The 44,826-nt window shown below is 57.1% G+C and carries 43 protein-coding genes, 2 tRNA genes and 1 rRNA gene; 7 read left to right on the forward strand and 39 right to left on the reverse strand.

Annotated features, from left to right (window positions below):
- Window positions 1-408 precede the first annotated feature (408 nt).
- The 11 genes from HMPREF0183_RS11365 to mfd form a co-directional block, all read right to left on the reverse strand.
- Entirely contained in the window at window positions 409-744 is a 336-nt protein-coding gene (locus HMPREF0183_RS11365) for a hypothetical protein (RefSeq protein WP_005886276.1), read from the reverse strand.
- Between the two features lie 454 nt (window positions 745-1,198).
- A tRNA-Leu gene (locus tag HMPREF0183_RS11370) sits at window positions 1,199-1,272 on the reverse strand.
- Between the two features lie 69 nt (window positions 1,273-1,341).
- Complete coding sequence (locus HMPREF0183_RS11375) at window positions 1,342-2,715, reverse strand: NAD(P)/FAD-dependent oxidoreductase (protein ID WP_005886278.1); 1,374 nt, start codon at window positions 2,713-2,715, stop codon at window positions 1,342-1,344.
- A gap of 52 nt (window positions 2,716-2,767) precedes the next feature.
- Window positions 2,768-4,015: a S8 family peptidase gene (locus HMPREF0183_RS11380; RefSeq protein ID WP_245527168.1), complete on the reverse strand. Its 1,248-nt coding sequence runs from the start codon at window positions 4,013-4,015 to the stop codon at window positions 2,768-2,770.
- Between the two features lie 10 nt (window positions 4,016-4,025).
- Window positions 4,026-4,961, reverse strand: a complete 936-nt coding sequence (locus HMPREF0183_RS11385) for a Ppx/GppA phosphatase family protein (RefSeq protein WP_005886282.1) — start codon at window positions 4,959-4,961, stop codon at window positions 4,026-4,028.
- Complete coding sequence (locus HMPREF0183_RS11390) at window positions 4,961-5,461, reverse strand: DUF501 domain-containing protein (RefSeq protein ID WP_005886284.1); 501 nt, start codon at window positions 5,459-5,461, stop codon at window positions 4,961-4,963. The genes HMPREF0183_RS11385 and HMPREF0183_RS11390 overlap by 1 nt, the downstream gene beginning before the upstream one ends.
- A gap of 2 nt (window positions 5,462-5,463) precedes the next feature.
- Window positions 5,464-5,883, reverse strand: coding sequence for an FtsB family cell division protein (locus tag HMPREF0183_RS11395; protein WP_169309678.1), 420 nt, complete (start codon window positions 5,881-5,883; stop codon window positions 5,464-5,466).
- A gap of 141 nt (window positions 5,884-6,024) precedes the next feature.
- Window positions 6,025-7,305, reverse strand: coding sequence for a phosphopyruvate hydratase (gene eno / locus HMPREF0183_RS11400; RefSeq protein ID WP_005886288.1), 1,281 nt, complete (start codon window positions 7,303-7,305; stop codon window positions 6,025-6,027).
- A gap of 42 nt (window positions 7,306-7,347) precedes the next feature.
- Window positions 7,348-8,097 (reverse strand): tyrosine-protein phosphatase, encoded by a 750-nt coding sequence (locus HMPREF0183_RS11405; protein ID WP_005886290.1) that lies wholly within the window; start codon window positions 8,095-8,097, stop codon window positions 7,348-7,350.
- Window positions 8,075-8,863 carry a MazG nucleotide pyrophosphohydrolase domain-containing protein gene (locus HMPREF0183_RS12335; protein WP_005886292.1) on the reverse strand — a complete coding sequence of 263 codons (789 nt, stop codon included), beginning with the start codon at window positions 8,861-8,863 and terminating at the stop codon, window positions 8,075-8,077. Before HMPREF0183_RS12335 ends, HMPREF0183_RS11405 begins: the two co-directional genes overlap by 23 nt.
- Window positions 8,860-12,468 carry a transcription-repair coupling factor gene (mfd, locus tag HMPREF0183_RS11415; protein ID WP_005886294.1) on the reverse strand — a complete coding sequence of 1,203 codons (3,609 nt, stop codon included), beginning with the start codon at window positions 12,466-12,468 and terminating at the stop codon, window positions 8,860-8,862. The genes HMPREF0183_RS12335 and mfd overlap by 4 nt, the downstream gene beginning before the upstream one ends.
- A gap of 31 nt (window positions 12,469-12,499) precedes the next feature.
- On the opposite strand from mfd, the gene HMPREF0183_RS11420 reads away from it, so the two are divergent.
- Window positions 12,500-13,219, forward strand: coding sequence for a rhomboid family intramembrane serine protease (locus HMPREF0183_RS11420; RefSeq protein ID WP_005886296.1), 720 nt, complete (start codon window positions 12,500-12,502; stop codon window positions 13,217-13,219).
- On the opposite strand, the gene pth is transcribed toward HMPREF0183_RS11420, so the two are convergent.
- From pth to HMPREF0183_RS11445, 5 genes are all read right to left on the reverse strand, one after another.
- Window positions 13,216-13,800: an aminoacyl-tRNA hydrolase gene (gene pth / locus HMPREF0183_RS11425; protein ID WP_005886298.1), complete on the reverse strand. Its 585-nt coding sequence runs from the start codon at window positions 13,798-13,800 to the stop codon at window positions 13,216-13,218. The two genes, HMPREF0183_RS11420 and pth, sit on opposite strands and share 4 nt — an antisense overlap.
- 61 nt (window positions 13,801-13,861) lie before the next feature.
- Window positions 13,862-14,518, reverse strand: coding sequence for a 50S ribosomal protein L25/general stress protein Ctc (locus tag HMPREF0183_RS11430; RefSeq protein ID WP_005886300.1), 657 nt, complete (start codon window positions 14,516-14,518; stop codon window positions 13,862-13,864).
- A gap of 213 nt (window positions 14,519-14,731) precedes the next feature.
- Window positions 14,732-15,703 carry a ribose-phosphate diphosphokinase gene (locus tag HMPREF0183_RS11435; RefSeq protein ID WP_005886302.1) on the reverse strand — a complete coding sequence of 324 codons (972 nt, stop codon included), beginning with the start codon at window positions 15,701-15,703 and terminating at the stop codon, window positions 14,732-14,734.
- Complete coding sequence (gene glmU / locus HMPREF0183_RS11440) at window positions 15,700-17,151, reverse strand: bifunctional UDP-N-acetylglucosamine diphosphorylase/glucosamine-1-phosphate N-acetyltransferase GlmU (protein ID WP_005886304.1); 1,452 nt, start codon at window positions 17,149-17,151, stop codon at window positions 15,700-15,702. Before glmU ends, HMPREF0183_RS11435 begins: the two co-directional genes overlap by 4 nt.
- Before the next feature lie 27 nt (window positions 17,152-17,178).
- Window positions 17,179-17,250: transfer RNA gene (locus HMPREF0183_RS11445), tRNA-Gln, on the reverse strand.
- 51 nt (window positions 17,251-17,301) lie between these two features.
- Between HMPREF0183_RS11445 and HMPREF0183_RS11450 the strand changes: the two genes are divergently transcribed.
- Both HMPREF0183_RS11450 and pcrA read left to right on the forward strand, forming a co-directional pair.
- Window positions 17,302-17,661, forward strand: a complete 360-nt coding sequence (locus tag HMPREF0183_RS11450) for a hypothetical protein (RefSeq protein WP_040349120.1) — start codon at window positions 17,302-17,304, stop codon at window positions 17,659-17,661.
- An 81-nt stretch (window positions 17,662-17,742) separates the two neighbouring features.
- Entirely contained in the window at window positions 17,743-20,052 is a 2,310-nt protein-coding gene (gene pcrA, locus HMPREF0183_RS11455) for a DNA helicase PcrA (protein WP_005886308.1), read from the forward strand.
- 67 nt (window positions 20,053-20,119) lie between these two features.
- On the opposite strand, the gene HMPREF0183_RS11460 is transcribed toward pcrA, so the two are convergent.
- The 6 genes from HMPREF0183_RS11460 to purN form a co-directional block, all read right to left on the reverse strand.
- Window positions 20,120-20,302 carry an antitoxin gene (locus tag HMPREF0183_RS11460; RefSeq protein ID WP_005886310.1) on the reverse strand — a complete coding sequence of 61 codons (183 nt, stop codon included), beginning with the start codon at window positions 20,300-20,302 and terminating at the stop codon, window positions 20,120-20,122.
- Between the two features lie 142 nt (window positions 20,303-20,444).
- Window positions 20,445-21,578, reverse strand: coding sequence for an acyl-CoA dehydrogenase family protein (locus tag HMPREF0183_RS11465; RefSeq protein ID WP_005886312.1), 1,134 nt, complete (start codon window positions 21,576-21,578; stop codon window positions 20,445-20,447).
- A gap of 10 nt (window positions 21,579-21,588) precedes the next feature.
- Window positions 21,589-22,707, reverse strand: a complete 1,119-nt coding sequence (locus HMPREF0183_RS11470) for a CaiB/BaiF CoA transferase family protein (protein ID WP_005886314.1) — start codon at window positions 22,705-22,707, stop codon at window positions 21,589-21,591.
- A gap of 77 nt (window positions 22,708-22,784) precedes the next feature.
- A complete protein-coding gene (locus HMPREF0183_RS12930) occupies window positions 22,785-22,961 on the reverse strand; it encodes a hypothetical protein (RefSeq protein WP_156798285.1) in 177 nt (58 codons plus the stop codon).
- Window positions 22,962-23,106: 145 nt separating this feature from the next.
- Window positions 23,107-24,639, reverse strand: a complete 1,533-nt coding sequence (gene purH / locus HMPREF0183_RS11475) for a bifunctional phosphoribosylaminoimidazolecarboxamide formyltransferase/IMP cyclohydrolase (protein ID WP_005886318.1) — start codon at window positions 24,637-24,639, stop codon at window positions 23,107-23,109.
- Window positions 24,632-25,246: a phosphoribosylglycinamide formyltransferase gene (gene purN / locus HMPREF0183_RS11480; RefSeq protein ID WP_005886320.1), complete on the reverse strand. Its 615-nt coding sequence runs from the start codon at window positions 25,244-25,246 to the stop codon at window positions 24,632-24,634. The genes purH and purN overlap by 8 nt, the downstream gene beginning before the upstream one ends.
- A gap of 60 nt (window positions 25,247-25,306) precedes the next feature.
- Between purN and HMPREF0183_RS11485 the strand changes: the two genes are divergently transcribed.
- A complete protein-coding gene (locus HMPREF0183_RS11485) occupies window positions 25,307-25,741 on the forward strand; it encodes a cyclin family protein (RefSeq protein WP_005886322.1) in 435 nt (144 codons plus the stop codon).
- On the opposite strand, the gene HMPREF0183_RS11490 is transcribed toward HMPREF0183_RS11485, so the two are convergent.
- Window positions 25,730-26,917, reverse strand: coding sequence for a cell division protein PerM (locus HMPREF0183_RS11490; protein ID WP_156798286.1), 1,188 nt, complete (start codon window positions 26,915-26,917; stop codon window positions 25,730-25,732). The genes HMPREF0183_RS11485 and HMPREF0183_RS11490 overlap by 12 nt on opposite strands.
- 108 nt (window positions 26,918-27,025) lie before the next feature.
- Between HMPREF0183_RS11490 and HMPREF0183_RS11495 the strand changes: the two genes are divergently transcribed.
- Complete coding sequence (locus tag HMPREF0183_RS11495; RefSeq protein ID WP_169309679.1) at window positions 27,026-28,228, forward strand: zinc ribbon domain-containing protein; 1,203 nt, start codon at window positions 27,026-27,028, stop codon at window positions 28,226-28,228.
- Window positions 28,229-28,286: 58 nt separating this feature from the next.
- On the opposite strand, the gene HMPREF0183_RS11500 is transcribed toward HMPREF0183_RS11495, so the two are convergent.
- The 12 genes from HMPREF0183_RS11500 to clpS form a co-directional block, all read right to left on the reverse strand.
- Window positions 28,287-29,687, reverse strand: a complete 1,401-nt coding sequence (locus HMPREF0183_RS11500; RefSeq protein WP_005886328.1) for an amidase — start codon at window positions 29,685-29,687, stop codon at window positions 28,287-28,289.
- Window positions 29,688-29,774: 87 nt separating this feature from the next.
- Window positions 29,775-31,538 carry a dipeptide ABC transporter ATP-binding protein gene (locus HMPREF0183_RS11505; RefSeq protein WP_005886330.1) on the reverse strand — a complete coding sequence of 588 codons (1,764 nt, stop codon included), beginning with the start codon at window positions 31,536-31,538 and terminating at the stop codon, window positions 29,775-29,777.
- Window positions 31,538-32,362, reverse strand: a complete 825-nt coding sequence (locus HMPREF0183_RS11510) for an ABC transporter permease (protein ID WP_005886332.1) — start codon at window positions 32,360-32,362, stop codon at window positions 31,538-31,540. The genes HMPREF0183_RS11505 and HMPREF0183_RS11510 overlap by 1 nt, the downstream gene beginning before the upstream one ends.
- Window positions 32,362-33,309 (reverse strand): ABC transporter permease, encoded by a 948-nt coding sequence (locus tag HMPREF0183_RS11515; protein ID WP_005886334.1) that lies wholly within the window; start codon window positions 33,307-33,309, stop codon window positions 32,362-32,364. Before HMPREF0183_RS11515 ends, HMPREF0183_RS11510 begins: the two co-directional genes overlap by 1 nt.
- 5 nt (window positions 33,310-33,314) lie before the next feature.
- Window positions 33,315-34,820, reverse strand: coding sequence for an ABC transporter substrate-binding protein (locus HMPREF0183_RS11520; protein ID WP_005886336.1), 1,506 nt, complete (start codon window positions 34,818-34,820; stop codon window positions 33,315-33,317).
- A 205-nt stretch (window positions 34,821-35,025) separates the two neighbouring features.
- Window positions 35,026-35,451 (reverse strand): hypothetical protein, encoded by a 426-nt coding sequence (locus HMPREF0183_RS11525; RefSeq protein ID WP_005886338.1) that lies wholly within the window; start codon window positions 35,449-35,451, stop codon window positions 35,026-35,028.
- Window positions 35,444-36,082 carry a hypothetical protein gene (locus tag HMPREF0183_RS11530; protein ID WP_040349115.1) on the reverse strand — a complete coding sequence of 213 codons (639 nt, stop codon included), beginning with the start codon at window positions 36,080-36,082 and terminating at the stop codon, window positions 35,444-35,446. The genes HMPREF0183_RS11525 and HMPREF0183_RS11530 overlap by 8 nt, the downstream gene beginning before the upstream one ends.
- 138 nt (window positions 36,083-36,220) lie before the next feature.
- The gene (rdgB, locus tag HMPREF0183_RS11535; protein ID WP_005886342.1) at window positions 36,221-36,811 is read right to left on the reverse strand and encodes an RdgB/HAM1 family non-canonical purine NTP pyrophosphatase; all 591 of its coding nucleotides are present in this window, start codon (window positions 36,809-36,811) and stop codon (window positions 36,221-36,223) included.
- A gap of 8 nt (window positions 36,812-36,819) precedes the next feature.
- On the reverse strand, window positions 36,820-37,566 hold the full coding sequence (gene rph, locus HMPREF0183_RS11540) for a ribonuclease PH (RefSeq protein WP_005886344.1): 747 nt from the start codon (window positions 37,564-37,566) through the stop codon (window positions 36,820-36,822).
- Window positions 37,567-37,644: 78 nt separating this feature from the next.
- Window positions 37,645-38,469, reverse strand: a complete 825-nt coding sequence (locus tag HMPREF0183_RS11545; RefSeq protein WP_005886345.1) for an MBL fold metallo-hydrolase — start codon at window positions 38,467-38,469, stop codon at window positions 37,645-37,647.
- Window positions 38,470-38,471: 2 nt separating this feature from the next.
- A complete protein-coding gene (locus HMPREF0183_RS11550; protein WP_005886347.1) occupies window positions 38,472-39,077 on the reverse strand; it encodes a DUF2017 domain-containing protein in 606 nt (201 codons plus the stop codon).
- Window positions 39,074-39,355 carry an ATP-dependent Clp protease adapter ClpS gene (gene clpS, locus HMPREF0183_RS11555; protein WP_083801510.1) on the reverse strand — a complete coding sequence of 94 codons (282 nt, stop codon included), beginning with the start codon at window positions 39,353-39,355 and terminating at the stop codon, window positions 39,074-39,076. Before clpS ends, HMPREF0183_RS11550 begins: the two co-directional genes overlap by 4 nt.
- A 75-nt stretch (window positions 39,356-39,430) precedes the next feature.
- Here clpS and HMPREF0183_RS11560 point away from each other — a divergent pair, with 75 nt between their 5' ends.
- Entirely contained in the window at window positions 39,431-40,747 is a 1,317-nt protein-coding gene (locus tag HMPREF0183_RS11560; RefSeq protein ID WP_005886351.1) for a nicotinate phosphoribosyltransferase, read from the forward strand.
- Between the two features lie 65 nt (window positions 40,748-40,812).
- Here HMPREF0183_RS11560 and adhP read toward each other — a convergent pair whose 3' ends face one another.
- The 3 genes from adhP to HMPREF0183_RS11575 form a co-directional block, all read right to left on the reverse strand.
- Window positions 40,813-41,835: an alcohol dehydrogenase AdhP gene (gene adhP / locus HMPREF0183_RS11565; RefSeq protein ID WP_040349116.1), complete on the reverse strand. Its 1,023-nt coding sequence runs from the start codon at window positions 41,833-41,835 to the stop codon at window positions 40,813-40,815.
- Between the two features lie 114 nt (window positions 41,836-41,949).
- Window positions 41,950-43,728, reverse strand: coding sequence for a DEAD/DEAH box helicase (locus tag HMPREF0183_RS11570; RefSeq protein ID WP_005886354.1), 1,779 nt, complete (start codon window positions 43,726-43,728; stop codon window positions 41,950-41,952).
- Entirely contained in the window at window positions 43,725-43,994 is a 270-nt protein-coding gene (locus HMPREF0183_RS11575) for a DUF3039 domain-containing protein (protein ID WP_005886356.1), read from the reverse strand. The genes HMPREF0183_RS11570 and HMPREF0183_RS11575 overlap by 4 nt, the downstream gene beginning before the upstream one ends.
- Between HMPREF0183_RS11575 and HMPREF0183_RS11580 the strand changes: the two genes are divergently transcribed.
- The gene (locus HMPREF0183_RS11580; RefSeq protein ID WP_005886359.1) at window positions 43,993-44,490 is read left to right on the forward strand and encodes a flavin reductase family protein; all 498 of its coding nucleotides are present in this window, start codon (window positions 43,993-43,995) and stop codon (window positions 44,488-44,490) included. The two genes, HMPREF0183_RS11575 and HMPREF0183_RS11580, sit on opposite strands and share 2 nt — an antisense overlap.
- Window positions 44,491-44,600: 110 nt before the next feature.
- On the opposite strand, the gene rrf is transcribed toward HMPREF0183_RS11580, so the two are convergent.
- A 5S ribosomal RNA gene (gene rrf / locus HMPREF0183_RS11585) occupies window positions 44,601-44,719 on the reverse strand.
- Window positions 44,720-44,826 lie beyond the last annotated feature (107 nt).

Below are 44,826 nucleotides of genomic sequence, written 5' to 3' on the forward strand. Positions count from 1 at the left end.
GTCTGGACTTGGCTTTATGCCCCGGATCGCTTCATTTGGACTGCCTTCTCATAAGGATGGGACGGACCAAGCAACTTTGAGGTCATCGTGCGCACGAAAGCCGTTTACTCTACAACCTTCGCGGAGGGTTGTAGAGTAAACACCCTTTTTGATCGTTTTGTTCACGTTTTCGGACCAAAATCGGCACGTTACTCTACACGCCTAGTCCAGCGCAGCGCAGAACTGTAGAGAAAACCACCTAACGTGCTTGCCGTACACCTGGAACACCCGCCCCCATAACCCCTGGCGGTAAGAAAAAGGGGAAAACAAAACCCACCCAGAAACCCGGGTGGATAAGAGCAATGAATGAGCGAAGGTGGCTGGCCTGCCCTCGAGTAGAACTCACGGTGGGCTGGCTGCCACCTTCACTCACATCGTATCTGGTAGATGGTAAGTAGGAGCATTCCCGTCGTGGTCAATAGCGTTCTGTTTCCTAATGTTGTCCTGGCACTCCATGAATTCTTCAAATTCCTGCCCAAGATCAAACCGTTCAGGAAGATCACGGAACTGCTCAACCAAATGATCCGGCCATAACACGCCTTCGTGGCACGCCTCCAACCACAGCCCTTCAAGCGCTGCGTGCGTCTCGTTGTGCTCAATCAGCGAGTCAATAACAGACAGCTCATAGTCAGTGCGGCCCAGCTCGTTAACTGCAAACTCTCGCGCCGCTTCAGTGAGCTTATCCAGTTCATCTTGCCTGCGCATCGCTACCTCACCCCTGACTATCCCAGCCTGTAAATACTGGCCACACGAGATTGGCACTTCGCGTTTAATACCACAGCAACACGAACACAATGTCCGTTTACAAACCCAGCATACGAAACGCGACTAGGTTCACGGCAATCTATCCGCGATGGCAACCGCAAATCAGACTCTGCAACTTCACCGATGCCGTATTGCGCCGTCTGGGCTTGGCTTAATGCTTCGGAACGCTTCACTTGGACTGCCTTCTCACGATGATGAGAAACACCAAGCAGCCGAACACGCTTGGAAACCGTTTACCGACCAAAAACCACTACGCAAAAAATAACCAAAACAAACGACTAGGCCCAAAACCTGCAGTGGAAGTGTGGGCAAAATGTGGTCGAAACCTGTTTTCGCTGAGCCTGACCTGGTGCTTGTGGCCTTCTGACCAGGGGTTTTGCTTGTTATTTGTGTGTCCCCCCAGTGGGACTCGAACCCACACTGGATCGATTTTAAGTCGACTGTCTCTGCCGATTGGACTATGGGGGGCAGGGTTTTACCCTACAACAGTTTGAGAGGCGACCACACACGCATGGTCGCCTCTCACACGTCTAACGCTTACTTCTTAGCCGGTTCCTTACGAGGAGCTGGCTTGGAGTGAGCAGCCTCTACGAAGTTCTTACGTGGAACATCCAGGTCCTTCAACGCGGTGAGGTCGCGACCAGCCACGAAGTTGAGGAACCAGTTGGTGAACACACGCAGCTTACGGTCCACGGTAGGAATTGCGTAGCCGTGGTATCCACGGTGCATGAGCCATGCGAGGAAGCCGCGGGTTTCGAAGTCACCCATCTGAGCGACACCCTTGTACAGTCCCATACCGGCAACCGCACCCAGTGACTTGTGGAAGTACTGGCGGAATTCGGTTTCGCCGCGCAGAGCAGCCAAGATGTTAGCGGCCAGAACAGGAGCCTGACGAACAGCGTGCTGAGCGTTTGGCACGCAATAGCCACCTACACCGCCACCGGAGAGGTCAGGAACCGCAGCGTTGTCACCAGCACCCCAAGCGCCTTCAACAACACCGTTTTCGTCTTCAACACGCAGGTCAGCACGAACCGTGAGGCGGCCGCGGTCGTCCAGTGGAAGGTCCGAGTCAACCAGCAGTGGGTTAGCCTTCACGCCGGCGTTCCACACGATGGTGTCAGCGTCGAACTCTTCACCGTTGGACAGCTTGCAACGCTTGTTAGTGCAGTCCTGCAGGAAGGTTTCGAGGTACACGTCAACGCCACGTTCACGCAGGTGGTCGACAACCCAGCGTGCCTGCGCTTCGCCAACTTCTGGCATAACGCGAGGTGCAGCTTCAACCAGAACAAAGCGAACGTCAGCTTCCGTGAGGGTTTCGTGCTGCGCAACTGCAGAGCGCACCATGTCTTCGATTTCAGCGAGCGCTTCAATTCCAGCGAACCCACCACCGACGAACACGAACGTCAGGGCCTTACGACGTTCTTCGTCGTTCTCCATGAGAGCCGCAGCGTCGAGCTGGTTGAGGATGTGGTCGCGCAGAGCAACAGCTTCTTCAATGCGCTTGACACCAATAGCTTCTTCGTCCAAACCAGGGATCGGGAGTGCACGTGCAACCGAACCGGCAGCCAACACAATGTGGTCGTAGTCCAGTTCAAATGCTTCGTCACCTTCAGGCTCAACAACCGCGTACTTCTTGGCGTGGTTGATGGAGCGCACGTAACCGGTGACAACTTCTGCACCCTTGAGGTTGCGACGCAGTGGCACCACAGCGTGGCGCGGTTCGATTGAACCAGCGGCAACTTCTGGAAGGAACGGCTGGTAAGTCATGTACGGGTTGGGGTCAACAACGGTGACAGTTGCTTCACCTCGACCCAGGTTCTTCAGCAGGTTCTGGGCGGTAACCAGTCCGAGGTAACCTCCACCTACTACGAGGACGCGTGGACGCAATTTGCTATTACGAATCAAAGCCATAGTCTCATGCTATCGCTTGATCCGGTGTTTCACGAACGCGCCCCCTGAATGTTCATCGCATCTTTCCTGAGTCGTTTTTTCCGCGTCGACTTTGCACCAACCACACGACTACACCGGACAGAATTAGCGCACCCCCTACGCTCAAAAGAGGTACGTAAAACCACGGCAGTTGGTTGCGGTCGTGAGGGGTGGGTTGATGGGCCGAGGTGGTTCCCGGGTTGTCCGCGTCACCTTCGATAACGTCTTTTCCTGGCTTGGATGACTCTTGAGCCCGGCGGTGCATGCGCACCCATTCGGCTAGCTCTTTCTTTGCCGATTTCACATCCTTGCCAGGTTTCGCATCAAGGGCCGCAACCGGGTCGATCCGCCCGTGTCCCACAATGGGGTCAACAGGTTTTTCCTGGTCGTGACCCTTCACGGGTTTCGCCGTGGAGGTCACGGCAGCCACCACCTGATCGGCCGAATACTCAGGGTGTTCGGAACGGATCAGCGCAGCTACACCGGATACAAAGGGGGCAGCAAAGGAACAGCCTTCCGCCTCGGCGTACCCACCTTCATAGTACGGAACAGGAATTTTTTGCGCCGGCCCCATCAGATCAACCGCAATGCCTGGCGCGGTCGACTCCGAATCGATTGAGTCGTCCTTCTTCAGACCCCCAACACCTACGACTCCCGGAACCGTAGCTGGCGACCAGGCTCGAGTTGCGCCCTGGGAAGCATTACCCACACACGCGATGATCACCGCGTCTTTTTCATAGGCGTAAGAAAACGCCTCATCCCAGTATTCTGGCCACGCGGGATCGGCCCACCCAAGCGACATGTTAATGACCTTGGCTCCGTTATCCACGGACCACTTAATGGCGTCAGCTGCCTGTTGGCGCGAAGAAGGTGCGTCCGCTGGTCCACCTGAACCCAGCCACATGGACGCGGATAAGAGTTCAGCGTCTGGAGCGACTCCACGTGGACCCAGATTAGAACCGTTCCCTGCGATGACTCCGGCAACAGCCGTGCCGTGCCGCACTGTGTCCTTTGGCCCTACCGGGGTTTGGCCGTCCGTTTTTGACCCGGAGAAGTCCTTTGCCCCAACGACTTTGCCCGTGAGGTTTTCGTGGTCACCCTTGACCCCGGAATCAATGATGGCGACCTTGACGCCCTTCCCTGTTGTGCGTTCCCAGGCCTTGTCGATTCCATACGACTCGATAAACCACTGACCGGGTGACGCTTTTGGGGCGGCGTGCACCGGGGCGCCGGGGCTCAACAGTGAACCACCCAACACCAGGATTGCAAGTGAACCTAGCACCTGGCGGAGTTTAGGCACGTGACCTCGCCACGCCAAGTGCGATTCCGTCGAGAATGTCAGTTTCGCTACTCCGAATCGTCAGCCCTGGAGCGTCATCGACTATCCGAGTAATCAAGCGGGCGTACACGGTAGCGCCTGCGCCAATGACGTCTACACGTCCAGGGTGCATGTACGGTAACGCGGTCCGTTCCGCACGTGTCATGGCGGCGAGTTTCTGGCACGTTTCCAACACGCGGTCTGCCTCAAGTTGCGCACCGTGGATAGCGTGGGGGTCGTATGTGGGCAGGTCCAAATACGCTGCCGTGACTGTGGTGATAGTCCCGGCTACCCCCACCAAAGTGCGTGCCTGCGAAGTGTCGACTATTTGACGTGCACGGTCGTACCACTCGTCGATGTCGGCCACCGCTGCCGCTACTTCTTCCTCGGTAGGCGGGTCAGAATGCATGTGTCGCTCGGTCATGCGCACGCACCCGATGTCCATCGAAAATGCACTGTTAACGGCATCCGTTCCCAAAACCAGCTCGGTTGAGCCGCCGCCCAGGTCCATGACGAGTGCCGGGTAGTCAACGCTTGCGCCCAGCCCGGCTGTCGCCCCAATGAACGACAGTCCGGCCTCTTCTTCCCCCGTGATGACTTCCGCTTCAATGCTCAAGCGTTCGCGCACGCCGGCAAAAAACGTTTCGCGGTTGGTGGCATCGCGGGTGGCCGAGGTGGCAACGAAGCGTGCGTGTTCCGCGCCGTGATCTGTGATGAGTTCAGCGTATTCGTCGATTGCTGAAAAGGTTCGTTCCAGTGCCTCAGGGGCGAACGCGCCTGTTGCGTCAACGCCTTGTCCTAAACGCACAACACGCATTTCGCGCACCACGTCGGTCAGCGTGGTGCCGTCTGTGTCGGCGATGAGGAGTCGAATTGAGTTGGTTCCGCAGTCAATGGCAGCAACTCGCATTATCTTTGTACCCCCGGAACGTTGTTCATGCGTTCAATTGCACGGTCACCAATTGGGTTGACACCCGGACCGGCGGCCAGCGCGTGACCAACCAGAGCGTGTAGGCACTTGACACGGTTGGGCATCCCACCGGCGGAAAAGTCAGCGATTTCTTCGACGAACTCAATTCCGGCCTCATCCCCCAGTGTTTTGCGATCGTGCAAATACGCGCGGTGAGCTGCCAAGTATTGAGCGGCCAGTTCTTCATTTTCTGCGAGTTCAGCGGTCCATTCGGACATGATCCCGGAGGCTTCTAGTCGCGAACATTCCGCAACGTAGTCAGGGTGTGTCAGGTAGTACGTGGTGGGGAACGGTGAACCGTCTTCTAAGCGCGGTGCTGTGGCAATCACAAGCGGTTCCCCGGTGACGGATCGAGCTGCGACTCCAAGTACTCCCCGGGGGATCCGACCTAACTGTTGGCGCACTGTTTCCAAATCTGCCTTACTCGCCAGGCCGACCATTGCTATTCCTCCGTTGCTAGCCCCACAGTCTTCAAGGAATCCGAAAGTTCAACGTACCAGGGACGTTGCCGTTCACCCTTGTTCGCTTGATTTGCTGAACCGTGTTCGTCCTTGTCAGATTCTACGATAAATATCTTTTCACCCGGCTTGGCGTAATGGTATTCGTCACGCGCACGCCGTTCGATGTGCTTGGGGTCTTTGAGCTCTTGCTGTTTCTTCTCGAGGTCTCGGATCTCTTGTTCTGTCGCTGCGTTGTCGCGCTCCAGAACACTGATTTGTTGAGCTTGCCTAATCCCTGTTGTCACGGTGGGCACGAACATGAGTGCCACCAAGATGAAAACCCCTGCAAGTGCAGTTTTGCGCCCAAAGCTCAGACGCTTACGTGGCTTTTTGCGACCGGAAGATTTTGAGGACGAGGTCACACGATGACTCTGCGTTTTCTTGTTCATGAGACCTCGTCATTCGCGCGTAGGGGAAGGGAAAAGCACGACACTTGTAGTGTGCCGTGCTTTTCGTTGAACGCGAAGGCTATTCGCGGGTGTGTTGATTATCCGTTGTGCGGACTACCCGTTGAAGCGTGGGAATGCGCGCGCACCTGCGTAGCGGGCAGCGTCTCCCAAGAACTCTTCGATGACGAGCAGACGGTTGTACTTAGCAACGCGTTCCGAACGAGCCGGTGCACCGGTCTTGATCTGTCCGGCGTTGGTGGCCACCGCCAGGTCAGCAATCGTGGTGTCTTCGGTTTCACCCGAACGGTGGGACACCATGGTGGTGTAACCGTTGGAGTGTGCCAGTGCGATTGCTTCCAGGGTTTCTGTCAGGGTTCCGATCTGGTTGACCTTCACCAGGAGTGAGTTGGCGGCACCTTTTTCGATTCCGGTCTGCAAGCGTTCAGGGTTGGTCACAAAGAGGTCGTCACCCACCAGCTGAACCCGGTCTCCAAGTGTTTCTGTCAGGTGGACGTAGCCGTCCCAGTCGTTTTCGTCCAGTGGGTCTTCAATTGACACCAGTGGGTACTTTTCCACCAGTTCGGTGTAGTACGCAGTCATTTCTTCTGCAGATTTCTGCGCACCTTCAAAAGAGTACGACCCGTCTTTGAAGAATTCGCTGGATGCGACGTCGAGTGCAAGAGCAATGTCCTTGCCCGGCGTGCGGCCCGTGGCCTGGATTGCTTCGATGATGAGGTCCAGGGCCTGCGCGTTGGATTCGAGGTTAGGCGCAAACCCACCTTCGTCACCCAGGCCGGTTCCCAAACCTTTGGCCTTGAGCACCTTTTTAAGTGCGTGGTAAACCTCGGCGCCCCACTGGAGAGCTTCACTGAAGGTCGCTGCACCAATTGGGGCGATCATAAATTCCTGGATATCAACGTTGGAGTCTGCGTGTGCGCCACCGTTGAGAATGTTCATCATGGGCACAGGCATGACGTGCGCATTGGGGCCACCCAAGTAGCGGAACAGTGGCAGGTCTACTGACCGGGCCGCTGCGTGTGCTACTGCCAGCGAGGTTCCCAGGATCGCGTTGGCACCCAAGCGTTCTTTGTTTGGCGTTCCGTCGAGGTCGATCAGTGTCTGATCAATGATGCGCTGGTCATCGGCTTCGATACCGGCAACTGCGTCGTGGATCTCATCGAGGACAGAGTCAACAGCGGACAGGACGCCCTTGCCGTCGTAGCGTTCTGGGTCGTTATCGCGAAGTTCAACAGCTTCCCATTCGCCGGTTGATGCACCGGAGGGGACACATGCGGAACCGATTGCTCCGTCCTCCAGAAGGATCTCAACTTCGACAGTGGGGTTGCCGCGGGAGTCTAGGATTTCACGAGCATTCGCCGCGATGATCTGTGCCATGGTGTCTCCTTATAAACACGTCGAGAGGCTTCACGTGTAACTCTAATGCACAAGCAGTTTGTGACGGAGGAGGTCCGGCGTTTTTGCATCCATGCCACCTGACAAAAGAAACTTCTCCACTCCTCCAAATTCTTCGTCTACCCGCCGCAACATGTTGTCCATGTAGACGCGCGGGGCTTGCGTGGCAGTCTCTGACAGGTTTGCCACAATTCCGGCGTTAGCAAAGTTCGCACTGATCGCGGCCAGAAACTCCGCCCCAAGGAACTGTTCTGTCGCGTTGTAGTCGGTCACCACGTCGTCACGCGCAACCCCTACGAGTTCGTGGATGAACGCCGTGACCACCCCTGTGCGGTCTTTTCCGGCCGAACAGTGGTACACCAAGGGACCTTCGGCATTGGCGACCAAGTCAATCACGTGCGCAACGTTCATGGCGAAGTGATCGAGCAAGACACCATACAGAGTTTCCAAGTCACGCTTTTCTAGCACCAACCGGTCGGGTCGTTCACGATCCGCTGGGTAAAGCCGGTTACCGAACAGTGGCGCATGAATGTGGTTGACCTGCAGGTCCCCCAGCGCGTTAGGCGCGTTGGTGCGTTCCCGTTCCTCACGCAGGTCGATCACCATGACGATGCCCAGTTCGTGAAGGCGCGTCCGTGCGTCGTCGGTCAGGGCGGACAACCCGTCAGAGCGAAACACTTTGTGTTGCACGACCTGCCCTAAAGGTGTGTTCCAACCTCCAATGTCACGGAAGTTGAACGTTCCGCCGATCTCAATGCGTGTCGGTTGGTGCACGTTGACCTCTTTCGTCGATAAGTGCGTCGGTGGCGCGATGCAAAGCTCCTTCGGCGTCAATCCCGTTCGCGTGGGCCTTGCGAACAGCCGCTAACAGTTCCTGGCCGATTGTGGTTTCGGTGACATCTTCGTCTTCAGTCTCCGGCACGCCGGCAACGTCCGCGTTGCTCTCCACGCTCAGGGCTACTCTGTCCAAGCGGCTCAACACCGCTTGTGTCCTTGCGAGCGCAGGCATACTGGCTGGGATCGACGCACACGCTTCATGTGCCAAGTTATCACCCGCGGACACGTCCACAGCGTCACCGTCGCCCGCGTCTCGTTTTTCTTCGGCCTTAATGCGTTCATAGGCCCGTTCAACGTCCTCAATACTGGTGGGGCCGGTGGTTTCAAAGACGTGTGGGTGCCGCCGGACCACCTTCGCACGCAACCTGTCTGCCACCTCGGTGATGGCGCGGGGGCTCACGTAGTTTCCGGTAGGTGGGCTCGCCGAGGTGGGGGTTGCGTTGGGCTGGTCGAGCAGCGCCGCGTGGAAAAGGACCTGATATGCCACGTCGCCCAGCTCCCCTACCAGTTCCTCGCGGGTCGTGGAGCTGGGGTTCGTGCTGTATTCCTCGATCGCGTCGAGGAGTTCATACGTTTCTTCAAGCACGTACGGGGCCAGGCTGGCATGCGTGTGCGCGGCTGCCCAGGGGCAGCGGGCACGCAAGTAGGCAACGACCTCGGCCGTTGACAGGGTCTCAGGGTCGACCGGTTCCCACCGCGTCACGACTCCCCCTTTTCGCTGCTACCACCCGGATTTCCACTATCGCCCGCCGTCTCACCACTGTCTGCTTTTTCGACTGGCAGGATCGCGTTGAGGAACTTCATGCACCATTCCAGCAGGGCTGTATCAGTGACGTCGCTGGCGGCGAATCCCTGTCCCGAGGTGGGTTTGGGTACCAGCACGGACCGCAGCGCTGGTTTGATGAGGGACCGCGGGTAGAGGCGTTTGAGTCGCACGACTTGCGAATCGGCGAGTTCAACAGGCCCGAACCGAATGTTGTTTCCTTGCGTAACGATGTCGCTGATGCCCGAGGCGCGTGCGCGGATACGCAGGCGGGCTACATCAGCGAGCACGGCAACTTCTGGCGGGTAGGGGCCGTAGCGGTCGGTGAGTTCGGCCAGTACTTCGTTAACGCCAGCTTCATCGGTTGCTGTTGCGAGCTTGCGGTAGGCCTCTAAGCGCAGACGCTCCTGCTCGATGTAGTTCGTTGGCAAGTGGGCGTCGATGGGGAGCTCGATCCGCATTTCTGGGAGCTCTTCTTCTGCTTCGCCCTTAAAGTTGGCGACCGCTTCGCCCACCATACGCACGTACAGGTCGAATCCCACACCTTCGACGTGTCCGGACTGTTGGCCACCCAGCAGGTTTCCGGCCCCGCGGATTTCGAGGTCTTTCATGGCTACCTGCATACCTGCGCCCAGTTCGGTGTGGGCGGCAACGGTTTCGAGGCGGTCGTGAGCGGTTTCGGTCAGTTCGATGTCCGATGGGTAGAGGAAATACGCGTAGGCGCGTTCCCGTCCACGCCCCACCCGGCCCCTAAGCTGGTGCAGCTGAGACAAGCCCATGCGGTCAGCCCGGTCTACGATCAGTGTATTCGCATTCGCGATGTCGATTCCAGTTTCCACAATCGTGGTGCACACCAGTACGTCATACTGCTTTTCCCAGAAGTCCACAATCACTTTTTCAAGCTGCTGTTCGCTCATTTTTCCGTGCGCAACAGCGATGCGAGCTTCGGGAACCAACTCAGCCAACCGAGTGGCTACCGCGTCAATGTCCTGGACCCGGTTGTGAATGAAGAACACTTGACCTTCGCGCAACAGCTCACGACGAATCGCGGCAGTGACCTGCTTTTCCTCGTACTTACCCACGTAGGTGAGCACGGGGTGACGTTCCTCCGGCGGAGTGGCCAACGTGGACATTTCGCGGATCCCAGTCACCGCCATTTCCAGGGTGCGTGGAATCGGGGTCGCGCTCATCGCCAGCACGTCCACATTTGTGCGCATCGCCTTAAGCGTCTCTTTGTGCTCCACGCCAAAGCGCTGTTCTTCGTCAATGATGACGAGTCCCAGGTTCTTAAACCGCACTTCACCGGAAAGCAGTCGGTGGGTTCCGATCACCACATCGAGCTTGCCGGAATGGATGTCGTCTTTCGTCTGCTGTGACTCCTTGGGAGTCTGAAAACGCGAAAGCCTACCCACCGTGACGGGGAATCCTGCGTACCGTTCCCTAAACGTTTCAAAGTGTTGCTGAACCAACAAGGTGGTAGGCACCAGCACCGCCACCTGTTTGCCGTCCTGAACTGCCTTGAAAGCGGCCCTGACTGCCACCTCGGTCTTTCCATAACCCACGTCACCGCAGATCAGACGGTCCATGGGAAGAGGCTTTTCCATGTCCTCTTTGACTTCGTCGATCGTGGTGAGCTGATCAGCGGTTTCAACGTACCGGAATGCGTCCTCCAGCTCCCGTTGCCACGGCGTATCTGGTGAGAACTGGAAGCCTTTCGAGGCCATGCGCGCTGAGTACAACCTCACCAGTTCGCCGGCGATTTCTTTGACCGCTTTGCGAGCGCGCTGTTTGGTCTTCGCCCAGTCGGCCCCGCCCATCTTGTTCACGGATGGGCTCTCCCCACCCACGTAGCGGGTGATCTGGTCAAGCGAGTCAGACGGCACGAACAAGCGGTCGCCCGGGTGGCCGCGTTTGGACGGAGCGTACTCGATCACTAGGTATTCGCGGGTCAGGGAGTTCTTGCCCTTGCGCGTGGTGCGCTGAACCAACTCCACGAAGCGTCCCACCCCGTGCTGTTCGTGCACCACATAGTCACCTGGTTTCAGGTCAAGCGGGTCCACTTGCCCCCGGCGGCGCCTGCGCGGAAGGGACTTGCGCCCTCGCCGGCTATTCTGCACGGAGCGGCCCAACACCTCGGATTCGGTGAGTACGGCCAGTTTGGCCTTTTCACTCACGAATCCCGCGTACGTGGCAGCCGTTGTCACGGTCACGGTGGCTGGTGGCGCGGGCGCCTCGATGACTGGTTCGAAGTGGGCTAGAATGTCGGCTTCTGAGAACACCTCAACGAGTCGGCTACCAGAGCCCTTACCTTCTGTGAGCACGTACACGTTCCAGGCGTGCGAAACATGATCGCGCACGTCAGTGAGCACCGCTTCAACATCACCCGCATAACCGCGCGGTTCGCGGGCGTCTACTGTGACGTGGTTTTCCGTGGCCTCCACCAGTTCTTCATCGCGGGCGAACCCGCCCACTTCCCACCACGGAAGGCTGAGTTGGTCTGCAGCCGTGCGGGTCTCCTCCAATGTGCGGAAGCTCGCCGGTGACAGGTCAATGGGAGCTTCCCCTCCCGAGGCGGTCGCTGTCCACGCGGCCGCCAAAAACTCGTCTGTTGTCGCCACGAGGTCTGCAGCCCGTGTTTCGACGCGTTCTGGGGACAGCACCACAATGCGAGTGGTGCTGGGGAGGCGGGCCAACAACGGCTCCATGCCGTCGGCCAGCACGGGGGCCAGCGACTCCATCCCGTCCACGGCAACCCCGTCAGCGATTTTGTTAAGCATGTCCGCAGCTGCTGGGATCTGTTCCACCAAGGCGGCTGCACGTTCGCGCACCTTTGCTGACAAGAGAACTTCACGGCACGGTGGCGCCCACACATGCGGGGTCTCCGCGCCTTCCTCCGGCTCGATCGAACGCTGATCGGCAACAGAAAACCGCCGGATCTCTTCTACCTCGTCACCAAAGAACTCGACACGCAGGGCCGAATCTTCGGTGGGTGGGAAGATATCGATGATGCCACCTCGGACGGCAAATTCGCCCCTCCGTGACACCATGTCCACGCGCGAATACGCCAAGTGCGACAAATGTTCAGCGAGTTCCGTGAGATCGTGTTCGTCACCCACTTTGAGGGTAACCGGCTCCAGATCTCCCAGCCCTTTAACAATCGGTTGTAAGAGCGCGCGAACCGTGGTGACCACTACGGACAGCGGGCGTTCCCCTGGGTGACTGAGTGCACGCAAAACGGACAAGCGCTTACCCACCGTGTCAGACCGTGGTGACAAGCGTTCATGGGGCAAGGTTTCCCAGCTGGGGAAGAACACTACGGAGGTGGGACCTAAATGGTCAGCCAGGGCTTCTGTGAGTTCTTCGGCTTCTCGTCCCGTCGACGTTACTGCAACCACGGGAGCAGTTGCGCTAGCCCGGGCGATGAGGAACGGCCACAGGCCCTTCACTACATCAATGGACCCTCCTGGGTCTGTGTTGAGGGCATCAACGGCTTGGTTGAAGCCAGGCAGTTCGGTCACGCTTGCAGAGATTCCCGTCAAAGACACGCGGCTAGTCTACCTGTGAAACACTTATTGCATGAGCCAGTCGCACAAAACCGGTGACGAAGACAGTCTGGGCGCTATTGGGGTTGACGTTGCAAAACGTTTAGCGTCTCCCCTCATCATGCTCGCGGCCATGTGGGTGATCCGTATTGCTGACTTTGTGATTCCTATCCGCTTCAACGGCGCCGGGTTACGGTCGTGGGACTTTTCGCACTGGTATGGGATCTTCACCATGCCCTTCTTGCACTCTTCGTGGCCTCACCTGTTAGCGAATTCGCTTCCGTTCCTAGTTCTAGGTGGGCTGGTTGTCGCCGACGGGGTTGTCCGTTTCTGGGCCGTCACCGGAATCGTCATGGTCACCAGCGCGGTTGGGACGTTTTTTGTTAACGAACCGGGCACTCTCACGGTTGGTGCGTCTGGTTTAGTGTTCGGCTACTTTGGGTATCTGGCAGTGGCCGCGTTTTTCGCCCGCACATGGTCAGGTCGGATTGCCCGAGGAATCATTTCCCTGCTCGTCATTGGGATTTACGGAAGCGCCATGCTCTTTGGCGTCCTCCCCCGTTTGGGCCACATTTCGTGGCAAGCACACCTGTTCGGGCTGCTAGGCGGGGTCTTCGCAGCCTGGTTCGTCCTCGCCTGGGCGGGACGCAGGAAGTCGCAACGACCTCGGGCCGGGACTTCTGGCACCTCCGGTGGGAAAACAGTTGATACCGGGGACCCGGAACTCGACGCGATACTGCGGAACCTCGACTAGTTCTGACGCGAGTGGTAGCGCTGCTGGGCTTCCGTCAGCCCCTTGAGCACAAGGTCTTCAACAGCGTCGGCACAGTCGGACACAAAAATGGGCAGGTCTTTGCGTTCTGTGCTTGAGAAGTTCTGCAAAACATAGTCCGCGGTGTCCATGCGCCCCGGAGGACGGCCAACACCTGCGCGCACGCGCAAATAGTCACGCGTACCCAAGTGTTTGCTCATTGAACGCAAGCCGTTGTGGCCGCCTTCTCCCCCGCCCAGTTTGAGTTTGATCGAGTCAAACGGCAGGTCCACATCGTCATGGATTGCGATCACGTGTTCGGGGTCGATCGAATAAAAGTCGGCAAGCTGGCGCACGGGAATCCCAGATTCGTTCATATAGGTTGCGGACTTCATCAGAACGGCCTTTGTTCCCACAACCCCGCCGAGGTCGCCCACACTGGCCGCTAAAGCACGGGTTTTCGTGGATACCAGAGTGGCCCCGCACCTGCGGGCGAGTTCGTCGAGCACCATGTGCCCAATGTTGTGCCGGGTATTCGCGTAACGTGGCCCCGGGTTTCCCAGACCAATAATGAGGTAGCGCATGCCGTCCTTCGGTTAAAAAAGTGGGGTGTGCATGATGCACACCCCACTCAGTTTACGGCGATTACTCGTCGTCAGATGATTCGCTAGCAGCTTCTTCTGAAGGCTCAGCACCAGTCGATGCTGCAACTTCTTCGTCCACTGCCTCGGATTCAAGTTCGGATTCGAGTTCAGCTTCGGTCATTTCAGCTGCAACGTGGATGAGCATCATTTCTTCGTCGTCAATCAGTTCGACGCCTTCTGGCAACTCAACGTCCTTAGCAAAGACGTGTTCGCCGACCTTACGGTCTTCAATTGACAGTTCGAAGAGTTCTGGAATCTGGGTTGGATCGGCAAGAACGCGCAGGGTCTGAGTTTCGACCGATACAAGAGTTCCAGGAGCTGCTTCGCCCACAGGTGAAACTGGAATTTCGACCTCAATCTTTTCACCGCGCTTAACGATGATGAAGTCAACGTGGATGATGTCGCGACGAACAGGGTGACGCTGGATGTCACGAGCAACAGCGAGGCTCTTAACCTTGCCGTCAGCGGTTGAGATTTCGACCAGCGAGTTTGGGTTCTTCATCGCCATCATGATGGCGTGGCCATCAAATGAGAGGTGCGCGGGTTCGTTTCCGCGACCGTAGAGAACACCGGGAACACGTCCGGCGGCGCGGGTACGGCGGGCATATCCCTTACCGTAGTTTTCACGGAGTTCGGCTTCGAGCTTAATGTCAGCCATGATGTCCTTTCGTGTGGTTTATCCAAACCACGGCGACAGTTTTCGCGGTCAGATAACACCTTCACGAATAACCGCGTCGATAACGGAGAAGTTTTTCCTCCCTCGCCGAGGCGAGAAACATTCTATACGGTCACTCGCCACAAGCGCAAAAACAGGCGCACGCGTCTGTTGAACGCGTGCGCCGAGGCTCGTTACTTTACGTCTGTGAGGTGCTTAGATGTTGAACAGGCTGGTGACTGAACCGTCTTCGAACACTTCGTGAACTGCACGACCCAGCAGCGGGGCAATTGACAGAACCGTGAGCTTGTCAAAGACTTTCTCTTCGCTCAACGGAAGAGTATTTGTCACAATCACTTCGTTTGCAACCGAATTCTTCAACCGTTCAACAGCAGGACCAGAGAACACGGCGTGCGTTGCTACGATGACCACGCCTTTTGCGCCTTCAGCCATACACGCCTCGGCTGCCTGCACAATAGTTCCACCGGTGTCGATCATGTCGTCAACCAGAACGCACATGCGCCCCTTGACGTCACCCACCACGCGATTAGCTTTGGTCTGATTTGGGCGGTCAATATCGCGAGTTTTGTGGATAAAGGCCAGCGGGCAACCACCTAGAGCAGCTGACCAGTTTTCAGCGACCTTAATGCGTCCTGCGTCTGGGGAGACGACTGCGAGAGGCTGCTCGTAGTTATTGCGCACATAGTCAGACAGAATTGGCAGAGCCACCAAGTGATCAACAGGACCGTCGAAGAACCCCTGGATCTGCGCGGTGTGGAGATCCACGGTGATGATGCGGTCGGCCCCGGCAGTGCGGTACAAGTCGGCAACCAGGCGAGCTGAAATAGGTTCGCGTCCGCGGTGCTTCTTGTCTTGACGCGCGTACGGGAAGAATGGGGCGATCACGGTGATGCGTTTTGCTGATGCGCGTTTGAGAGCATCGACCATAATGAGCTGCTCCATCAACCATTCGTTGATGGGTGCGCAGTGGCTTTGAAGAACGAACGCGTCACAACCGCGTACCGATTCTGAAAAGCGAACATAGATTTCGCCGTTCGCAAAGTTGTACACATCAGCTGGGAGCAGTTCCGTGCCCAGATTCTCTGCGACTTGCTGAGCTAGTTCTTCGTGTGCGCGCCCAGAAACGAGAACAAGTTTCTTTTCTCCTGTGGCGGTAATCGAGTTCACTGTTCGTCCGTCTCCTTATTGGCAGAAGCAGCGTCGGCAGCGGGGGTTCCAGGTCGGTTCTTAACCACCCACTCCTCAATATTACGCTGAGGTGCAACCGTAATTGCGAGCGCACCCGCAGGAACGTCTTTCCTGATCACCGTGCCGGCCCCGGAGTATGCCCCGTCACCCACAGTCACAGGTGCAACGAACATGGTGTCGGACCCTGTCCGCACGTTGTCACCCACCACAGTGCGATGCTTGTTCACACCGTCATAGTTCACAAAAACACTCGACGCACCAATGTTGGAGTTCTTGCCGATCGTCGCGTCTCCAACATACGTGAGGTGCGGAACCTTAGAACCGGTTCCAATCTGAGCGTTCTTCGTTTCGACAAAAGTTCCGATCTTGCCGTTTTCACCCAGGTCAGTCCCGGGTCGCAAGTACGCAAACGGACCTACCGTGGCACCTGCTCGCACAACAGCGAGCTGAGCGTGAGTCCGAATCACCTGCGCGCCTTCTCCCACCTCGGTGTCAGCCAAAGTCGTGTCCGGGCCAATCACAGCTCCCGAAGCGATTTCACAAGCCCCGTGAAGCTGAACGCCAGGCAAGATGGTCACGTCTGGGTTCAATGTCACATCTGAGTCAATCCACGTGGTGTCAGGATCAACGACCGTGACACCCGCGCGCATCCACTTTTCAACAGTGCGCCGATTGAGTTCTTTTCCAAGGGTCGCAAGTTGCACGCGGTCGTTTGCACCTTCAACCTGCCACACGTCGTCAATAGCCAAAGCCGCCACGGCAGAACCTTGCGAACGGGCGATCCCAATAACGTCCGTGAGGTACTTTTCGCCCTGCGCGTTGTCCGTTCCGACAGCAGCCAAAGAGGTGCGCAAAACTCCTGCATCAAATGCATAAATTCCGGAGTTGATCTCGGTGATTGCGCGCTCGTGTTCCGTGGCGTCTTTTTCTTCCACGATCTTTTCAAGCGTTCCGGTTGCATCGCGCACAATGCGACCGTAACCGCGAGGCTGCTTCACGTGGGCAGATAGCACCGTGACAGCGTTGGAATGTTCTTCGTGGAACACAACGAGGTCGTGGATGGTGTCCGCCTCCAAGAGAGGCACATCCCCGTAGGTCACAACAATCGTTCCAGTGAGGTTTTGTGGAAGTTGTGTGAGTGCACATTCGACTGCGCGCCCGGTCCCTGGAACGTCGTCCTGATCGGCAACCAGCACCGCGCATTCACGTGCCTGTGCAATGTTTGCAACGTGCTCACCCACACGGTCACGTTCGTGGCGCAAAACGACCACCAGATGATCTGGGTTGACCCCCGCAGCCGCGTCGACGGCGTGGTGCAACAGTGATCGACCACCAATGGGGTGCATCACCTTGGGCGTGGAGGACTTCATACGGGTTCCCGCTCCAGCGGCGAGAACGATTACGGCAGCTGGCGACTGCTGCGTCATGTGCACTCCTTGGACTAGCGGCGCTAGCTCCGCCCCTAGGATTCGAACCTAGACTGCACGGCTCCAAAGGCCGGCGTGCTGCCATTACACCAGGGCGGATTGTTCATACGATGAACAAGGCTTTTCTATCTTGCCATTAAGATGGGAAACATGGAAATTCTGCGTAGCATTTTGCTTATTTTGCACCTTGTCGGCATGGCCATCATCGTTGGTGGTTACTTTACTTATATGCGTTCACCGCGCGTCGAGGCAGGCATGTTGCACGCTTCCTTCCTGCAGTTGGTGACAGGTCTGGCTCTTGTGGGTATCCAAGAGGCGATGGGTGGGGCCAACCACATGAAGATCGGAATCAAACTGGTCCTGGCAATTCTGGTCACAGTCTTTGCATTCATTGGCAACCGCAAGCAGAAGGCTCACGACCAAGCCGATGGACCACAGCCGTCCGCCACAATGGCTCACCTGACCGGTGTGTTCGCAATCCTCGCGGTCATCGTTGCAGTAACGCTGTAACAGCCTGCGTTTTAACGAGCGACACCCGCGCGGTGTCGCTCGTTTGTGTATCAGCTCCCAGTCGCTTAAAAGTAAAACATCATGAATTTTGACTTCCTTGATTCGCAATCCGATTCACAACCCGAAGAACCTGTAGCGCACATCGCACCACACCAGGACGAACTTTTGGAGGGCCTCAACCCTCAGCAGCGACAGGCTGTGATGCATTCAGGTTCGGCGTTGTTGATCGTCGCAGGTGCTGGGTCAGGAAAAACGACCGTTCTCACACGACGGATTGCCCACATCTTGGCGACTGGCCAGGCCCACCCCGGGCAGATTCTTGCGATCACATTCACTAACAAAGCTGCTCGTGAAATGCTCGATCGTGTCACCTCCCTGGTGGGTGAACGGGCGCGTGGCATGTGGATCTCTACGTTCCACTCTGCCTGTGTGCGCATTCTGCGGCGAGAGGCGCGGGATCGCACTTCGAACTTTTCCATCTACGACGCGCAAGACTCTTTACGGCTCATTACGCAGGTGACAAAAGAGCTTGACCTCGACCCTAAAAAATTCGCTCCCAAAACGCTGCGGAACCGTATTTCGAACCTCAAGAACGAATGTGTGACCGCGTCAGAGTTCGAAGCCACAGCTCAGGAAAACAACCCGCTAGAGCAAGCGACTGCGCGGGTGTACAGCCGGTATCAAGAACGTTTGGCAGTAGCTAACGCGTACGACTTTGACGACCTCATCATGGAAACCGTGCGGTTGCTTACGCACAATCCCGAAATCGCGCGCAACTATCGTGCACGCTTCACGCACATTTTCGTCGACGAGTATCAAGACACGAACCCGGCTCAATATGCTCTGATCCGGGTCTTAGCGGGCGCGGACCTGCCTGAGCCCACTGGCCAGCTCACCGTCGTAGGTGACGCTGACCAGTCGATCTACGCGTTTCGAGGCGCCACTGTTCGCAACATTGTGGAGTTTGAAAAAGACTTCCCGCACGCACAGACGATTGTTCTCGAGCAGAACTACAGGTCCACCCAAAACATTCTTTCAGCTGCCAACGCGGTCATCCGGAACAACGACGACCGTCGCGACAAGAACCTGTGGACAGACCAAGGAAGCGGCGAAAAAGTGGTGGGATGGGTCGCTTCTACTGAGCACGCAGAAGCGCAGTTCATCGTCGACACGATCGACGAACTCATGGACGAATCAGACCTCACGTACGGCGACTTCGCCGTTTTTTATCGCACCAACGCTCAATCACGGGCCATTGAAGATGCCCTGGTGAGGGCAGGCCTTCCGTACAAAGTGGTTGGTGGAACCCGCTTCTATGAGCGCAAGGAAATCAAAGACGTTCTGGCCTATGCCCACGTTTTGTCCAACCCGTCAGACGACGTGAATTTGCGCCGTATTCTCAACGTGCCCAAGCGTGGAATTGGTGACCGCGGCGAAGCCTTTATTGCGGCACTTGCAAACCGCGAACGCATCAGTTTCTATGATGCTCTCCTCCGGGCTGAAGAAGCCCCCGGAATGACAAAACGAACACTGGGGCCACTCCAGACCTTTGCCAAACTCTTGAGCGATCTCCTCGAAGCGTCCCAGGGCGCGCAGCCGTCGCGCGTCCTTGAAGCGATCATGGAGCAGACCGGCTACTTAGACGGGCTGAACCGCAGTACCGACCCTCAGGACGAATCGCGGGTGGACAACCTCGCGGAGTTGGTTGCGGTTGCGGAGGACTTCCAGCACACACAACCGGAAGCTACGCTCAACGACTTTCTCGAACGCGTCTCACTGACCGCAGATGCCGATTCTGTCCCCGACTCTCAAGCCGGCGAAATCACTCTCATGACGTTGCACACCGCTAAGGGCCTGGAGTTCCCCGTGGTGTTCCTCACAGGCTTGGAGGATGGCACGTTCCCGCACCAGCGCTCGTTTACCAGCGCTACGGAACTGGCGGAAGAACGTCGGTTGGCTTATGTGGGTCTCACGCGCGCAATGCAACGCCTCTTTCTGTCCCGCTCAGAAACCCGCTCCATGTGGGGCCAGTCGTCCTATAACCCGCCCAGTAGGTTCCTTCAAGAGATCCCAGAGGAGCTGATCGATTGGAAGTCGACCGGCTCGGTCACCGCGCCTGTTGCAAGCTCAGCCAACCGTTCGCTGTCAGCCGGCCGGTACACCTCGGGAGGGCGTACGGCGGCTTCCGTAGGAAGGTCCGGTTCGCGGATCCGGCCGCAAAGGGAGGTTCCCGAGGTCGCAGTTGGAGATACTCTCTCCCACGACTCCTTTGGTTTGGGTACTGTCGTCGAGGTGACAGGTTCGGGCGATAAAACCGTTGCGCACGTGGACTTTGGTTCAGAAGGGACCAAACGGTTGCTCATGCGCTACGCGCCCGTGCAAAAGCTGTAAGACTCCAGACACCACAAAAAGGGGCGGGAGCCTTTCGCTCCCACCCCTTTAATAAGAACGCGTGTCCTTACTCGTTGCCTAGGTGGCCGTCAGCGGCGTCGCGACCCTGGTTAACCTGGTCTTCGAACTTGCCTCCGGTCTTGTCGTTAGCGAAGTCAGCACCCTTGTCGAGTACGTCGTCAGTAACGCCTTCAGCCTGTTCGCTCTTAACTGCGTCCTTTGCCTTGTCTGCGAAGTCTCCGAGTCCCATTAGTCCTCCTCGTGTTACGTGAACAGTTGCGATCAGCAACCTGTGATTAACGTTTCCACTCAGTAGCTTGTGAAACAACCGCCCATCGACGAAATGCAGGGATTCTCACGCGACGTTCAGGTTCTCTTCGCTGTTCATTCAGTTAGCGTGTGAGCTGGCGCCCAATGATCGTGCGCTGGATCTCCGACGATCCTTCGTAAATCCGGAAGATACGGACGTCACGAGCGTAACGCTCAAGGGGGAAGTCCCTGGTGAAGCCATAACCACCGTGGATCTGCAGAGCTTCGTCCGTGATGAACGCGGCCGCTTCAGATGCCACCAGTTTCGCTGTAGCCGACTTGATAGTGAAGTCTTCACCCGTGTCACGCGAGTGAGCAGCGTCCATGGTCACAAGGAACGCCTGCTGATAACGCGCGTGAATGTCGGCGAGCTTAAACGCGATCGCCTGCAAAGCCGCAATTGGTTTGCCGTTGATGTGGCGAGTCTTGGACCATGCAACAGCGTGCTCCATTGCCTTGCGCGAAATCCCGATACTCATCGCGGCAACTTCGATACGACCTCGGTCTAGAACCTTCATAGCCGTCTTGAAGCCCTGGCCTTCTTCACCCAGAAGGGCATCTGCGGGCAGTTCGCAGTCAAAGGAGATTTCATACACGGGTGAGCCACGCAGCCCCATAGTCTTTTCGTGACCACCCACGACGATTCCTTCGACCTTGGCGGTGTCGACCAAGAAAGCCGAGATGCCACGGTGACCGGCTTCGGGGTCAGTAATTGCGTACACAACAACGAAGTCTGCGAACCCGGCGTTTGTAATGAAGTGTTTGGTTCCCTTGAGGTGCCAGCCGTTTTCGGTGCGCACGGCTTTTGTGCTCATTTCCGCTGGGTTGGAACCTGCACCTGGCTCAGTGAGACCAAACGCACCAATGACTTCACCGCTGGCAGCGCGTGGCAGGTACGCCTTCTTCTGTTCCTCGGTTCCACCGATCAGCACGGAGTCGGTGGCCAGGTAGTGAGCGGTAACAATTGAAGCCGTCGATCCGCATCCGCCGGCAACAGCGGCGACCATGTGCGTCATTGCGACAGAACTGATTCCTGGGCCACCGTACTCTTCTGGCAGGTTGAGTCCCATGACGCCCATGTTCGCGAGCGCCTTGATGACCTCGTGAGGAATCTCTTCAGATTCGTCGGTTTGCGCGGCCTGGGGTTCCAGAACTTCGTTCGACAGCTCCTCGACGGCGTCGATGAGCATCTTTTCGTCGTCAGATACACCAAACATGTGCTTCCTCCTAGATTTCGTCGTTGTGTTCGCCCAGACGGGGAACCGGCAGTTCGGCGGCTGGTCGCTCGCCGTCAAAGAGCAGTGGGTGTCCCGCGTAGCGGTGCCCTGTACGTTCGTCAGTGCGGATGAGGTCCCGTTCCCGGCCGAGGTCGGATTCGAGGCTCTGCTTCAAGTCCAGTACCGCTGAGCACGGTATTCCGTTGGATCCGAGCAGTTCAAGCGCCGAATCTACGGTGTGGGAGCCCAGTGCTGCTTCGATTTCGGTGCGGAGCTCTTCTTCGTTCGCTTTCCGCTTAGGGTCCGTCAGAAAACGCTCGTCAGTTGCGAGCTCAGGGCGTTCAAGGGTTTCAGCGAGGTGGGCAAACAGGCGATCGTTTGCAACCGCAATAACAATGAGCCCGTCGGACACCTGGTAGGTGTCAAAAGGTGCAGTGACGGGGTGTGCGTTCCCGGAAGGAACCGGCGCTTCACCTGTCGAGTCGTACACTGCAACGTTGGTGGGTTGCATCGAAACGAGCACATCGTACATGGGAATGTCGACGTGGCTACCTTCGCCGGTGACCTTTTGCTTGTACAGAGCAGCCGCAATCCCAAAGGCCGCGAGGTTTCCGGCGGCGACGTCGGCAATGGACTCGCCTACACGAGTAGGTCCGCTTTCAGCTGTTCCCGTGGCGGCCATGAGGCCACTTCGCGCTTGAACCACGGTGTCATACGCTGGGCTCTTTGCGAAACTACCGGCCTGCCCATAGCCAGAAATAGATGCGTACACCAGTTCAGGGCGCTTAGCGCGCAACTGTTCAGCTGAAATACCCAACTTCTGGGCCACTCCGGGGCGAAAATTTTCAACAACAACGTCGGCACGCTCTAGAAGAGTGTCCAAACGCGCACGGTCTTCATCGGATTTCAGGTCGATTTCGACCGACTTCTTTCCGCGGTTGAGACCGGAGAAGTAAACGCTCTCTCCATCTTTAAACGGGCCCAAGTGTCGCGCGTCATCGCCTACACCGGGGATTTCAATCTTGATGACTTCAGCACCTAGATCAGCAAACATCGCGGTCGCGTAGGGACCGGCAAGCACTCGTGAGAAATCTACGATTGTGACGCCAGAAAACGGTGAATGTGACATACATCAATTGTCCCAGCCTGGGCTTGAACATTCAGTTTCTCCCGCACACCAGTGTCCAGCTAGTCGGACAAAATAACCTACACTCCAGGGACTGTAAGCGCGAGTGTCAACACCACACCAGCCAGAATCATCAGCGTGGTCACATCGGCAATCATGCTACGGTTACTCCACCACGCGTTCCACGGACTCAAGCGCACGAACGCCAGGCTTACCAGGCAGATTGCTAAACAGACCGCCATATAGAGCACACTCACAAATGCCAGTGCGCAGGCCGTGAGAATCCACAGAAGGGTCACCAACAAGGCCCAGTCACGGCCGGTAGGGTTGGAAAACCTGCGTTTCCATACGATCCACCGTTTGGAAATCGGCCCGCGACCTCGTCGTTTCGTCCGAGTTCTTTTAGTGGAAAAAATGGCGAGTACCCGTCAAATAGAGCGTCAGACCGGCTTTGCGTGCAGCTTCGATCACTTCTTCGTCGCGAATCGACCCGCCAGGTTGCACCACCGCGCGAACCCCAGCTTCGATGAGCACTTCCAAACCGTCAGCGAACGGGAAGAAGGCGTCAGACGCCACAACAGATCCGCGCGCACGCTCTTCACCTGCACGCGATACTGCCAAACGAGCCGAATCAACCCGGTTGACCTGCCCCATTCCAATTCCCACGGAAGCACCGTCTTTTGCCAACAGAATTGCGTTGGATTTCACCGACCGAACCGCTCGCCATGCAAACACCAGATCGGCGAGTGTCGCATCATCAGCAGGTTCGCCAGTAGCCAACGTCCAGTTGTCTGGCTTGTCGCCTGGGGCCTGGTACACGTCACGTTCCTGAACCAAGATCCCACCGCTGATCGATCGGAACTCGGTTGGAGCAAACGACACATCCCCCAGTTCCAACAGGCGGATATTCTTCTTTTTCTGCAAAACCTCAGCGGCACCTTCTTCGAAGGACGGAGCGGCAACGACCTCGGTGAAAATAGGTGCGATCTGCTCCGCAAGTGCCACCGTCACCGGCCGGTTTGTCGCAATGACCCCACCGAAAGCAGAAACCGAATCACACTCATGAGCACGTGTGTGAGCTTCTTCAATCGTGGAACCCACCGCTACCCCACACGGGTTGGCATGCTTAATGATTGCCACAGCAGGTTCGTCGAAATCATATGCAGTGCGCACTGCGGCATCCGTGTCTTGGTAGTTGTTGTACGACATTTCTTTTCCGTGCAACTGCTTCGCAGATGCCAGTCCCCCACCGGTTGCGTACACGCGCGCTTCCTGGTGCGGGTTCTCGCCGTACCGCAAACTGGATTTCAACTGCCCCGTAGCCCCAAAGAACTCCGGGGTCTCGCTGTGTGATGCAAACCACGACGCGACTGCAACGTCATACGCCGCGGTGTGTGCGAACGCTTTTGCCGCAAACGCCGTGCGATCCTCGAGTGTGAAACCGCCACCCTGCACAGCTTCGACAACAGAAGAGTAGTCAACGGGGTCGACCACGATCGCGACGGAGGCGTGGTTCTTCGCAGCGGCCCGCACCATGGAAGGGCCACCAATATCGATCTTTTCAATGCAGTCGTCATACCCTGCACCGGAGGCAACCGTTTCGCTAAACGGGTAGAGGTTCACCACAACCAGGTCAAACGCTTCGATGTTCAGGTCTGCCAATTGCGTCATGTGGTCGGGGTTGCGCGTGTCAGCAAGGATCCCCGCGTGGACACGCGGGTGAAGCGTTTTCACACGCCCGTCCAGACACTCAGGGAAGTTGGTGAGTTCTTCCACCTTGGTGACTGTGACGCCTGCCTGTGCGATCGTCGAGGCTGTTGAACCTGTCGAGACAATGTCGACTCCTGCAGATGCCAAGCTCTGAGCGAACTCTTCTAACCCGGTCTTGTCAAAAACACTGATGAGAGCACGGCGAATAGGGCGTTGTTCAGACACGTGAGGACTCGCTTTCTGCTGGTGTGAGAGTGACGCGGCGCCCGTTGAGAGTCAACGTATGCGTCGCCAAATCGGATAGAAGTCGCACGAGTTGTGCCCGCTCGACTTCTTTAATTCTTTCGTGAAGGGTTTCTTCAGTATCAGTGGGGCGGATGTCAATAGGAAACTGACGAATAATGGGGCCCGTGTCCACGCCCTCATCGATGAGGTGGATAGTCGTACCCGTCACCTGGACTCCATGGGCCAGGGCATCGCGCACCGCGTGGGCGCCCGGAAAGCTTGGGAGAAGAGCAGGGTGCGTGTTGATGATTGTGCCTGCAAACCTTGAGACAAATTCTGGTCCTAGAATCCTCATCAGGCCGGCTGACACGATCCAGTCTGGTTGATAGCTCGCAACCGCATCAGCGAGTGCTCGGTTCCACTCCGCACGATCCGCATACGAGGAAAAATCCACACTAAACGCATCGACGCCCGCCTGCTCAGCGCGTTGCAAAACCGGGGCGTCAGGAAGATCTGACCCCACCGCGACAACGTTGTAGGGCCCGGCAGCATCTAAAACCGCCTGGGTTAATGTCCCTGAACCAGAAGCCAACAGAAGAATACGCACGTCGCCATTCTATGCCTTGTAGTTCACCGCTTGGGTTCGTATGCCACACTTAGACACGTGATGCCTCCCAAGAATGAAACGACTGAAAACAACGCGATCGGACCCGATGAGAAAAAGCGCCGGCGCTTGGGCTACACATTTTTAGCTCTGTGTGCGCTTTCCTTCATGTTCTCGTTCTACCGCTTGCCGTTTTCCTTGCTCGCAGGCGTGTTTTCAATCGGTGCACTCATCTGGGGTATCCGCCTGTTCATCGCATGTGTGAAGACTAAGGGTCCTGCCGCGATGCTCGTGTTTTCAGTCATCGGTGTGGTTGCCTCAGTGATGAGCATCCTAGCCGCCGCCGGAACGCTCGTCCTGTACCCCATACAAAAATCGCTCGAAGAATGCACAACCTCTGCCATCACTCAAGAGGCCAGCGTCGCATGCCAAACCGAATACAAAAAAGGTGTCGAGGAACTCTACGAGCAGATAACCGGACAGCCCCTACCCAGCTGATTGAGGGTCCGAGCCCTGAGAAGTAGACGTTGAGACATAGAAGTCGCGCAGTTTTTTCATCCCTAGGCCAATTCCAATCCCGGCAATAAGCCAAACGGCGCTTGCCACCACAAACGTCCACGGGACCACACCCAAAGCTTGCAAGCCTCCCGGACCGATTCCACCGAAGAAAAACAGCGAAGTCAGCACCAAAGCAAAAAACGCTTGGGTACCTGCGACCACGGAATTCTGCACTGTCGCCATATCCGAAAACGCAATCACCATCGCAACCGCAATAACGGGAACAGCTACCAACGCAATCCCTGCCGGATGCGGCGAGTGTGGAATGACCGAAAAAGTCGGAATGGCAGGCAGCGGACCCTCAAACCCGGACATAGCTGAAGCGTGGATGTCACCACCCAACTGAAGCGGAAAACCTGTCACCCACGTCAGAGTCGCAGCCCACACGGTAGGCGCAAACATCGCCTGCACAATACCGAGCCCAACAGCGGCAACCACTGGCGCGCTGTAAGAAGAAACGACCTCGGCGCCGGCGGAAAAATTCCTCCACACGGCAACCGCAAAAACAATGTGCGCGGCAATAACAAGAGCGAAAAGCAACCGCGCTACAAGCGCCACTGAACCGTCTACAGCATCACCCCACGCAAAGCTCAAACGGTCGTCGCACCAACGTGCTACATGCTCAGCACCTATACGGATGCCCCAAGCCGGGGCGATGACAAGAAGAATGATGCTACGGACAACAGCAGAGCCAGTAATGGGGGCACCGCTGGCCACAAGCGCAACCGCAATGACAAGAAAAACGCTCAGTGACAGACCGGTCAGCCGTAACAGTTGAGTTTTCAGCAGGTCTTCGGAAGAAACACTGTCTTCTGCACGGAGTGACTTGCCAGCGCGATACATCTGCCACGCGATCACGAGCGAAAGCAACGTAGGAGGCAAGCTCAGAGCGAAATCAGCCTGTTCGAACGGGAACCCGAAAGCCGCTAACGCACCTCGAGTTGCCCAGTCAGGAATCGTGGCAATCGGCAACATTTTGGCCACCGCCACCAGCCACATCACAAAAGACAAACCCAATGCGCTGAGAACAAAAACAACAAGGACACGGACGCCGGCCAGCGCACCGAGCCCCACAGGACGGGCAAACTCATTGAACGATTGGGAAGTCTTTGGCACACATACATCTTGCCGTCCCAGCAACGGGTGTTCCAATTAAGACACACCCGACATAGGGCCTGCGTGATACCTTGGAGACGGTATATATAGACGTTTTGTGAGGATTATATGAGTTCAGGGAATAACTTCCCCCCTGGTATGCCGCCGCAGCCACCCCGGCCACCGCAGCACAACGGAACGCCAAACAACGGCTCCGCACCCCAAACTCCCATGGGGACGGGACCTAACCAGCCACCTCGGCCGGCGCCCGCTCCAGGTTACGGAAACCCTCAAGCTGGGCCACAAAAGAAGAAATCTTCCAAGGCCCCACTCATTATTTCGCTCGCCGCGGTTGCAGGTGTCATCCTTCTGGTTGTCGCTGGGATCATTGTGGTCAATGTTGTCAACAAACAACAGCACAGCCCGCAGGCCCTCGCACAGTCATACGTTGATGCCGTCAACGCCGGCGACATGAAAAAAGCCAACGAAATCGCCAAGGTTCGCGTGCCCAAGGGTGCGCGCGAAGAACTGCTCGACCCCCGTTTTATTGAGTCGTCTCCCGACAAGATTCAAGACGTCACGGTTGAAAACGTTGAACGAAGGGGCGATACCGCACAGATCGGCTTGTCATACACCATCAGCGGTCAAGAACATTCTGTGAAGTTGCACGCTGAAAAGAAGGGCAAGAAGGGCCTGTTCTTCGACGACTGGCAGATGCAAGGCCCCCAGGTTCAGCCTGTGACCCTCGAGTCACCTTCCGACAAGCTCAAGGTCAACGGTGAAGAACTCAACGTTGAACCCGGGGCCACCGTGTTCGCAGTTTTCCCCGGCACATACGAGGTTGAATCGCCTGAGAGTAAGTTCCTGACCGGGGACAAGCAGTCCATTTCCCTGGGTTTCCTCAGCGAAGAAGACAAAGACGAGCCGCAAGAGGTTCGACTGCGCACAGACGTCAAAGACGAACTGAACAAAGAGGTTGAAAACCTCATCAACAAAAAACTCGACGAATGCGTCAAGTCGGGTAATTTCGCTCCAAAAGGATGCCCTTTCTCCGTGGACACGACGTCAGAGTCTCAGGGCGTAAAGATTAAGGACGACGTCAAAGACGGCGACGTTCACTGGAAGCTCGAAAAGCGACCTAAGATACGCGTTTCGTACTCCGGAGCCCTTGGAAACGGCGTGTACTACACGAACGAGGAAGGCGAAGCCTCGTTTACGGCCGACTCAAAGCGGGCCGGAAAGAACGCATGGAAGTCAGTGAACAACATGAAGTTCAAGATGGCCGGAAAAGTCTTCATCGAAGGTGACTCCGTGAAAATTGAGGACTACTGACCGTAGTTCACACATGTGGGCCCCCGGACGCTACGTCCGGGGGCCCACATGTTTCTGGCTACACTCCCACGGTACGCGCGGGAAGCTCCACGTTCAGGGCCTGTTCCAACCACAGCGATGCAGACAGAACAAACGGATCATTGAAACGACGACCGGCAACCTGGACTCCCACAGTGCGCCCGTCGTCCGTGTAACCCGCGTGCACCGTGGATGCCGGCTGCTCCGACATGTTGTACGGCACAGTAAACGACGTGTGCCCCATGCTCTGAGTCGGATCGTTAAACGGCATAGGCCACTCAGCAGGAAACGCCGCAACGGGAGCCACCGGTGACAACACCAGGTCATATGGTTCAGTTGCACTCACCGTGCGTTTCCGCATCCTATGGATCGAGTTATACGCGTCCATGAGTTCAGGACCGCTGACGTCCGCCCCAACTTCACACCACTGCACAACATACGGAAGCACGCGGGCACGGTCTTCTTCGCTGAGCTTCATGAGGTCATTGTATGACCGCACGCGCCAGAACAGATCGATGAGGCTCAGCAGTTCGTCATCCATGAATGGTTCAATTTCTTCCACCTGAGCACCCGCGGTCTCGAACGCGCGCGCAGCGCCTCGCACCACCTCGGCCACCTGCGGATCTACGTCCATTCCACACCCAGCGTCCACATGCACGGCCACGCGCACGGAAGCCGGATCAAAACTGGTCTGATAAGCCCCTTCAAACGGTGGGAGCTGAGAATAGTCGCGCGCATCGGAACGTCCAATCACTTCCATCGCCGCAATCACGTCACTCGTGCGACGAGCAAGCGGCCCCGCGCAACGTCCCTGATACGGAACGGAAAGCGGAACGCGGCCAAAACTGGGCTTGAGAGTCGCCAGTCCCAACCACGTTCCAGGAAGGCGGATCGAACCGCCAATGTCGCTACCGATATGTATCGGGCCATAGCCTGCAACAGTGGCCGCACCAGCACCAGAAGACGAGCCTCCCGTTGTCAGGTCCGGGTTGATTGGCGAACGGGTGATCCCGTGGAGTGAAGACACCCCGGAGGACAGCATGCCCCAGTCCGGCATGACGGTCGAACCAACGATGACGGCCCCGGCTTCTTCCAGCCGGTCCACAATTGGCGCGTTGTCCTTCTCTGGGATACGCGAGCCCGGCTGGGTTCCTGACGGCATCGCGACCCCGGCACGCGCAATGTTCTCTTTCACAGTGACCATCACACCGTCGAGGGCACTCAGCGCTTCGCCACGCCGCCAGCGTTCGGCTGACGCCTGTGCCGCTTGTCGAGTGCGTTCCGCGGTTGGCCCGTCTGCCGTGGCGTTGTCCCACAGCGCGTTAATGGTTGGTTCGCACGCAGCGATGCGCTCCGCGACCGCATCGAGCACATCAACTGGGCTAAACTCCCCGTTTGCGTATCCAGCTGTTGCTTCTTGAGCGGACAGATCCGCCAGCATAATGCGCTCCTTCCTGCAGATATGTCGACGTGTATCGACGTATTTTGACTGTGTGGTGCCCCCGTCACCCGGTCACCACGTGGTTGTTTATGCGTGATGCGACAGTGCATCCTCAAGTTGTGGAGTCGCAGCTACGAGCTTCTGCGTGTACGGGTGGGACGGTGCTTCATAGATCTGGTCGACTGTCCCAGTTTCCACAATCTCGCCACTTTTCATGACTGCAACATCACTACACAGGTAGCGCACTACAGACAGGTCGTGGCTGACAAAAATCAAGGTGAGGCCGTATTCCTCAACGAGGTCTGTAAGCAGGTTAAGGACCTGCGCGCGAACCGAAACGTCGAGCGCTGAAACAGGTTCGTCGGCAACCAAGATCTGTGGCCTGCACACCAGGGCGCGCGCAATCGAGATACGTTGCCTCTGCCCGCCAGAAAACTGGTGTGGGTACCGGTTTTCTGCTGTTTCGTCGAGCCCGACCGCGATGAGCATTTCTCTCACTCGGTTGACGCGCTCGTTGGCGGGAACCCCCATTGCGATGAGCGGTTCAGCGACAATTTCGCGCACTTTCATGCGCGGGTCAAGCGACGCGAACGGGTCTTGGAACACGATCTGCAGGTCTTCTCGAACCTTGCGGATGTCCGCCTCCGCCCCAGCCGTGACGTCGTAGTCGCCCACGGTCACTTTCCCGCTTGACGCTGTTTCTAACCCAGACAAGATCTTCAACAGGGTCGACTTTCCTGAACCGGACTCCCCCACGATTCCGAACCGTTGCCCCGGCTGGATCGTCAGGTCGATTCCTTTGAGCGCGTGGACTTTGTGGGGTGGCGCGAACAGGCGCCCTGACTTGCGTTCGTAGTCCTTTTTCAGGTCACGGATCTGGACGACCGTCCCAGGGTTTTCCTTCCCCGAGGTGCCCGCCACCTTGACACTCCCCCCTACCGAGGTGTCCCCCACCTCGGTGTCTTCCGCCACCTCGGTACCTTCTGCCGCCCTGGTGGTCTCCCGGGCGGCGTCGTGTTCTTCTTCGAGCCGATAGTTGTGGGCGGTTTGGATGGTGAAGAGGCGTCCGTTTTCATCGGTTGCAGACAGGTCCGAGGCGGCTAACAGCCCGCGCGTGTATTCGTGTTGCGGGTTAGTGAAGACGTCTGTGACCGTGCCTCGTTCGACGAGTTCCCCTTTGTACATCACCATTACGTGTTCGCACACGCGCGCAACGACCGCGAGGTCGTGGGTGATGAACAAAAGTCCCGTGTTGTTTTTCTGCACGCTGTGCCCAATGAGGTCCAGGATTCCTGACTGGACGGTCACGTCGAGCGCGGTGGTGGGTTCGTCACAAATCAATAGCCGAGGTGAGTTCGCCATTGCGATCGCAATCACCACGCGCTGTCGTTGGCCCCCTGAAAGTTGGTGTGGGTAGGCTTTTGCGGCGGCTTGTGGGTCCGGCAGGTCCACTTGCGTCAACAGATCAATGACTTTGTCGCGCAGGTTTGTGGTGTTTCCGTGGAGCTTCATGACTTCAGCTACTTGGTCGCCCACCCGCATGAGCGGGTTGAGCGCGCTCATGGGTTCTTGGAACACCATTGAGAAGTCTTTTCCACGCAGTTTGGACATGCGGGCGTCGCTGAGCGTGAGCAGGTTTCCGGCGTGACCCTGAAGTTCAATGGTCCCTGAGGCGTGCAGTTCATCTGGAAGGAGTCCCATGATCGCCGAGGCGGTGAGGGACTTTCCTGAACCTGACTCACCGATCAACCCCACCCGTTCCCCTGGCGCAAGGTCAAGGGACAGAGGCTGCACGAGCTCCGTGGTGTCTGTTGCAATGCGCAGGTCTTTGACGTGTAAAAGTTCTGACATCACGACCGTCCCTTCAGTTTGGGGTCGAGTCGATCGCGGAGACCGTCACCCAACAGGTTGAAGCCCAACACCGCGATCGCGATTGCGATGCCTGGCCAAATCGCCAGTCCTGGGTGGCTTTCCAAATGTTGCTGTGCGTCGTACAGCATCCTGCCCCATGACGGAGTTTGCGCCTGGGTACCTAGTCCCAGGAAGGACAGACCCGCCTCGGCCAAAATAGCCAGCGCGAACGCAACCGAACACTGCACGATCACCATGCCACCGATATTAGGCAAAACGTGTGTGCGCGCGATCGCGAACGCACTTCGATTTGCAGACTTCGCAGCCATGATGAATTCACGACTCATCACTTGCAATGTCCCGGATCGGGCTACTCGCGCAAATCCGGGGATCGACGCGATTCCCACCGCGATCATGGCAGGCAAGGTTCCCGGCCCCAAGGCGGCAGCGAAAATCATGGCCAGCAAGAGCGCTGGAAACGCCAACAACAGGTCGTTGGTGCGCATAATCAGGCTGGACAGCCACCCAATGTTGGTCATGCCAGCCAAAATGCCCAAAGGCACACCAATGAAAACCGCGATTCCCACCGCGACGGCACCCACGTACAGCGTGATCCGCGCACCCATCATGACCCAGGTGAAGGTGTCACGGCCGTATTGGTCGGTTCCTAACCAGTGCTCAGGCGTAGAACCAGACAACCGAGCGTCCATGTGGTTGGGCGAATACGGCGTCCAGATGAAGCTGATGAGCGCGGTGATAATGATGAGGGCCACAAACACCAGGCCAACGATGAGGCTCATGTGCGAAAAGATTCGCTTGTTCATTACGCGGCCCTCCTCACACGCGGGTCGAGTATGGGGTACAGAAGGTCAATAATGGTGTTAAGTGCAAGCACCAGAACCACAAGCACTAAAACGATTCCTTGTACCGCGATCAGGTCACGGTTGCTCACTGCGCGAACCAGTTCTGACCCCATCCCAGGGATCACAAAGACCTGCTCGATCACAACGGCCCCAATGAGCAACGTGGCTAACTGCACACCGGCCACGGTGACAACGGGGATCGCGGCATTTCGCAGACCGTGCTTCATGAGCGCGCGACCTTTTGTTTGACCTTTAGCGCGGGCGGTTCGCAAGAAATCTTCACCCATGACTTCCAGAACCGCCGAACGCACGTACCGGGTCAAAATGGCAGCTTGAACCAAAGCGAGCGCAAAGACCGGAAGCACTAGGCGGACCAGAAATTCTCCAAATCCTTCTGCCGGCGCTTTCCACCCAGACGACGGGAACCATCCGAGCTGAAGCGAAAACAGCATGACCAGCAAGATACCCGCTAAGAAGTTCGGGATCGCCACGCCGATCTGGCTGGCACCGGAAATCAACGAACCGAACATGTTCTTGTGGTTGACAGCAGCCAGGGTACCCAGCGGAATTGCGATGGCCAGGGCAACCACCATTGACGCCAGCACCACAATAAGCGTGACCTGAATCGAGTTCGCGATGACCGGAGCGATCGGCGCGCCCGTCACGTACGACGTGCCAAAGTCACCAATGAGCACATGACCGATCCAATCGAAGTACTGGACCACGATGGGGCGATCCAAGCCGTACTGTTTTTCCAAAGCTGCTACGGCCTCGGGGGTGGCACTCGTTCCCAACGCAACTTGCGCGGCGTTACCCGGCAGGATTTGCATGAGTGCGAACACCACCACCGAGGCGACTGCCGCTGTCAGAATGAACTGGAGCAGTCGACGTAGAAAGTAGCTTGTCAAAGCGGTTACTCCCAGCCGAGGTCGGCGATACGGAATGCGTCAGAGACTTGGTTTTCTGCTACCCCAGTGACCTTCGAGTTGGTCACAACCAGGTTGGGGAAGAGGAAAAGGAAGCCAGCGGCTGCATCTTCTGTGATGGTGCGTGCAACCTGCTTCATGCCTTCTGTGTATTCCTCTTCTGAACCTTCATCAGCCTTGGCAGCGATGTCGCTGATCTTCTTTGAGTCATATCCCGTGTAGTAGCCCTCACCAAAGACCGTGAGAATGTCGCGAGCTTCAATGTGGTTGATGATGGACATGTCGTATTCATGGTTGGTGAACGTCTTGTCCAGCCACACTGCCGGGAACTCTTGAGTTTCAACTTTCGCCTTCAGTCCCACGGCTTCGAGCTGGGAAACAACGACATTGGCAGATGCGGTGGCATACGGAAGGTTTGGCACGGTGAACTTCACCGTCTGGTCCTTCACACCTGCTTCTTCGACAAGCTTCTTAGCTTTTTCGACATCGTGTGGCCAAACGTCGTTGAGGTCTTCGTAGTAAGGGTCAGTGGGTGGAACCATCGACCCGATAAGTGTTCCGTGGCCGCTCCACGCGGTGTCAATGATGGCCTGCTCATCAAGCGCGTACATGACGGCTTCGCGGACCTTCTTGTCCTTAAATACGCCGTCTGCATTGTTCAGAGCAAGCAGCACCTCACCGTTTGAGGTTCCTTCAACCACCTTGAACTTGTCGCCTTCTTTTTCAAAGCTCGATAGAAGATCGGGTGCTTGGAGGTTAGCAAGAACATCCACTTCGCCAGACTTCAACGCGTTGGCACTTGCTACTGGGTCCTTGAAGTACTTAAACGTCACCTTGTCCAGTTTTGGTGCTTCGCCCCAGTAGTCGTCACGGGAAGCGAACACGATCTGCTGACCACGTGTAAATGTGTCGACCGTGAACGGGCCGGTTCCTACGGCTTTGTTGGCGAGGTCGGATACTCCGTCTTGGTCAAAGATCGCCCCGACCAAAGACGCCAGGTCAAACAGCCACCGGTTGGATGGGTGGGACAGAGTGATTTCCACCGTCGCGTCGTCGACAACGTTGATCGAGTCTACGACGTCCATCTTGGACTTCAACGCGTTCTTCCACTCGTCTGACTTCACGCGTTCGTATGAGAACTTAACGTCTTCAGCAGTGAAATCGGCTCCCGAGGAGAACTTGACACCCTTGCGGAGCTTAAAGGTGTAGGTCTTGCGGTCTTCAGACAGGTCCCACGATTCGGCGAGCGCAGGTTGGATCTGTCCTTCTTGGTCAATCCGAACGAGCGACTCGTAGACGTTTTCCATCAGTGCTTGAGGCACGGCAGCCCCGGCCGAGGTTGTAAAGTCTAGGTTCGCCGGTTCCGCTGTGTGCGCCACCACCATGTCGGTGCGTGCCTCAGAGGAACCCGATGATGACGCCCCCGCGTTGCATCCCACAAGTGCGAGTGAACTTGCTGCAGCTACGAGCGCGAGGCCAAAACGCTTTTTCATGTGACTCCTTCTTCCGTTCGTGGAGGCTCCGGCGACTCCACACACTGTAATGAAGATTACAAAAGATTTAACGAATGTTCAGAAACTGGTTCACATGCCGACACGCAGTGTCGTCCCATGTCACAACGCACATTCCGGGACGCCGATGTTTTTGGGGGGTGCGGGGGCGCCACCAGACCCCGCTCACACTAAGTGCTTCTAGCCCTCACGAACGCCTACGGCGCGCACCTGCAGCTCGCATCTTGACCAACACGACAAACAGTAGCCAAGCCACCGCAGCCTGACCAAGGCGCACCGGCAGGCGATCCATGAATGTCAGATGTTGCACCCCTTGTGCTTCTGAAACGCAGAAACGGGTGACGCTGACGCTTGTTTCACCTTCGCTGTTGGTCCATTCGTCCGAGGTGCTAATGAGTTCCGCCCCCGGTTCTTTGCACAATAACGGCGCAAGTGGGGCATCGAGAATAGGCAACATTAACTCGATAGGGAAAACCACAATGCATCCAGCGATGATGTACGAGACCACACCGGCTACAAGAAGCCCGCCGAAGCTATTTTTCTTGCTTTTAGCGGTTAGAGATTCTTTTTGGCTTGTCCGCTGCTGACCAACCGACGCTGACGAATTAATCACGGGAAATGACCTCCCCGGTCTGAGGATCAAATTCGAAGCTCACAAGTCCAATTCGCGGACCTTTCACGGTTCCGTGCAGTGACACATTCTCTGTGCGCTGGGGAACAGGTGCGTCCTGAACCTCGCCCCCGGGGGCTGCTCCCTGCGCGTCAGCCACAATCGTTTCGTTGCCTACTCGCACCATGAGGTCAAAGCCCGTGATTTCTGCTCCGTCGACTTCGTCACGCATATTGCGGATGAGAGTGGCAGGATCCTTACGAAAAATAGTCGGAATATCTTGTGCCAAGAAATACGAGTCAGTGCTGTTTTCCCTTGGCGAAGCCTTCCGGGAGGGCTGTGAGAAAACCCAGTCGTTTTCTACCGGATTCTGTGCGTTGAGCACATCACCAACGAACGAAAAGTTTGAACCCTGAAAACTGATTCGCCGAAGTTGAGTTTTTTCGACGTCGTCATACCCACCGTGCTGAGCGAAGTCATGGAGCGCCTGTTCGACCCGTGGCGCTGCGATGCCTCCTCCACGCTCAAACATCTGTTGAGCAAATTCTTCTTCGCTGATTACACCAATTGCGCATGCGGAAGTAGCAAGAGCTACGAGGGTAACTACGACAATTGAGCGAATGAAACGTGCCAATGGTCTTCCCTTTCGAAAGGCCATATGAGTTGCCGTGAGCACATGCGTGCATCCGTACTATTGTTTACCCAAAGATTAGCACCATTCTGGTGGCCCACTGCGCCCAAATCCGCGCCTATTCCGCCGTCAACACATGCGTCACACAGGAGCGATTTCTGCCACGAGTTTCCGCAACGCCTTGCCCCTGTGACTGATCGCGTTTTTCTCTTCCGAGGACAGCTGTGCCGCACTCACGTTCTCGCCGTCTGGTTGAAAAATCGGGTCGTAACCAAAGCCACCGTCTCCCACTGGTTCCCGCAGGATCGTGCCACGCATTTCCCCGGTACATACCACCTCGGCGCCGGCGTTCACGTACGCGGCCGCACACACAAAGCGAGCACCGCGCCCACGGTCTGGAATGTCGCTTAACTGTGCAAGGAGCAGCTCCAGGTTCGCGCGGTCATCGCCGTGCTCCCCCGCCCAGCGGGCAGACAGAATCCCCGGCGCAGAACCCAGCACATCAACGACCAGACCGGAATCATCAGCAATCGCAGGCAAGCCGGTCTCTTCAGCAACAGCGCGAGCCTTAATGAGCGCGTTCTCTTCGAACGTCAGCTCATCTTCAACAACATCAGCCAATCCCAGCTCGCCAGCCGTGACGACCTCGGCGGTGGGAATCACCTGCGACAGAATCGCCTGCAGTTCAACTTTCTTACCGGCGTTGTGGGTTGCGAGAACAAAACGAGTCACGGCTACCCTTACTGATCTGAACCGCGCACCAGGTCTTGTGCCAGAGCACTGGCCTGAATCCGGGCGAGTTCCGCACACCCGTGCTCCGCCAAATCCAGCAACGACCCCAGTTCAGCGCGGTCGAACGGGGCGCCTTCCGCGGTTCCCTGCACCTCCACGAACGCGCCCGAGCCAGTCATGACCACGTTCATGTCGGTTTCGGCGGTCGAATCCTCTTCATACGGCAAGTCCAGCACGGGCGTCCCGTCCACAATTCCCACGCTGATCGCGGCCACGGAGTCCTTTAACACCTCGGCGTTCTTAGGAATCCACCCCAGCTCCTTGCCTTTCGCAACCGCGTCGACGAGCGCAACATACGCACCCGTGATTGCGGCCGTGCGCGTGCCACCGTCGGCCTGCAACACGTCACAGTCCACCTGGAGCGTGTTCTCGCCAAGTTTCGACAAGTCAAGAACCGCACGCAAACTACGGCCGATCAACCGGGAGATCTCGTGTGTCCGTCCCCCGATCTTTCCCTTGACGCTTTCGCGGGAACTACGGGTGTGGGTGGCGCGTGGAAGCATGGCGTATTCGGCCGTGGCCCAACCGCGCCCTTCGCCTTTCATCCAGCGCGGGACGCCTTCGGTCAGCGAGGCTGCGCACAGCACTCGCGTGCGTCCGAACTCCACGAGCACGGAACCTTCCGCGTGGTCGAGCCAACCGCGGGTGATCTTTACCTCGCGCAGTTCATTTGCTTGGCGTCCGTCAAATCGCACTGTTTCTCCTTGCGTTGGGATGGGTTGGTTGTGGCGGGAGCCGGATTAGCTGGTTGGGGCGGGGTTTCCCGAGGTCGTTCAGGGAACCGTGTATGTAGTCAGTGGCGCCGCGATTTCGGGGGTGCTCCCAAAAGCTCCCGTAGCTTCTGTACGCACCTTATCTTCGCTGGTCCACGGCGGTATGTGTGTGAGCATGAGGCGTTTAACACTTGCTGCTTGCGCAACTTCACCCGCGCGCTTACCGGTAAGGTGAATGCCCCGAACAGTGTCGCGGCCTTCTTCAAAAGCTGCTTCGCACACGAATAGATCAGCTCCGTGAGCGGCCGCCACCAGTCCGTCGCACGCATCTGAGTCGCCCGAATACGTCAGCACGGCACCATTGGCGTGCTCAATACGAAGCGCATAGGTTTCCACCGGGTGTTCCACCAAATGAGGTATCACGGTCAGTGGCCCAATTGTGTGTCGTGAGCCGGGCGTGAGGTCCTTGAACTCGAACGCGGAATTGAGAGTCGATTCATCTGCGTTTTTTCCAGGCCCTGCTGCCAGTCCGGCGGGTGTGCGGTGGGCTGCTTGGAGCCGGTCCTCGCTCCCGCCGGGCCCGTACACGGGAAGTTTAGGGAGAGGCGTGTCAGCGAAGAAGAATTCGGGGTCGTATGTGCGCAGCACGTACAGGCCCGTGACGTCGAGGCAGTGGTCGGGGTGGAGGTGGCTAAGGAATACCGCGTCGATCTGGGTGTGTGTGAGAACCGTTTGGAGCGGCCCCAAAGCACCAGAGCCCAGGTCCAAAACAATGTTGGTGGTTTTCTCCCCGTCGTGTGCACTCACCACGTAGCAACTAGCCGAAGATGCCGGCCCAGGGTAGGAACCAGAAATCCCTACCGCTGTGATCGAAAAGTCAGTCATTGTTAAGGCCCTTCGTTCCCGAGGTCGTTGCCGCCGGCCTCGTCATCCTCGCCGAGGTCGGGGAGAGCTTCCAAAAGAATAGTCGTGATACGGTCCTGTGCCCAGGTGAGAAGTTCATACACGTTCACCGTCATGACCGTGCTTTCGGGCTGTTCGTCGAGCGTCTCCAGCAGGTTTTCAAGGTCAGATTCGGTCGCGATTCCCAGCCGGGTCGCAAGGATTAGACGCACGTCGCCCAAGGCAGTAGCCCAGGCTCGGGCTTGCTCCTCCGTGAGTTCCGCCCTGCCGGACCTGTCCAAGGTGAATAGTGCCGTTCGGAAGTTCGCCAGCTTCGACTCGCGAATGTCTCGTTCAGTCAACCGTCTGAACTCTGTTGCACGCTCCGAGTCTTCGGCGTCCACGTCCGGGAGAAGTCGGAGCACAGCTGGGTCGGTGGGTCGCTCTCCAGAGCTCATTCCTACCAGTATGGCTAGTTCATCTGCTTCAGTTTCGGCGTCGTCGCCACCGAGCAACTCTGCAGCGTCAGAAAAAAGTCCGGCGAGAAGACGACGTTCAACTGGTTCGACTTCAACAATTGCCGTAAAGCGCGCACTGGGCGTGATCTTCATGCGTCAGCCTTCTTACACGTAGCCCACAGTCCAAAACCATGCATCGCTGCCGTGTCACGTTCCATCTCTTCACGCGTCCCGGTTGCAACAACCGATTTCCCGTTGTTGTGGACTTCCATCATCAACTTGTTCGCTTTAGCCGGCGAATACCCAAAGTAGCTTCGGAAAACATACGTCACGTACGACATGAGGTTCACTGGGTCATTGAACACAATAGTTACCCAGGGTGAGTCAGTCGCAACGACTTCGTCAACCTCTGGCTCAGCTAAGGTGCTCATGGAAGTGCTCACATATTCACCATATGCGAAATATGATTGTGACTCGCAGTAGGAAGGTGCAATAGGATCACAGGTATGAGTGATCTCACACGCCAGTCCACGGCACTTCTCACCGATCAGTACGAACTCACCATGGTTCAGGCTGCTCTGGAATCCGGCCGCGCAGAACGCATTTGTCTCTTTGAAGTTTTTGGACGCAGGCTCCCTCCCGGTCGCCGTTACGGCGTGGTCGCAGGAACCGGACGTTTCTTAGAGGCACTCGAAAACTTCACTTTCGGTCCTGATGAACTCGCTTTTCTCAAATCAGCGAACATCCTGGACGACACCACTCTGGACTGGCTTGAAAGTTACACATTCACGGGAAACATTCGAGGGTACGCAGAAGGGGACATGTACTTCCCTCACTCCCCCATCCTCACCGTTGAAGCAACCTTTGCGCAGGCTGTAGTCCTCGAAACGCTCATCTTGTCCATCATGAACTACGACACGGCCGTTGCGTCCGCTGCTTCCCGTATGTCACGGGCCGCCGGTAATCGTCCATGTGCAGACATGGGTTCACGCCGAACCCAGGAGTATGCCGCAGTGGGTGCAGCACGTGCCGCAGTGATCGCCGGATTCGCGTCGACTTCGAATCTGGAAGCAGGAAGGCGCTACGGGCTCCGCACAATTGGAACCGCTGCTCACGCTTTCACCCTTCTCCACGACACCGAACGCGAAGCTTTCGACGCCCAAGTCAAAGCACTAGGCAAAGACACCGTCCTGCTTTTAGACACCTACGACGTCGACGAAGCACTCAAAACCGCAATCGAAGTCGCGGGCACTGAGCTGGGTGGGGTGCGCATTGACTCGGGTGACCTTGGAATCCAGGCGACAGAGGTCCGCGAAAAGCTCGACGCACTCGGCGCCACCAATACGAAAATCACTGTCACCTCGGACCTGGACGAATACGCAATCGCGTCCCTCCGAGCCACCCCAACCGACTCCTACGGAGTAGGAACGCGCCTAGTCACCGGTTCAGGCTCCCCCACAGCAAATTTGGTGTACAAACTGGTGGCCCGCTCCGACAACGGTGAAGACTGGGTCTCGGTTGAAAAGAAATCTGCTGGCAAGGGATCGCACGGTGGGTTCAAGCAGGCCGTGCGCGCGCTCGAAGGTGGCGTGGCAACTGAAGAGGCAATCGGAGTGCCTACTTTGCCGGAAGAAGTTTCCAGTGGTCGCCCGCTCACCGTTGACCTCGTGGTTGACGGCCAAATCGTCGATGGGTTCACCGGCCCGGAAGGTGTGGAACGAGCACGCGCCCACTACCACGACTGCATTCGCGAACTGCCCCGTACCGCGCACCGCTTGCAGGACGGTGAGCCGGCTATCCCCACCGTGTACTACAACGCATAACATGAGCGGGGTTACAGGCTTTCACACCTGTAACCCCGCTCATGTAGGTTCACTCAGCGATTCACTCAGTATTCGACAACCACGCGGCCGTCGATCTTGCCGTGGACCATTTCATCAAACACCGCGTTAATGTCGCCCAAAGGACGCTTAGTAAACGTGGGGTGGATGAGGCCACGCGCGTAGAAGTCCAAAGCTTCTTCCATGTCGCGACGGGTTCCCACAATCGAACCACGAATCGTCAGACCCTTAAGCACAATGTCGAAGATCGGTGCAGGGAACTCACCTGGTGGCAAACCGTTGAACACAATCGTGCCACCGCGACGAGTCATTCCAATCGCCTGACCGAAAGCGTCTGGGTGCACGGCTGTCACCAGAACACCGTGACTTCCACCCACTGCTTCCTGGATCGCTGGAACTGGGTCGTTCGCGAATGCGTTGACAACCACCTCGGCCCCGTGCTTCTTAGCAAGCTGGAGCTTGTCATCAGCAATGTCTACAGCAGCAACTCGCATTCCCATGGCAACCGCATACTGGACTGCAATGTGCCCCAGACCACCTACACCAGAGATAACAACCCACTCACCGGGCTTCACCTCGGTTTCTTTCAGACCCTTGTACACCGTGACACCCGCACACAGAACCGGCGCGATTTCATATGGGTCAGCACCCTCTGGGATGAGTGCGCAGTAACGGCTGTCTACCAGCATGTACTCGCCGAACGAACCGTCGACCGAATAGCCACCGTTCTCCTGCTTCTCACACAACGTCTCCCAGCCGGTTTCGCAGTATTCGCACTCACCACACGCGCTCCACAGCCACGCGTTACCAACCAAGTCACCTTCCTTTACGCGCGTGACGAAGTCACCCACCGCGACGACCTTTCCAACACCTTCGTGGCCAGGAATAAAAGGAGGTTCTGGTTTGACCGGCCAGTCACCGTGTGCGGCGTGAAGGTCGGTGTGGCACACGCCAGACGAAATGTTTTTCACAAGCGCCTGGTATGGACCGGGTTTGGGAACATCTACTTGTTTGACTTCGAGGTCTTTTCCAAACTCATTGACGACAGCTGCATTCATTGTTTCGGACATGGGGGCCAACTCCTTCGTCGCTATAGATCGCAGATTTTCTGCAAGACACACATAGTGCATCTCTTATGAATCCTATTGACGAGTCATGGCCCATGTGAATACCCGATGCGAAATTTATGAGCGACCCACAAACCACCGTTGCAGGGTTTTGATCCTGTCTTGGATCTGTTCGCGCGAAGCCTGCGCTACGGCGGGGCCACCGCACGCGCGACGCAGTTCAATGTGGATGGAACCGTGTGGCTTGCCGGTGCGTCGGGCCCATGCCCCCACCAGCGATTGCAGTTTATTGCGTTCCTCTTTCATCGCTTTGTGTTCAAGTTCGTCAGGGTCTTCGGTGGGCGTGACCCGACCCTTGCGTTTGGACTGTTCTGATTGGCGTGCACGCAAAAGGTGGGACACTTGCTCGGGTTCGAGCAGCCCGGGCAGGCCAATGAAGTCCAGTTCGTCGTCTGAACCTACGGCTCCCCCGGCCCCAAATTCGCCACCGTCGTAGAGCACCCGGTCAAAAGACGCTTCTGCTGACAAGGCTTCATATGTTCCTGTCGCTAAGTCCCCCGACGCAGATTCGTTGCGGTTCGCCTCATTGAGGGCTTGATCGTCAAGTAGCCCTTGTTCCTCGTCGTCTTCGGATCGCCGCACATCGAGAGCGTGGTCGCGTTCAGTTTCCAGGTTGTTGGCAAGAGCCAGGAGCACAGGCACACTGGGTAAGAAGATCGAGGCGGTTTCTCCGCGTTTGCGGGCTCGCACGAAACGTCCCACGGCCTGCGCAAAAAACAGCGGGGTGGCTGACGAGGTCGCGTACACGCCCACTGCCAGTCTGGGCACGTCCACACCTTCGGACACCATGCGGACCGCGACCATCCAGCGGCGGTCGGAGTTTTGGAACTCCTCGATGCGGTCGCTGGCTCCAGCTTCGTCCGAAAGCACCACGGTCACGTCTTCGCCCGCAATTTCTTTGAGCTGTTTGGCATATGCGCGGGCCACTTGCTGATCGGTTGCGATCACCAGCCCGCCTGCGTCAGGCACTGTGCGTCGTACTTCGGTCAGCCTGCGATCTGCTGCCCGGAGAACTGCGGGGATCCATTCGCCTTTGGGGTTCAGTGCAGTCCGCCAGGCTTGTGCGTGGACGTCTTTTGTGGCGTCTGCGCCCAGGATGGCTTCCATTTCGTCTCCGGCTTTTGTGCGCCAGCGCATGTTGCCGGAGTAGGTCATGAAAATGACGGGGCGCACCACTCCGTCGCCTAGCGCGCGGGAGTATCCGTAGGAGTAGTCGGCTTGCGAGGTGCGTATGCCTTCGTCGTCGGGGACGTAGGTGACAAAAGGAATCGCCGAGGTGTCCGACCGGAAGGGCGTTCCGGTGAGGGCGAGTCGGCGGCGGGCAGGTTCGAAAGCGTCACGTACGGCGTCACCCCAGGACAGCGCATCACCTGCGTGGTGAATCTCGTCGAGGATGACGAGCGTGCGGTACTTTTCTGTGCGGTTTTGGTGGAGCACCGGCTTCGCGGCCACTTGCGCATACGTGACTGCAACCCCGTGAAACCCTGGCGCTGAGCGTCCTTGTGAGTTCTTGAAGTTCGGGTCAAGTTTGATTCCCACTCGACCGGCGGCTGCTGCCCATTGCACCTTAAGGTGTTCTGTGGGAGCGACGACGGTGACTCGGTCGACTTTGCGCTGAGCAAGCAGTTCGGATGCTAAACGCAGGGCGAAGGTCGTTTTACCTGCTCCCGGAGTTGCGACTGCTAAGAAGTCGCGAGGTTCATTGCGAAAGTACTGTTCGAGTGCCTCAGCCTGCCATGCACGCAATTTTCCCGCTGTTCCCCACGCGGCGCGTTCGGGGAAAGCGGGAGAAAGGTGTTCGGCGGCAGAGGTTCCTGGAACCCTACCAGTGTTCACTCGTCGTCAGGCTCCTGACCTTCTGGCATGGATTCGTAGATTTCTTTGCACAGCGGGCAGACGGGGAATCTTTGAGGGTCTCGACTGGGGACCCATACTTTGCCACACAGAGCTACCAGGGGCGTACCTGTGACCATGGATTCCATGATCTTCGCTTTGGGTGCGTAATGTGAAAACCGCTCGTGATCACCGGGTTCGGTCAGTTGTTCCTGCAACTCGCGGTCGAGTGTTGCTGTGCCACCGGTACTCGGATAGGTTTCAGTCATGCCCCCTATTCTATCCAGTGACTTTGTGGACGACTACCGCCGGTTGAGTGATTCAATTGCTTCTGGCGTGGCAGTGGTCACTGTTGGTGAGGGATCTAGGCTCACAGGGGTCACAGTCGACTCGTTTCTTGACGTGTCGTGGGACCCGCCAACCATGCTGGTGTCCGTTCTGACGTTGTCACGGATCATGGATGTGTTGGAACCTGCGCCCATGTTTACGCTCAGTGTGCTCAATAGTGATCAGGAAGATATCGCAGCGTGGTTAGGCGCGTCTGGGCAACCGAACTACGGTTTGCTAAACGAGATTTCCACCGTTGAGGGTGAACGAGGACCCGCGCATATTGCAGGCGCGTGTGCGTTCTTCGAGATCGAGGTGGTCCAACGTCATGTGGTTGCTACGCACACGTTGTTTTCCGGGCCGGTTGTTGCGCAAGGTGGTAGTCCCGACACACCATCGTTAGTGCGAAGGAACCGAGTGTACGGAACAGTTCGGTGATGTGTTTGTGGGCATGACCAGTAAGTAGGTCGGGCCTTACCGTTTTGTGTTGAATATGAGAAAAGAGGAGGCCACGGTTTCGTGGTCTCCTCTTTTCTTTTAGGTTGATTTTGCGGCGGTGTCTTACTCTCCCACACTCTCTCGGGTGCAGTACCATCAGCGCTGTCAGGCTTAGCTTCCGGGTTCGGAATGGTGATCCGGGCGTTTCCCTGACGCTATAACCACCGCAAAAAACAGTGGGGGCACACACAGTGCGTGTGCACGGTGTTGTTTCTTGTGTTGTTCGTGTGGACGCGAGTCGTTATGAAAAGTTCGTGATGTCCAGGTTTGTTGTCC

The sequence above is a fragment of the Brevibacterium mcbrellneri ATCC 49030 genome (genome assembly GCF_000178455.1).
Classification (GTDB): Bacteria; Actinomycetota; Actinomycetes; order Actinomycetales; family Brevibacteriaceae; genus Brevibacterium; species Brevibacterium mcbrellneri.

What these genes read in the sequence shown, in the direction of transcription:
- clpS (WP_083801510.1), bottom strand. Translation starts at nt 39,355, where the DNA reads ATGAGCACCTTAGCTGAGCCAGAGGTTGACGAAGTCGTTGCGACTGAC.
- HMPREF0183_RS11485 (WP_005886322.1), top strand. Translation starts at nt 25,307, where the DNA reads ATGCCTCCCAAGAATGAAACGACTGAAAACAACGCGATCGGACCCGAT.
- HMPREF0183_RS11500 (WP_005886328.1), bottom strand. Translation starts at nt 29,687, where the DNA reads ATGCTGGCGGATCTGTCCGCTCAAGAAGCAACAGCTGGATACGCAAAC.
- HMPREF0183_RS11390 (WP_005886284.1), bottom strand. Translation starts at nt 5,461, where the DNA reads ATGGTCGGCCTGGCGAGTAAGGCAGATTTGGAAACAGTGCGCCAACAG.
- HMPREF0183_RS11575 (WP_005886356.1), bottom strand. Translation starts at nt 43,994, where the DNA reads ATGACTGAAACCTATCCGAGTACCGGTGGCACAGCAACACTCGACCGC.
- HMPREF0183_RS11460 (WP_005886310.1), bottom strand. Translation starts at nt 20,302, where the DNA reads ATGGGACTCGGAGACTTCGCAGACAAGGCAAAGGACGCAGTTAAGAGC.
- eno (WP_005886288.1), bottom strand. Translation starts at nt 7,305, where the DNA reads ATGGCACAGATCATCGCGGCGAATGCTCGTGAAATCCTAGACTCCCGC.
- glmU (WP_005886304.1), bottom strand. Translation starts at nt 17,151, where the DNA reads ATGACGCAGCAGTCGCCAGCTGCCGTAATCGTTCTCGCCGCTGGAGCG.
- HMPREF0183_RS11505 (WP_005886330.1), bottom strand. Translation starts at nt 31,538, where the DNA reads ATGTCAGAACTTTTACACGTCAAAGACCTGCGCATTGCAACAGACACC.
- HMPREF0183_RS11545 (WP_005886345.1), bottom strand. Translation starts at nt 38,469, where the DNA reads ATGACTGACTTTTCGATCACAGCGGTAGGGATTTCTGGTTCCTACCCT.
- HMPREF0183_RS11450 (WP_040349120.1), top strand. Translation starts at nt 17,302, where the DNA reads ATGGAAATTCTGCGTAGCATTTTGCTTATTTTGCACCTTGTCGGCATG.
- HMPREF0183_RS11560 (WP_005886351.1), top strand. Translation starts at nt 39,431, where the DNA reads ATGAGTGATCTCACACGCCAGTCCACGGCACTTCTCACCGATCAGTAC.
- pcrA (WP_005886308.1), top strand. Translation starts at nt 17,743, where the DNA reads ATGAATTTTGACTTCCTTGATTCGCAATCCGATTCACAACCCGAAGAA.
- HMPREF0183_RS11365 (WP_005886276.1), bottom strand. Translation starts at nt 744, where the DNA reads ATGCGCAGGCAAGATGAACTGGATAAGCTCACTGAAGCGGCGCGAGAG.
- HMPREF0183_RS11470 (WP_005886314.1), bottom strand. Translation starts at nt 22,707, where the DNA reads ATGTCACATTCACCGTTTTCTGGCGTCACAATCGTAGATTTCTCACGA.
- HMPREF0183_RS11510 (WP_005886332.1), bottom strand. Translation starts at nt 32,362, where the DNA reads ATGAACAAGCGAATCTTTTCGCACATGAGCCTCATCGTTGGCCTGGTG.
- pth (WP_005886298.1), bottom strand. Translation starts at nt 13,800, where the DNA reads ATGCGCTACCTCATTATTGGTCTGGGAAACCCGGGGCCACGTTACGCG.
- HMPREF0183_RS11375 (WP_005886278.1), bottom strand. Translation starts at nt 2,715, where the DNA reads ATGGCTTTGATTCGTAATAGCAAATTGCGTCCACGCGTCCTCGTAGTA.
- HMPREF0183_RS11550 (WP_005886347.1), bottom strand. Translation starts at nt 39,077, where the DNA reads ATGAAGATCACGCCCAGTGCGCGCTTTACGGCAATTGTTGAAGTCGAA.
- HMPREF0183_RS11495 (WP_169309679.1), top strand. Translation starts at nt 27,026, where the DNA reads ATGAGTTCAGGGAATAACTTCCCCCCTGGTATGCCGCCGCAGCCACCC.
- HMPREF0183_RS11420 (WP_005886296.1), top strand. Translation starts at nt 12,500, where the DNA reads ATGAGCCAGTCGCACAAAACCGGTGACGAAGACAGTCTGGGCGCTATT.
- HMPREF0183_RS11430 (WP_005886300.1), bottom strand. Translation starts at nt 14,518, where the DNA reads ATGGCTGACATTAAGCTCGAAGCCGAACTCCGTGAAAACTACGGTAAG.
- HMPREF0183_RS11580 (WP_005886359.1), top strand. Translation starts at nt 43,993, where the DNA reads ATGCCCCCTATTCTATCCAGTGACTTTGTGGACGACTACCGCCGGTTG.
- HMPREF0183_RS11520 (WP_005886336.1), bottom strand. Translation starts at nt 34,820, where the DNA reads ATGAAAAAGCGTTTTGGCCTCGCGCTCGTAGCTGCAGCAAGTTCACTC.
- HMPREF0183_RS11465 (WP_005886312.1), bottom strand. Translation starts at nt 21,578, where the DNA reads ATGTTTGGTGTATCTGACGACGAAAAGATGCTCATCGACGCCGTCGAG.
- HMPREF0183_RS11385 (WP_005886282.1), bottom strand. Translation starts at nt 4,961, where the DNA reads ATGCGAGTTGCTGCCATTGACTGCGGAACCAACTCAATTCGACTCCTC.
- adhP (WP_040349116.1), bottom strand. Translation starts at nt 41,835, where the DNA reads ATGTCCGAAACAATGAATGCAGCTGTCGTCAATGAGTTTGGAAAAGAC.